Source organism: Planomonospora antibiotica, from assembly GCF_014647955.1.
GTDB lineage: Bacteria > Actinomycetota > Actinomycetes > Streptosporangiales > Streptosporangiaceae > Planomonospora > Planomonospora parontospora.
Genome location: NZ_BMQE01000053.1, coordinates 1 through 41,616, shown reverse-complemented (window position 1 = coordinate 41,616; position 41,616 = coordinate 1). Strand labels below are relative to the sequence as shown.

Genomic DNA, 41,616 nt, shown 5'->3' with positions numbered 1-41,616 from the left:
GCGCCGATGGTACTGCACTCGGGAGGGTGTGGGAGAGTAGGTCGCCGCCGGACAATCTTTGAAGTGAGGGCCGCCCTTCGGGGCGGCCCTTTCTGTTTTTGCGGGGGTGTGGGGCCGGCCGGTGGGTGTTCCGGGGCTGGACCGGACAGCTTCACTCTTTCAGCGGGCGGAAGGCCACCGGCGGTATCTGAGTTCGGCCCTAGCCGTCTATGCCGGGTCCCGCCCGCGGTCCGGCTCGGGGGCGATGCGCAGCAGCGGTTCGATCCGGAACGGGATCTGCACCGAGAGGGCGACCGTGGTGTCGGTGCGCTGCACGGCGGGGGAGGCCAGGACACGGGCGATGATCTCCTGCAGGTCCGGAGTGCTCCGTGCCACCACGCGGCAGAGCAGGTCGGACTGGCCGCTGGTGCCGTACACCTCGAGGATCTCGGGCAGGGCCCGCAGCGCCCGCACGGCCTCGGCCAGCCGGCCCTGGGCGATCTGCAGGGAGACGAAGGCCAGGATCGGGTAGCCGATGCCCTCGGGGGTGACGGTGGGGCCGAAGTCGGCGATGACGCCGCGTGCGGTGAGCTTCTCCACCCGTGCCTGCACGGTGCCGCGGGCCACGCCGAGCAGGCGGGCGAGCTCGGTGAGCCCGATCCGCGGATGGGCGCGCATGGTCACCAGGAGTCGGCTGTCCAGCTCGTCGATGACCATGTCGCCAGACTAGGCGATATGACCAGTCAGAACCAGACATGACCAGGCGATCTTGCGCAGATCGCCCACTTTTAATGCTCGCTCTTGCCAGCGAATCCGAGAATTGCTGTCATTTCATTCATGTTCGAGGAAGCACAGTACTTCGCGCCGGTGGCGGCCAACGACGACGGCACGGTCGAGGTCCAGCTCGCCGCGAGTCATCCCGGCTTCGCGGACCCCGTCTACCGGGCTCGTCGCAACGCCATCGCGGCGCTCGCCGTCGGCTACGTGCCCGGCACGCCCATCCCGACGGCCGAGTACACCGAGCAGGAGCACGAGGTGTGGGCGATCGTCAGCCGGGAGCTGGCGCTCAAGCACCGGAAGTACGCCACGGCCGAATACCAGCGGGCGGTGACGCGGCTGGGGCTGCCGGGTGACCGCATCCCGCAGCTCCAGGAGGTGGGCGACCTGCTGGAGCCCCTCACCGGGTTCCGGTACATCCCGGCGGCCGGCCTCGTCCCGCTCCGGGACTTCTACGGGGTCCTGGCGGACGGGCTCTTCCACTCGACGCAGTACATCCGCCATCACTCCACGCCGCTGTACACCCCCGAACCCGACGTGATCCACGAGGTCATCGGGCACGCCAACGCGCTCGCCTCCGACCGCTACGCGGCGCTCTACCGGCTGGCCGGGCAGGCGGCGCGCCGGGTCGAGAGCGACGAGGCGCTGGAGTTCGTCTCGAAGGTCTTCTGGTTCACGCTGGAGTTCGGGGTGATGACCGACGACGGCGAGCTGCGGGCGTACGGCGCGGGCATCCTGTCGTCCTACGGCGAGATCGAGGAGTTCCGGGGGATGGACATCCGCCCGCTGGACCTCGCGGCCATGGGCACCACCCACTACGACATCACGAAGTACCAGGACGTGCTGTTCCGGGCGGACTCGCTGGCGCATCTGGAGGACGTGGTCGGCGGGTTCTGGGAGAGCTGCGACGACGAGGCCGTACTCCGGCTAATCGCCGAGGGGCGTCAAGGCTAGGTAGCTCACCGGTCCGCCGTTCCAGGAAACCGCCTCCATTCGGCAGGCGCCCTTCTCACCCATCCTCATATGCCGCATTAATGGGATAAGTCCGATTTGTGGCTTCATGGGGAAGGCGGTGAGGGCGATGACGCGCCCGCGATGTCCGTCCGCCGTGGCCGTGGCAGTACTGGTGCCCGCGCTGGTCTGCGGATGCGTGTCCCAGCGGGCCGCCTCCCGGGGCGTGGGGCAGCCGCGAGCGGGGCCGCCGCCCGCCGTCGTCTGGCCGGCGCCGCCCGGCGGCGCCCCCGCCGCGCCGCCGGGGCCGCCCGTCCCCGCAACCGAGCTCACCCGCACGCTGGACCGCTTCCTGGGAGCGCACGGCGGCGACGTCACGGCCGCCGTGCGGGATCTGGCCACCGGCAGGGCCTACCACTACCACGCGGACCTGCAGCTGCCGACCGCCAGCACCTCCAAGGTCGACATCCTGATGGCGCTGCTGCTCCGGACGCCCTGGCGGGAACTGGGCGCGGCGGCGCGGCGCGACGCCGACCGGATGATCCGCCTCAGCGACAACGACGCGGCGGACCGGCTGTACGAGCGCATCGGCCTGGAGACGGGGCTGGCCGAGGCGAACCGGAGGTTCGGTCTCGAACGCACCTACGCGCCGCCCGGCCGGTGCGTCGACCTCTACTGCTGGGGGATCACCCGGACCACCGCGGAGGACCAGCTCCGGCTGCTCGCGGCGCTGGTCACGGAGACGAGCCCGCTGGCGGCGGCCGACCGCGGGCAGGTGCTCCGGTTGATGGGGGAGGTGATCCCCGAGCAGAGCTGGGGGATCAGCGCGGCGGCGTGCGCCGGGGACCGGGTGGCGCTCAAGAACGGCTGGCTGCGGCGCGTGTCGAACGGGCGCTGGGTGGTCGTGAGCGCGGGGTTGATCAGAGGGCGCGGGCACGACTACGCCGTGGCGGTGCTCACCGAGGACAACGGGAGCATGGGCACGGGCGTGCTCAGGGTCGAAGGTACGGCCGAGCGGATGCTGTCCGCGTTCCGCGGCGGGGAGGAATGCCGCGGAGGCGACCGGCGGGCCGGTGGCGGCGACGACGGCGAGAACGGGAGGAATCGGGAAGACCCGGAGCGCGGAGAAACGCGGGAAAAGACGCCGGGAACGGCAAAAAGCCCCTGACGGGTGAGTGTCGTTGGCCAGACGACTCTCACGTCAGGGGCTTCCGCGCCGTTTCCGAGATAATTCACACCGGGCTGTTCCGGCCGGCCAGGATGGCCCGGAGGCGAATCATCTCCGAACGGCACCGCCCGGCATGGGAAGCCGGGCGTGCGTCATCGCCTCTAAGGGAGAGGCTCAGTTGTCGATGATGCCGAGAAGGGCGAGGTCGATGAGGTCGTTCAGGATCTCGTTGTGGTTGCTGTCGTCGACGTAGGTGAAGTCGGGACGCTGCCTGTCGTCCCAGTCACCGGCCGACGCGACACCGGCCGTGGCCAGGCCCGCGAAAGCGGCGATCCCGGCGATGGCCGCACCTGCGAGAATACGACGGATCATGTTGCTTCCTCCATGGAAACGAAACGGGGAACTTCTGGAGACTCCTGCTGTAAGCCGTGTCCGGCTGACCGCTCGTTGTCGCGAATAAACATCTCGCACTGGCCGCGAGGCTTCAACGAATTAGCGCCAGGTTTCGGTCAAGGGCTGATGGCGCTTCTTTTGAAGTGCGCCGGTAGTGGGAGTATCCGGGTGATTTCCCGCGTCGATCGGAGGTGATTGGAATATTTCACGGCCATGAAGCCGGGTTGTTTCGATCGACCGGTTGGCGTGAGTCGTCCGATCGCTTCGGGCGGCGCGGCGCAGGCGGTTCCTCCCGCGGTGTTCTCCGGCGCCTGCCCGGTGTTCTCTGGAATTCCCGGCCGCGTCGGCTCTCGGGTTCCCCTGCCGGCGTCCTCCTGCCGGTCCGGAGGGAGGACGCCGGCGAAGGCGCGGTCAGCCGCGCTCGACCAGGCGGTATCCCACACCGCGCACCGTCTGGATGAGCCGGTCGTCGTTGTCCCCGAGCCGGGCGCGCAACCGCTTGACGTGCACCGCGATGGTGTTGGTCGAGGTGGTGTCGGTGGAGTTCCACACGTGCCGCATGATCTGCTCGCGGGTGACCGTGCGGTGCGCGTTGCGCATCAGGTAGTGCAGCAGTTCGAACTCGCGCAGCGGCAGGTGGACGAGTCTGCCGTCGACCCTCACCTGGTAGGCGTTGACGTCGAGTTCCACGTTGCCGACCACGAGCGTGCGGCGGATCCCCGAGTCGCCCTCGATCGCGGCCTGCACGAGAGGAAGGAGCTCGGGCACCCGGTACGGCCTGGCCACGCAGGCGGTGGCGCCGGCCGTGAGCGCCTGGACGGCCTGCTCGGCGTGGCCCTCGCCCGCACCGAGCAGGACGGGCACGGCCCGCGTCAGCCGTACGGCGCGGATGAACTCCACCGCGCCGATGACGGGCAGCGAGGCGCTGACGAGCACGACGTCGGGCCGGAGCGCCCCGGCCTGCAACAGGGCCTGGGCGCCGTCGGAGACGCCCAGGACCTCCACGCCCTCGCGTTCGAGGGTCACGGCGAGCTCCTCGACCAGGGCCGACTCCGGATCGGCCACCAGCAGCATGGGCGCGGTCCGTGTGTCCCCGTCCACTTCGGGTGCCGTCTGCGGCTGGATCACCCGGATCCTCCAAGTAGGGGTATGTGGTTCAGCCGAAGCGGCCGGTGATGTAGTCCTCGGTCCGCTTGTCGCTCGGGTTGGTGAAGATGCGGCTGGTCTCGTCGAACTCCACCAGGCGGCCGTGACGTACGCCGTCGGCGTCCACCTCGGCGGTGAAGAAGGCCGTGCGGTCGGAGACGCGGGCCGCCTGCTGCATGTTGTGGGTGACGATGACGATCGTGTAATCGCGCGTCAGCTCCTGCATCAGGTCTTCGATCTTGGTGGTCGCGATCGGGTCGAGGGCCGAGCAGGGCTCGTCCATCAGGATCACGTCGGGCTTGACCGCGATGGCCCGGGCGATGCACAGACGCTGCTGCTGACCGCCGGACAGGGAGAGCGCGTTCTGCTTGATCTTGTCCTTGACCTCGTCCCAGAGGGCGGCCTTGGTCAGCGCCTCCTCGACGATGTCGTCCATCTTCCCCTTCACACCGTTGACCTTCGGGCCGTAGGCGATGTTGTCGTAGATCGACTTGGGGAAGGGGTTCGGCTTCTGGAAGACCATGCCGATCCGGCGGCGGACCTCGATCGGGTCGACGTGGTCGCCGTACAGGTCCTCGTCGTGGTAGAGGATCTTGCCGGCCGCGCGGGCTCCGGGGATGAGGTCGTTCATCCGGTTGAAGCAGCGCAGCACGGTGCTCTTGCCGCAGCCGGACGGGCCGATCATGGCCGTGATCTCGCGGTTGCCGATGGTCATGTCGACGCCGCGGACCGCCTCGTAGTCGCCGTAGAAGACGCTGAGGCCGGAGACGGTGAAGACGGGGTCGAGGGCTTCGATGGTGCGGGGGACCTCGGGGCCCCGCACGGAGACGTTCGGCACGGAGACTCCGATCTCAACGGTCCCAGAAGTCGGCATGGGATCGCGGGGCACAGCGGTTCCGGTCGGCAGGGGGTTGCGGACATCAGACATTGCGTTTCTCACCAGCGCTTCTGGTAGCGGTTACGGAGCCAGATGGCGACGGAGTTCATCAGCAGCAGGATCGCGAGGAGGATCACGATCGCGGCGGCCGCGAGGATGGCGAACTCCTCCTGCGGACGGGCGATGAAGCTGTAGATCTGCAGCGGCAGCACGGTGAAGGTGCTCCAGACGCCCTCCGGGTTGAACCGGACCAGCGTCGCGGCGCCGAGCATCAGGAACGGCGCGGCCTCGCCGATCGCGCGGGAGAGCGCCAGGATCGAGCCGGTCGCGATGCCGGGGACGGACGCCGGGAGGACCTGCCGGTAGATGGTCTGCCACTGGGTCGCCCCGAGTGCCAGCGAACCCTCGCGGATCGACGGGGGCACCGCGCGGATGGCCTCACGGGCGGAGATGATCACGATGGGCAGCACCAGCAGCGAGACGGTGAGCGCACCGGTCATGACGGTGAAGCCGAACTGCATCCAGCGGGCGATCATGCCGAGGCCGAGGATGCCGTAGACGATCGAGGGCACCGCGGCCAGGTTGGAGATGTTCAGCTCGATCAGCCGGTTGTACCACTTGGTCTTGTCCGCGTACTCCTCCAGGTAGATCGCGGCCAGGATCCCGGTGGGCAGCGCCATCAGCGCGGTCAGGCCGATGATCCAGAGGGTGCCGAAGATCCCGGACTGGATGCCGGCGGTCTCCGGACGGCGGATCGAGGGCTGGTTCTCCCAGAGCGTCGAGTCGAGCCGGGGCCAGCCCTCCTCGACCACGTAGACGATCAGCATCGCCAGGAAGGCGATGGCGATGGCCAGACTGGCCAGCAGCGCGATGCGGAACAGGTGCTCCCTGAGCGGGCGCCCCTTGCTCGCGAGCTGCACGGCGGAGCGCGGCGTGGAGAGGATGGCCATCAGTCGTAGACCTCGCGATACTTCTGGACCATGCGGGCACTGAGGTAGTTCATGGCGAAGGTCATGATGAACAGCAGCGAGCCCACCGCGAAGATGGTCTTGTAGGCGGTGGAGCCGACCGACGCGTCACCCGAGCCGGCCTGCGCGATGAACGCCGCCATCGTGGCCATCTCGTTCGCCGGGTTGAGGGTGAAGACGGACTTGAAGCCGCCCGCGATCGCGACGATCATCGTCTCGCCCGCGGCCCGGGAGACCGCCAGGATGATCGCGGCGACGATGCCGGAGAAGGCGGCCGGGACGACGACCCGCACCGAGGTGATCATCTTGGAGGCGCCGAGGGCGTAGGAGCCCTCCCGCAGGCCGTTCGGGACCGCGGCCATCGAGTCCTCCGAGAGCGACGCGACGATCGGGATGATCATCACGCCGACCAGGAGGCCGGCGCTGAGCGCGTTCTTGCCGTCCAGGTCCAGGAACGGGAACACGTCCTGCAGTAGCGGGGTGACGAAGGTGAGGGCGAAGAATCCGAAGACCACGGTGGGCACGCCGGCCAGGACCTCCAGGACCGGCTTGAGAACCTTGCGGACGCGCGGGGTGGCGTACTCCGACAGGTAGATCGCGGCGGCCAGGCCGAGCGGCACGGCGACCACGATCGCGATCAGCGTGATCTCGAGCGTGGCGACGATGATCGGCCAGACTCCGAACGCCGGCGGGTTGAACAGCGGTCCCCAGGTGGTCGAGCCGAAGAACTCGCCCAGGCTGACCTCGGAGAAGAACTCGATGGTCGGCTCCAGCAGGGCCACCACGATGCCGACGGTGGTCACCACCGAGACCAGGGCCGCCAGCAGCAGGACGACCTTGACGGCGAACTCGCCGTAACGCGGGCGCGACCGCGCCAGGGACCCGGAGGTCCTTGGCGCGGTCGTACGGTGCTGTGCCGACATCAGCCCTGGCTCTTCAGGGAGTCGAGGTCGGACTTGAGCTTGGCCTCCTGCTCGGGGTTGAGCGGGATGAACTTGGCGTCCTTGGCGATCGTGCCGATGTTCGCCACGTAGTAGTCGAGGAACGCCGCGACCTCGGGCCGCTTCACCGCGGCGGCCGACGGGTAGACGAACAGCGGGCGGGCCAGCGGGGCGTACTTGCCGCCCTGGGCGGCCTCGACGCTCGGGGCGACGCAGCCGCTGCCGGAGTCGATCTCGAGGGCCTTCAGCTTGTCGGCGTTCTCCTCGAAGTAGGTGAAGCCGAAGTAGCCCAGGCCGCCCTTGGCGCCGGAGACGCCGGTGACGATGTCGTTGTCGTTCTCCGAAGGGCTGTAGTCCTTGCGGCTCGCGCCCTCCTCACCGTTGATCTCGTCGGTGAAGTAGTCGAACGTGCCGGAGTCGGTGCCCGGACCGTAGAGCTTGAGCTCCTCGGCGGGGAACTTGGGGTCGACGTCCTTCCAGGTCTTGACCTTGCCCTCGGCCGCCGGCTCCCACATCTTCTTGAGCTGGTCGGTGGTCAGGCAGGTGGCCCAGTCGTTCTCCTTGGAGACGACCACGGTCAGGGCGTCGGTGGCCACCGTGAGCTCGGTGAACTTGATGCCCTTGGCCTCGCAGGCCGCCTTCTCCTCGTCCTTGATCGGGCGGGAGGCGTTGGAGATGTCCGTCTCGCCGTTGCAGAACTTCTCGAAGCCGCCGCCGGTGCCGGAGCTGCCGACCGGCACCTTGACCTGCGGCTGCTCCTCGCCGAACAGCTCGGAGGCCGCCTGGGTGAGGGGCGCCACGGTGCTGGAGCCGTCGGTCTTGACCTCACCGCTCAGCGCGGCGCCCTGGGACTCGCCCGGGGCGGCGGCGGCAGAGGTGCCTTCGCTGGTGGGCTTGGCGTCGCCGCCGCAGGCCGCCGCGAGGGAAACGACGAGCGCGGCCGTCGCCACCGCGCTGAGGCGGCGCTGTCCACTGGTCACGGTTATGTTCCTTCTCCGTAGTGAGATCCGTTCTCGATGGCTCCGATGAAAGCGAGCGAAAGTGAACGGAAGTGAAACGACCAGTGACCGTGGCCGGAAGACGTGAGCATTGCCGTGTGAATACCGTTCCGGGTGATCTCCATGGCTCTCACATGGGGATTCGCGCCCTTGGAACGTGGCAGGGGAACTCCGGGGCGTGACAGGGGAACCCGGCGCCCGAGGGCGCCGGGTCACGACCGGAAGGCGGAGCGGGCGGTCGGGTGCACCCGGACCGGCGGACGTGGACCGGCGGTGCCGGAGGGGTGGATCGGGCGGGTGGGATCGGACCGGCGGTGCCGGAGGAGCGGATCGGGCGGGCGGCTCAGGCCGGCGGGGTGAGCGGGCCGCCGCCGAGACGCTCGAGGACCTCGCCGTGCAGGGAGCCGTTGGTGCAGACCAGGCTCCCGCCGTCCAGTCCGGGGACACCGGACAGGTCGGTCCAGGTGCCGCCGGCCTCCTCGACGATCACGGTCAGCGCCGCGATGTCCCAGGGGGAGAGTTCGGGCTCGGCGGACAGGTCCACCGCACCCTCGGCGACCATCACGTGGGACCAGAAGTCGCCGTAGGCGCGGCTGCGCCAGACGGAGCGGTTCAGGTCGAGGAAGCGGTCGAGCCTGCCGGCCTCCTCCCAGCCGCCGAGGCTGGAGTAGGAGAAGGAGGCGTCCTCCAGACGGGTGACGGAGGAGACCCGGCAGGGGGTGGCCTCGGCCAGGCTCCTGCCGGTCCACGCGCCACCGTCGCGGGCGGCCCACCAGCGGCGGCCGAGCGCCGGGGCGGAGACCAGTCCGACGACGACGCGGCCCTGGTCCATCAGGGCGATGAGCGTGGCCCAGACGGGCACGCCGCGCACGTAGTTCTTGGTGCCGTCGATCGGGTCGACGATCCACGAGCGCGCGCCGTGGCCGGTGGTGCCGAACTCCTCGCCGACGATCGCGTCATGGGGGCGGGCGCGCCGGAGCGTGTTCCGGATCGCCTCCTCGACCGCGCGGTCGGCGTCGCTCACCGGGGTCAGGTCGGGCTTGGTCTCGACCCGCAGGTCCACGGCCCTGAACCGGCGCATGGTCATGTCGTCGGCGGCGTCGGCCATGACGTGGGCGAGGCGGAGGTCGTCGTTGTAACCCGTCACGGGGGGCAACGCTATCGCGTCGGCGTGCCGTACAGGAGGGGCGGTGCGTGTTCGGGAGGGCGGGAGCGGACCGGGCCCTCGGCACCGCGGCGCGCCGGCTGCCTTTTCCGGCGGTGCGGCCGTACGGACGCCTCCGGGCGGTGCGGCGTGCCCGCTTCCCCGGCGGTGCGGCCGTACGGAGGCCCCGTCCGGCGGTGCGGCGTGCCGGCTTCTCCGGGCATGCGGACGCCCTGGACGGCGTGGATCCGGGCGCGGCACCCGTTGGAACTTTTGTTACCCGCGAGTAGCATCGAGGGCATGACCTTTGACGTGGGTGCCTTCATGTTGCAGAGCGTGCCGTTCGCCCGGACGCTGGACATCGCGTTCGAGAAGGTGGAGCCGGGCCTCGCGGTCTGCCGGATGCCGGACCGGTCCGACCTGCACAACCACCTGGGCGGCCCGCACGCCGGCGCCCTGTTCACCCTGGCCGAGTCCGCCTCGGGCGCCGCGATGCTCTCGGCCTTCGGCGACCAGCTCTCGCGGGCGACCCCGCTGGCCGCGAACGCGGCGATCCGCTACGTGAAACTCGCGATGGGCGAGGTCGTGGCCGAGGCCCGGCTCCAGGCGGACCGGGAGGAGGCCGTGGCCCTGCTCGACGCCGGCCGCCGACCCGAGTTCGACGTCGCCGTCGGCATCAGGACCGCCGACGGCACCCCCGTCGCGGAGATGACCGTCGCCTGGACCCTGCGTCCCAACCGCTGAGGCCGGGACGCCGGACGCCGGGACGCCGGACGCCGGGACACCGGACCCGGGGCGCCGTCAGGGGGTGTCCGGCCGCCGGTCGTCGTCGGGGGCGCCCTCCCGGCTGGCGAGGAGGCGGCGGAGCGAGACGAGCCGGGCGGGGTCGGCGCGGCCGGCCGCCGTCCACCCGTCCAGGGCGCACTCCTCGCCCAGGTGGTTGCAGCCCTTGGGGCACTCGACCGTGCCCTCGACCAGGTCCGGGAAGCCCGCCAGCACGGTCTCGACCGAGACGTGGGCCAGCCCGAAGCTCCGCACCCCCGGGGTGTCGATGATCCAGCCGCCGTCCGGGAGCGCCAGGGCCACGGCCGAGGTGGAGGTGTGCCGGCCCCGGCCGGTCACCGCGTTGACGTGCGAGACGGCCCGGTCGGCCCCCGGTACCAGGGCGTTCACCAGTGTCGACTTGCCGACCCCCGAGTGCCCGACGAGCACGCTGATGCGGTCGCGCAGCCGCTCCCGGACCTCGTCGAGCGTCCCGCCCTTGCCGACCACGACGTACGGCACGCCGAGCGGTGCGTACAGCGAGACGAGCTCCTCGGGCGCCGCGAGGTCGGACTTGGTGAGGCAGAGCAGGGGCTCGATGTCGGCGTCGAAGGCCGCCACGAGCATCCGGTCGATCATGCGGGGCCGCGGCGGCGGGTCCGCCAGCGCCGTGACGATCACGAGCTGGTCGGCGTTGGCGACCACGGGACGCTCGATGCCGTCGGTGTCCTCGGTGTCGTCGGCGGAACGGCGGAGCATCGAGACGCGCGGCTCCACCCGGACGACGCGGGCCAGCGTGTCGGGCGCGCCGGAGACGTCGCCGACCAGCGAGACCCGGTCGCCGACCACGATCCCCTTGCGGCCCAGCTCGCGGGCCTTCATCGCGACGACGAGCCGGCCGCCGTCCCCGGCGCCCGAGGCCCGGTCCTTCGCGCGGCGCCGCTTCTCGCCGGCGGGAGCTCCCGCGGTGACCAGGCACGTGTAGCGGCCCCGGTCGACCGCCACGACGAACCCCTCGACCGCGTCCTCGTGCGCGGGACGGAGCCGGGTCCGGGGCCGGGAGCCCTTGCCCGGCCGGACCCTGACGTCGTCCTCGTCGTACTGCCGCTTCCTCAGCGGTCGCCTCCCAACATCCGCGCCCACATCGAGGCGAACTCCGGCAGGGTCTTGCCCGTGGTGGCGATGTCCTCCACCAGCACCCCGGGTACGGCCAGGCCGATCACCGCGCCGGCCGTGGCCATGCGGTGGTCGGCGTAGGAGTGGAACACCCCGCCGGTGAGCGGGCGGGGCCGGATCTCCAGCCCGTCGTCGGTCTCGTTCGCGTCACCGCCCAGCGCGTTGATCTCGGCGACCAGCGCGGCCAGCCGGTCGGTCTCGTGCCCGCGGATGTGCGCGACGCCCCGGATCCGGCTGGGGGAGTCGGCCAGGGCCGCCAGGGCGGCGATCGTCGGGGTCAGCTCGGCGACGTCGCGCAGGTCGGCGTCGATGCCGGAGATCCGGCCGGTGCCGGTGACCGCCAGCCCGTCGGCGGTGAACGCGACGGACGCGCCCATGCCGGCCAGGAGCCCGCGGAGCTGGTCGCCGGGCTGCGTCGTCTCGGCGGGCCAGCCGGGGATGACGACCGTGCCGCCGGCGACCATCGCGGCCGACAGGAACGGCGCCGCGTTGGACAGGTCGGGCTCCACGGTGAAGTCGGTGGCCCGGATCGGGCCGGGCTCGACCCGCCAGACGTCCGGCTCGGAGTCGTCGACGTGCACACCGCGCTCGCGGAGCATCTGGAGCGTCATCCGGATGTGCGGCTGCGACGGGATGGGCGGTCCGGAGTGCCGGACCGTCACCCCCTTGGGGAACCGGGCGGCGACCAGCAGCAGACCGGAGAGGAACTGCGAGGAGCCGGACGCGTCGAGCACGACCTCCCCGCCGGTCAGCGGTCCCCGCACGGTGAACGGCAGCGCGTCTCCGGTGACCTGCGCGCCCAGGGCGCGCAGCGCGGCCAGGATCACGCCCATCGGGCGCTTGCGCGCGTGCGGGTCGCCGTCGAAGGAGACCTCGCCGTCGGCCAGCGCGGCCATCGGCGGCACGAAGCGCATCACGGTGCCGGCGAGGCCCACGTCGATCCGCCCCCCGGCGGTGACCGGCCCGGGGACGACCGCCCAGTCGAGGCTGGAGCCACCCTCGTTGGAAGAGGTCATCGTGGTGCCGAGCGCGCGCAGGGCGTCGGCCATCAGATCGGAGTCGCGGCTGCGCAGCGCCAGCCGTACGGTGCCGGGGCCGTCGGCCAGCGCGGCGAGCAGCAGCGCGCGGTTGGTCACGGACTTCGATCCCGGCACCGGGACGGTCGCGTGGACGGGTTCGGTCGCGGTCGGGGCGGGCCACAGCGGAGCGGACGACATGTGATGAGCCTACCGAGACCGGCCCGCCGGGCGGGAAACGCCGTGGGCGGCGGAGCGGGGGTGTCGGACGCGGGGCCGCGGGAGGAGGGGCCGGAGCGGTGGAGGGGTGGCGGGAGGAGGGGCCGGAGTGGCGGAGGGGACGCCCGGGAGGCGGAGGGAGGTGGCAGAGTGGGGACATGTGCGGGAGATTCGCGTCTGCGCGGGGTAAGCAGCAGCTGCTGGAGGAGTTCGAGGTCGAGGTCGACGGGGCCGACGGCTCCGAGCTCCGGCCCGACTACAACGTCGCGCCGACCAAACCGGTCTACACCGTGCTCAGCCGGGCACCGAAGGGCGACGCCGAGGGCGGCCGGGCGGTGCGCCAGCTCCGCGTCATGCGCTGGGGGCTGGTCCCGTCCTGGGCGAAGGACCCGGCGATCGGCTCCAAGATGATCAACGCGCGGGTGGAGACCGTGACGGAGAAGCCCTCGTTCCGCAGGGCGTTCAAGGAGCGCCGGTGCCTGGTCCCGGCCGACGGCTACTACGAGTGGGCCGTGCTGGAGGAGACCGACGCCAGGGGCAGGCCGAAGAAGCAGCCCCACTACATCCGGCCGGCGGACGGCGGGATCATGGCGATGGCGGGGCTGTACGAGTTCTGGCGCGACCGGGGCCGGCCCGACGACGACCCGGACGCCTGGCTCGTGACGTGCACCATCATCACCACCTCCGCCGTCGACGCGGCGGGCAGGGTGCACGACCGCATGCCGATGCTGATCGAGCGCGACCGGTGGGGCGAGTGGCTCGATCCCGGGGTGCCCGACACGCAGGGGTTCCTCATCCCGGCCGGCTCGACGGGGCTGGTGGCCCATCCCGTCTCCACCGCGGTGAACTCGGTCCGCAACAACGGGCCCGAGCTGATCGAGGCGCTGCCGGAGGAGTGAGGGGGAGCGCCGGGGCCGTCCGGGAAAACGGCTGGTGGCCGGTGTAAGAAGCGTGCGGAGCGGGCATCCGGTGAGGAAAGCGAATCCTCCGGCCGAACCCCCGCGGCGACGCGGTCCGGGGACGCCGGGGGAGCCCACCCCTCGTGCCCGGCGGGAGATCCGGGGAATCCCGCCGAAGGCCGCCCCCACGTCCCGGAGGTGCGGGTCCGTGAACGACGCGACCGCGCGTGTGCGCCTGGAGAGCATGCTCAGCGAGCTCGACCGCTCCATCGGAATCCTGCGGGGGGACCCCGCGGGCCTGCGCGACCGCTCGGCGGCGGACGCCGGGTCCGACCTGGTCGACGCGGACCGCAACCAGGCCATGCTGGAGGTGGCCACCCGGCACCGCCGTTCGATCCTGGAAGCGCTCAGGCGGATCGACGACGGGTGCTACGGCCTGTGCGTGGACTGCGGCCGGCCGGTGCCGGAGGGCAGGCTGGAGGCGCGCCCCGAGGCCTCCCGGTGCGTGCAGTGCCAGTCCCGCAGAGAACGCCGCCGCTGACCTTCCGGTCGTCGTGGATCTCCCGGCCGTCGCCGACCTCCCTGCCGTCGCAGGCCCGCGGTCCGTCGCCGGCCCGCCCCGCCGATCGGCCGTCCACCACCGGCCCGGCGGGGCCGCCGGGCCTCAGACCCGCCGGGCGCTGGCGACCAGGTGGATGCCCACGGTGTCGTCGTCGTCCGGGTGGGCCTCCAGCTCGGTGCGGACCAGCCAGTTCAGCGCGCGGGAGTCGGCCGCGAGGACGTGGTCGACCGTCGAGGGGGACAGCACCGTGCGGGGCCGTATCCACTCGACCTCCAGCCCGGCGTCGGTGAGCAGCTCGCGCAGCTGGGCGCTGCTGAAGCAGCGGGTGATGCTCCCGTCGGGCCAGGGCACGAGCATGACCTCGCTGGTCTGGCGCAGGTGGGCCCAGTAGTTCTGCTCGGCGAGGATCGCCATCCCCAGCACCAGGGAGTCGACGCAGACGAGCGCCCGCCCGCCGGGGCGCAGCACCCGGGCGACGTCGGCGATCGCGGACTCGGCCATGAGCTCCAGGGACATCGACCGGTCCTCGGCGAGCACGGCGTCGACGCTGCCGTCGGGGAGGAAGCGCAGGTCGTCGGAGCGGACCTGGCGGACCCGCTCGGCGTCGCGCAGGACGGGCTGGCCCTCCACCGCCACCGCCCGGCGGAAGTCGACCACCTCGATCACCCGGTGCCCGGCCCGGGCGGCCTGCGCGGACCAGCGGCCCTGGCCGCGGGAGAGGTCGAGGACGACGGAGGGGCTCCGGGGGAGCCAGCGGTTCAGCTGCTCGGCGACGACCGCGCGGTAAAAGGTCCAGTACGGCCCGAGCGTTCCTGAGCCGTTCAGCTCTTCGGCCGGGATGGGCAGCACAAGCGGCTCCTGGCGTCGGGGTTCCGGTGGTCTGAAGCTACCTGCCGGTACGTATGTTTTTCCCCGTACCGGGTTGTTCGTCACCTTCCATCTTGAGGGAACAGACGGCCGGACGGGCGTGTTGCCAACGAACGGCGCACACCCTTCCGGGAGGTTGGCAAGCGAATGCTCGCGTTGATCGAACCCGTCGTCCGCCCCGGTGACCGGGCTTTCCGTGGCGAGCGGGTATCCTCCGCTCAGTACGGTGTCCCGCGTGAGCCGGACTCCGGAGATCTTAAGGGGGTGGGTCCGGTCCCTGCGACAGATGCGGAGACTCTGGAACAGCGGAGCGAGCGGTTCGAGCGGGACGTGATGCCCTACCTCGACCAGCTCTACTCCGCCGCGCTCCGGATGACCAGGAATCCCGCGGATGCGGAGGACCTCCTCCAGGAGACCTTCGCCAAGGCCTTCGCCTCCTTCCATCAGTTCCAGGAGGGCACGAACCTCAAGGCGTGGCTCTACCGCATCCTCACCAACACCTTCATCAACAGCTACCGCAAGAAGCAGCGGGAGCCCAAGCAGGCCGGCACCGAGGAGATCGAGGACTGGCAGCTGGCGAGGGCGGAGTCGCACACCTCGACGGGACTGAAGTCCGCCGAGATCGAGGCGCTCGACCACCTGCCGGACAGCGACGTCAAGGACGCGCTGGCGGCGCTCCCGGAGGACTTCCGGATCGCGGTCTACCTCGCCGACGTGGAGGGCTTCCCCTACAAGGAGATCGCCGAGATCATGGGGACCCCCATCGGGACCGTGATGTCGCGGCTCCACCGTGGCCGCCGTCAGCTGCGGACGCAACTCGAGGACTACGCCCGGGAGCGTGGCCTGGTTCCTGCGGAGGGTGCAAAGTGAGCTGTGGAAACCACCACGACACGGACTGCCGCGAGGTCCTGGACAAGGTCTACACCTACCTCGACGGCGAGCTCGACGAGGGCGACTGCGCCGACATCCGGCAGCACCTGGACGAGTGCGGCCCCTGCCTGCGGGAGTACGGCCTGGACCAGGTGGTCAAGCAGCTGGTGGCCAGGCACTGCGGCTGCGACGCGGCGCCCGAGGACCTGCGCGCCAGGATCCGCGACCGGATCGATCAGGTCCGCGGCGAGCTGGCGACCTGACCCCTAGGATCTCTCGTACGACGGCGGCCGCGCGGGCACGCGGGTGAGCCCTCCCCGGAAGGGGTGAGGGTCCCGCGGGAGCCCGGTCGCGGCCAGGCAACGAGAACGGGGGTCGGCATGCGGGTGCTCGTCACCGGAGGGGCCGGGTTCATCGGGTCGAACCTGGTGGACCGGTTGCTGGCGGACGGCCACGAGGTCGGGGTCGTGGACGACCTGTCCTCGGGGAGCCGGCGCAACCTGGCCGGAGCGGAGGGGGACCCGCGCTTCAGCCTGCACGAGATGGACATCCTCGACCCCGCGCTGGCCGGTCTGGCCGCCGACTTCCGGCCGGAGGTGGTCTGCCACCTCGCCGCGCAGATCAGCGTGCGCAAGAGCGTGGCGGACCCGGTCCGCGACGCCCGGCTCAACGTGGAGGGCACCGCCGCGGTCCTGTCCGCCGCCCGCCGGGGCGGCACGCGCAAGGTCGTCTTCGCCTCCTCCGTCGCGGTGTACGGCCGTCCCGCGGTCATCCCGGTCCCCGGGGACGCCGCGACCGACCCGCGTTCGCCGTACGCCGCCTCGAAGCTGAGCGCGGAGGTCTATCTCGCGACCTTCAAGGCGCTGCACGGCATCGACTACACCACCCTGGTGCTCTCCAACGTCTACGGTCCCCGCCAGTCGCCCGAGGGCGAGGCCGGGGTGGTCGCGATCTTCACCGACGCGCTGCTCAACGGGGCCCCCACCGTGGTCTACGGCGACGGCACGCAGACGCGCGACTACGTCTACGTCGACGACGTGGTGGACGGTTTCGCCCGCGCGTGCGGGGCGGCGGGCGGCGGCGGCCGGTTCAACCTGGGCACCGGGGTGCAGACCACCGACCGGGAGCTGCACACCCTGGTCGCGACGGCGGCCGGGGCGGCCGACGAGCCGGGGAGCGCGCCCGCACGGCTGGGAGACCTGCCGGCGATGGCGGTCGACCCCGCCCCCGCGACCGAGGCGCTCGGCTGGCGGCCCCGGACGGATCTGGCGACCGGTTTGAAGCGCACCGTCGAATGGGCGATGAGCCGCTCCGCAGCCCGGCAGGGATGACGGCGCACGGCACCCGGGCCGGCTCCGTCGGCCAACTCCTCGTGCTGGGTTGGTTACGCTTTGCTTGCGATTACCGGTCCGTCCTGCCGGATCTGATTCGCTTCTGTAGCCTGAGACGCGAAATCAACGTGGAGGCAGCGCATGTCGAAGGAAACGGTCAGCCGGGCGCACCCGGGGATCTCCTGGACCTGAACACGCGCCCGTAGGACCCCTAGGGTGGCCGCATTGCGTGGACTGCCATGGTTTGCCAAGGTCTACCTTGTCGCCGTGATCGGGACGGCCTTCGGGCTGCTCGTCCACGGTCTGGCCGGGAACGGCAGGATCGAGCAGCTCGAATGGTCCACCCTGCTGGTGCTGGCCCTGCTGTTCCTGGTGTGCGAGTCGATGCCGACGCTGCTCAGCGTCAGGCAGGCCGCGGTCTCGGTCAGTTTCTCGGCCGCGCTCGCCGCGGTGGTGCTGACGGGTCCCGAGGGCGCGGCGCTCGTCGGCATGACGGCCGTGCTCAGCGTGCGCCCGGGGCTGCCGCTGGTGAAGCGGCTGTTCAACGGCGCGCAGTTCGCGATCTGCGGTCACGTCGCGGGCTGGGTCTACGAGAGCCTGCTCGGCCGGCCCGCCGGGGTGCCGGGGGTGGGGGGCATCGCGTTCAGCGACCTGATCGTGCCGTTCGCGGGCGCGGCGGCGGTGTTCGTGCCGCTGAACTTCGTGCTGATCGCGCTGGTCCTGGCGGCGACCGGCCAGGCCGACCAGGTCCCGCTGCGCGGTCTGGCCCAGTTCATGGTCTCCTACCTGGGATACGCCACCTTCGGGCTGCTGATCGCCGGGCTCTGGACGACGGTCAACTCGATCGCGGCGGTGCTGGTGCTGATCCCGCTGTTCGTCGCCCGCTGGGCCTTCGGCCAGTACCTCGCCCAGCAGCGCTCCTACGACGCCACGATCGCCGCGCTCTGCCAGGCGGTGGAGACGAAGGACTACTACACCCGCGGACACTGCACCCGCGTCTCCCGGGCCTCCGGGATGATCGCCGAGGAGATCGGGATGGGCTCGGAGCGGCTGCGCGCGATCCGCTACGCCGGGATGCTCCACGACGTGGGCAAGCTGGGCGTGCCGACGAAGGTGCTGCAGAAGGAGGGGCCGCTCACCGAGGAGGAGTTCGCCGCCATCCAGCTCCACCCGATGCGGGGACTGGAGATCGTGCGGGGCATCGACTTCCTGGACGAGGCCTTCGCCGGGATCATGCACCACCACGAGCGGCAGGACGGCAGGGGCTACCCGATGGGGCTGGCCGGCGACGAGATCCCGGAGTTCGCCCGGATCATCGCGGTGGCCGACGCCTTCGACGCGATGACCTCCGACCGCTCCTACCGCAACGCGCGGTCGGTCGAGGTCGCCACGGAGGAGCTGCGCAAGGGGGCGGGCGCCCAGTTCGACCCGGTCATGGTGAACGCCTTCCTGCGCGCCCTGGACCGCCAGGGGTGGGAACCGCCGTGCAAGGTGGCGGCCCCGCCGGCGGACGCGGCGGAGACCACCACCAAGGACCACGACGACCCGACCGCCCCGATCCAGGTGGTGTCGGACGTGACCACGGGGACCGAGCGATGACGGGCACGGCCGCCCTCACGGCCGCGCGGGCGTTCCGGCGGCTCGACTCCGGGCAGGTCCTGCTCATCTCCGCGGCGGGCCTGATGGCGCTGGCGGGCGTGGCGTACACGGCGGCGGTGGGGCTGGTCCAGGCCGAGTTCGCCATCGGGTTCGGCGCGCTGATCGCGGCGGGGGAACTGGCCAGGCTCACCATGCCGGGCAACCGGGAGGTGGCTCCGATCGGAGCCGCCGCGGCGCTCGGCTACACCCTGCTGCTGGACGTGGGGACCACCCGGGCGGAGCATCCCGCCCTGCAGGTCGTCGCGGTGACGGCGGTCGGGATGGTGGCCGGGGCGCTGCCGCACCTGGCGGTCGGGCGCCCGCCGCAGCTCGACGCGCTGGCCCGCAGGCTCCTCACCGGCTCCCTGCTGGCCATCGCCTACCGCCCGCTGGCCGAGCCGCTCCACCTGACGACCCTCCCGCCCGGCGGGAGCTGGACGCCGGCGCTGGGCGTGATGACCGCGTTGATCCTGGTGACGGTGCTGGTGGACGTGTTGCTGGCGGCCGTCCTGCGGGCGGAGCAGGTGCGTGCCGCGTTCGCGGTGGCCGTCCGCGACGAGCTGCGGATGGCCGCCCCGCTGGGCACCGCGGTGGCGGCCTCCGGCGTCCTGCTGGCGCTCGCCTCGCACAGCATGGACATGGCCGCGCTGCTGGTCTTCGCCGCTCCGCTGCTGGTGACCCAGGTGGCCTTCCGCAAGTACGCGGGGATCCGGGCCACCTACCTGCAGACCGTGCGGGCGCTCTCGCAGGTGACCGAGGTGGCCGGCTACGTCGAGCCGGGACACTCGCGCCGGGTGAGCCGCCTGTCGGTCGCCGCCGGGCGGGAGCTGGGCATGGCGGAGCCCGAACTGCTGGAGCTGGAGTACGCCGCGCTCATGCACGACATCGGCCAGCTCTCGCTCCGCGACCCGATCCCCGGCGGCGCGACCGTGCTCACCGATCCGGAGCAGGCGCGCCGCATCGCCGAGCTGGGCGCCGAGGTGATCCGTCAGACGGGGGTGCTGGACCGGGTGGCGGAGATCGTCCGCCGCCAGTGCGAGCCCTGCGGCACGGCGCCGCCGCTGTCGAGCCGCATCATCAAGGCCGCCAACGCCTACGACGACCTGGTCGGCGGCTCCACCGACCGGGACCGGGCGGGGGCCGCGCTGGAACGGCTCCGCCTCGGCTCCGGAGTGGAGTACGACCCGGCCGTCGTCGAGGCGCTGGCGCGGGTCACCGGGCGTCTCGCCCGCTACTGATCCGCTCACGAGGTGGGCTCTCACGGCTTGTCGCACCGGGGTTTCCCGCCCCGAGCATTGTAAGTTTCCTACAGTTCGCGCCGCTGTGATCAGTGGCGTCGGGCGAAAGGCTGTGCCGAGATCTCGGCCATAGGGTGGAGCGGTCGAAAGGGGCCACTACGTGTTCGAGTCTGTCCTGGTCGCGAACCGAGGCGAAATCGCCCGGCGCGTCATCCGCACGGTCCGCCGCATGGGGGCGAGGGCCATCGCGGTGTACTCCGAGGCCGACGCGGACCTGCCGTTCGTGCAGGAGGCCGACGAGGCGATCCTGTTGGGTCCCGCCAATCCCGCGCAGAGCTACCTCGACGGGGGCAAGGTGATCGAGGCCGCCCGCGCCTCCGGCGCGCAGGCGGTCCACCCCGGATACGGCTTCTTCTCCGAGAACGCGGACTTCGCGCGTGCCGTGATCGACGCGGGGCTGGTCTGGATCGGCCCCTCGCCCGAGGCGATCGAGCGGATGGGTGACAAGATCAACGCCCGCAACCTGATGGAGGCCGCGGGCGTGCCCGTCGCGGCCGGGACCAGGGAGCCGGTCGCCGATCTCGAGCAGGCCGTGGCCGCCGCGGCCGGGATCGGCTACCCGGTCATGGTCAAGGCGGCCGGTGGCGGCGGCGGCATCGGGATGGGCGTCGCCCACGACGAGGCGGGGCTGGCCAAGGCCTTCGAGACCGCCGCGCGCGCCGCGGCGCGGTTCGGCGGAGCCGGGGGCGGTCCCGCGATCCTGCTCGAGCGCTACATCGAGCGCGCCCGCCACGTCGAGGTGCAGATCCTCGGTCTGCCGGACGGCAGGGTCGTCGCGCTGGGCGAGCGGGACTGCTCGGTGCAGCGCCGCCACCAGAAGGTCGTGGAGGAGACCCCGTCCCCCGGCATCACCCCGGAGCTGCGCGAGCGCATGCTGGCCGCGGCCGTGCGGGCGGGCGAGGCCGTCGGCTACCTGGGCGCCGGGACCGTGGAGTGCCTGGTCGACGCGGACGCGCAGGACTTCGTGTTCCTGGAGATGAACACCAGGCTCCAGGTCGAGCACCCCGTCACCGAGCTGGTCACCGGCGTGGACCTGGTGGAGCAGCAGCTGCGGATCGCCGCGGGCGAGGCGGTGGACCTGCGGGTGGCCCCCGCCGGGCACGCGATCGAGTTCCGGGTCTACGCCGAGGACCCCAAGCGGTTCTTCCCCGGGCCCGGCAGGATCGACGTGTGGGAGGAGCCGTCCGGGGAGGGCGTGCGGATCGACTCCGGCTACGCCGCCGGCAACACGGTCACGCCGTTCTACGACCCGCTCATGGCCAAGCTGTGCGTCTTCGGCCGGACGCGGGACGAGGCCCTGGAGCGCGCCCGCAAGGCGGTGGCGGGCTTCCTGGTCGAGGGCCCCAAGAACAACCTGCCGTTCTGCGCCGAGCTGCTGGAGCACCCCGAGTTCGTCTCCGGCGACTACGACACCGGACTGGTGTCCCGCATGAGGGCCTGATCGTTCTGGCACAGTTGGAAGGTGCGGGCGGCGGGCCGGGCACGGAGGAGCGGGCGCGTACGGCGCGGCATGACCCGTCCCCACTCCGGCGGAGGCCGGAGCGGGCGCGATCGTTGACAGTGACAGTGATGGGAGTTCCCGGTGGCTGAAGTACGCGCGGAGATGGTGGCGAACGTCTGGAAGGTGCTCGTCAAGGAGGGCGACGCCGTGGAGGACGGCGACACCCTGGTCATCCTGGAGTCGATGAAGATGGAGATCCCGGTCATCGCGGAGGACGACGGTGTGGTGGCACAGCTCAAGGTGGCCGAGGGGGACGTCATCCAGGAGGGCGATCTCATCGCCGTCATCGAGTAGTCCCCGGCCGGAGCCGCGCCGTGCGGGAGGCGGCCGGCCGGGGTGCGGCGGGCGCGGTCAGCGGGCGTGCTTGGCGAGGAAGCGCTCGCGGTCGACGACCACGCGCTCGATCGTCCCCGTCGCGACGGTCGCCCGCCCGTCGCGGGCGGTGAAGGCGAAGACCAGCCGGCGGCCGTCGACCTCGGTGAGCTCGGCGGAGATCTCGACGTGGGCGCCGATCGGGCTGGCCGCCAGGTGCTCCAGGACGACCCGGGTGCCCACGGAGGTCTGGCCGGGCCCGAGGACGTCCGCGACCGCCTGGACGGTGGCGCGTTCGGCGAGGGCGAGCAGGCGGGGAGTGCCCAGCACGGGGACGTCGCCGCTGCCGACCTTCACGGCGGTGTCCTCCTTCTCCACCATGATGAGCAGCCGGGAGCGCAGACCGGGAGCGAGCGTCATGCGCGCCAGCATAGGGTCTGAGCCGTGACCTCATACTGCGATCACTGCGGTCTCCCGGCCGATGCGGGCGAGCACGCGTCCTGCCTCGCCGCGCGGACGATGGAGCCGCCGCGCTACTGCTCCCGCTGCCGACGCCGGATGGTGGTCCAGGTGACGCCGCTGGGCTGGTCGGCCCGGTGCGTGGAGCACGGCACGCTCAACGGATGACCCGGCCCGCGAGGCGCGCGGGCCGCTCCGCCGCAGGGTGCGGGGCTCACCGGCACCGGCGCCGGACCCGTCGTGGCGGGACGGAGCACCCTTGGGGACCGGGTCGTCCGGCTGGACGTGGCAAAATATGTAAATACCCCCAAAGTTTGGACTTTTGTGTCATGCTGCCGCTCGTCCCACAGCGAGCGGGCAAACGGCATACAGGCCTTCGTTATGCTGCCGTGACGTTGCCGCGATACAAATCCGCTTTGTTGGAGAACCCTGGGGTGGGAGTGGAGAGGGTTACGGGGGAGTAGTCATGGTGGCCCAAGGCACGACGCTGGCCGGGCGGTATCGCTTAGATACCCGCATCGGTGCCGGCGGCATGGGCGAAGTGTGGCGCGGCGAGGACACGGTCCTGGCCCGCACCGTCGCCGTGAAGGTGTTGCTTCCGGGCCGCACCGACGATCCGGGGTTCCTGGTGAGGTTCCAGGGTGAGGCCCGGGCGATGGCGACGATCAACCACCCGGGGGTCGTCGACGTCTACGACTACGGGGTCCACGAGGTGCCCGGCGCGGGGGCGACGGCATACCTGGTGATGAAGTTCGTGGACGGCGAGCCGCTCGACCGGCTGCTCGGCAGGCTGGGCAGCATCGCCCCCGGCGCCGCGATGGAGCTCATCGCCCAGGCGGCCTCGGCCCTGCAGGCGGTCCACGACCAGGGCATCGTCCACCGGGACGTCAAGCCCGGAAACCTGCTGGTCCGGTCCGACGGCACGCTCGTGCTCACCGACTTCGGCATCGCCAGGTCCGACGCCGCCAGCCGGCTGACCGACGCGGGCATGGTGCTCGGCACCGCCTCCTACTGCGCGCCCGAACAGGCCGAGGGCGCGCCGGTCACCCCCGCGGTGGACATCTACGCCCTGGGCGTGGTCGCCTACGAGTGCCTGGCGGGCCAGCGGCCCTTCGACGGCGACAGCCCGGTCACGATCGCGCTCAAGCACATCCGGGAGGCTCCGCCGCCGCTCCCCGAGCGCATCCCGCCCGCGATCCGGGCCCTGGTGGAGCGGGCCCTGTCCAAGGACCCCGCCCGGCGCTTCCCCAGCGCCGCCGCGATGAGCACCGCCGCGCGGCAGTCGATGGCCGGCCCGGAGACCGGGGCGACGGCGCTTCCGCCGGTTCAGCAGACGGCGGCCGGAGCCGTCCACGGACCGTCCGGCCAGGGCCCCGCTCCCCGGCAGGACGGTCCGTACCCCGAGACCGGCTGGAGCGCGGCCGCGCAGCCGACGGCCGGATGGCAGGCGGCCTCGCCGGCGCCGCCCGGCACGCCCACCGAGCTCTCCGCCGGGAGGCGGGGCCGCCGTGCGCAGAAGCCCAAGCGCCGGGGCGGGCTGCTGGCCATGGCCTCGGCGGGCGCGGTCGTGGTCTGCGCCGGACTGGTCGCGGTGGCGATCAACACCATGGCGGCGAGTTCCGAGGTGCCGCCGGTGAACCACACCAGGGCGACCCCCGGCCCGGCGGCGAAGCCGGCAGACACCGAGCCGACGAAGAGCCCGTCGAAGCGCGCGACGCGGACTCCCCGGCCCACCGTGAGGCAGAGCCAGCCGGTCCCGGACCCGACGCCCACGGAGCCCGAGGAGAGCCCGGAGCCGACTCCGACCCCCACTCCGACGAAGGCCTCTCCGAAACCCACCCCCACGAAGGGCACCCCGACCCCGACCCCGACGCCGATGGCGAAGAAGAAGGTGCCGAACGTCACCCAGCTGCCGCTCGCGGCGGCGCTCCAGCAGCTCAAGGCCGCCGGGCTCAAGGCGCGGCCCGAGTACAGCGGCGGGTCCGACGCGCAGAAGTGCTGGATCGTCTACCAGCAGCACCCTTCCGCGGGGGAGATGCTGGACCCCCGGGTCCCGGTCGAGCTGCTCGCGGACGCCGTGCCGTGCGCCGGCGGTTCGACGCCGACCCCCACGCCCGCGGCGACCAAGGGCTGACCCGCCGGAAGGCCCGGTCCGCAGGGGCCCGGAGCATCCCGGCGGGAGGCCTCACACGCCGGTGGTGGTGCGCGGGTAGGCGACGGACGGGTCGGTGGCGATGTTCACCATGTACGGCACGCCGGAGTCGAACGCGCGGCGCAGCGCGGGACCGATCTGCGACGGGTCGGTGACGAGCTCACCGCCGCCGCCCAGGGCGGTCACCACCTGGTCGTAGCGGCACTGCGGCTGGAGCTCGGCGGCCACGTCGTAGCCGTAGAGCATCTGCATGGGGTGCTTCTCCAGACCCCACATGCCGTTGTTGCCGCAGATCATCACGACCGGCAGGCGGTGCCGTACGAGCGTGTCGACGTCCATCAGCGAGAAACCGGCCGCGCCGTCGCCGAGGAGCAGCACGACCTGCGAGGAGGGCCGGGCCAGCCGGGCGGCGATCGCGTAGCCCAGGCCGGTGCCCAGGCAGCCGTAGGGGCCCGGGTCGAGCCAGTTGCCGGGCTGGCGGGGCTCGACGTACTTGCCCGCGTAGGAGACGAAGTCGCCGCCGTCGCCGATCACCACGGCGTCGTCGGCGAGGATCCTGCCCAGCTCACCGTAGATCCGCATCGGGTGGATCGGGTCGGAGGCGGACTCCAGCAGCTGGACGTCCCCGGCGATGGCCGCCCTGGACGCCTCGGCCAGGGTCGACAGCCACGGGGCGTAGGTCTTGGGGGAGACGCCCGCCTCGGCGCACGCCGAGTTCAGGCCCCAGAAGACCAGGGACAGGTCGCCGGCGGCGGCCCCGACGGGTTTCATGTGCGTGGCGACCTGCGACGGCGCGTCGGTCAGGTGCACCACCTTGGCGAGCGGCGCGCCCTCCTTGCCGCCGAACCAGCCGTAGCCGAGCCGGAAGTCCAGCGGGGTGCCCGCCACGATCACCAGGTCGGCCTGGGAGAAGGCCAGGCCCCGGGCGCGGTTGACCAGCAGCTCGTGCCCGGCGGGCAGGATGCCGCGGCCCTGGCCGTTGGGGATGACCGGCAGGCGGTACTCCTCGGCGAAGCTCCGGGCGACCTCCTCGGCGCGGTCCATCCACACGTCGGAGCCGAGCACCAGGATCGGCCGCTCGGCCTCGGCGAGCAGCCTGGCGATCTGCGCGAGGGCGCCCGCGTCGGGTTCGAGCGGCGAGGGGGTGAGCGTCTCGGTGTGGTGCTCGGCCGCCGGGGCGAACAGGTCGTCCATGTGGAAGTCGAGGAAGACCGGGCCCCGGTGCGGGGCGATGGCCGTGCGGAAGGCCATCTCGACGTCCTGCCCGACGGAGTCGGCGCCCGAGCCGGTGAAGGCGAGCTTGGTGACCGGCGCGAGCAGCGGCGGGTGGTCCATCTCCTGCAGCGCTCCGGAGCCCCAGCGGGACCGGGGGGCCCGCCCTCCCATGACGACGACGGGGGAGCCGTTGAAGTGCGCGGTGGCCACGCCGCTGACGCCGTTGGTGACGCCGGGTCCCGCGGTGAGCACGGCCAGGCCGGGCTTGCGGGTCAGCCGGGCGGTGGCCTCGGCGGCGAAGACCGCGCTCTGCTCGTGCCGCACGTCGAGGATGGACACGCCTTCGTGCACCGCCCCGTCGTAGAGCGGGAAGACGTGCCCGCCGGACAGGGTGAACATGGTTTCGATGCCGTAGGCCTTGGAGACGGCGACCGCGATGTCACCGGCGTGCTTGGGGGACTCCATACCGCGAAACCTACCAGTCAGTCACTTAGCCGGACAGGGGAGTTGCTCGGGGGTGTTCGTGGCCTTCTACCTCCCCAGATTCCCCCCTGTCACACGCGTGCGCATCGAGATCGGAGATGCGGACGGTTACCCTTCCGCTACTTTCCGATGACCGGGGCGGGCGGCCGGGTCACAGCGTGTCGGAGAGCGCCTTGATCGGCATCCGCAGGTCCGCCAGCAGGCCCAGGTCCTGCTCGGCGGTGCGGCCGAGGGTGGTCAGGTAGTTGCCGACGATGATCGCGTTGATCCCGCCGAGCATGCCGTCCCGGGTCCCCAGGTCGCCCAGGGTCAGCTCACGCCCGCCGGCGTAGCGCAGGATCGTGCGCGGCAGCGCCAGCCGGAAGGTCGCGATCGTCTTGAGCGCCTCGCTCCCCTCCAGCAGCGGGAACCGCTCGAACGGCGTGCCGGGACGCGGGTTGAGGAAGTTGAGCGGGACCTCGTCGGGCGCCAGCTCGCCGAGCTGCCCGGCGAACTCGGCCCGCTGCTCCAGCGTCTCGCCCATGCCCACGATGCCGCCGCAGCACAGCTCCATGCCGGCCTCGCGGACCATCAGGCAGGTGTCCCAGCGCTCCTCCCAGGTGTGGGTGGTGACGACCTTGCCGAAGTGCGACCGCGCGGTCTCCAGATTGTGGTTGTAGCGGTGCACGCCGAGGGCGGCCAGTTCCTCCACCTGCTCCCGGGTGAGCATGCCCAGCGAACAGGCGACGTTGATGTCGACCGCCTCCCGGATCGCCGCCACGCCCTCGCGGACCTGGTCCATGAGGCGCCGGTCGGGCCCGCGCACCGCGGCCACGATGCAGAACTCGGTGGCGCCGGTCGCCGCCGTCTCCTTCGCCGCCTGGACGAGCGACGGGATGTCCAGCCAGGCGGCGCGGACCGGGGAGGGGAACTGCCCCGACTGGGAGCAGAAGTGGCAGTCCTCGGGGCAGCCGCCGGTCTTGAGGGAGACGATCCCCTCGACCTCCACCTCCGGGCCGCACCACTTCATCCGCACCTCGTGTGCGAGGGCCAGGAGGTCGGCCAGGCGGTCGTCGGGCAGCTTCAGGCACTCCAGCGCCTGGGCGGTGCCGAGGCCCCGGCCCTCATCCAGGACCTGCACCCGGGCGATCTCGAGGATGTCGCTCAACTTCTGACTCCACTCTGCGGTGACGGCTACGGGGAAAGCGTAAGGGCGCTCCTGAAGGCGGCGGGGTCGAACCCGCCGCCCAGGACCGGGCTCAGCCCCGAGCGCGCCACCCGGGCGAAGGACTCGCGGTCCAGCCCGCCGGCCCCCTCGGGGAGGACGCCCGCCAGCGGCCGGGCGGCCAGCATCTCCAGGTCCGCCACGTTGCACCGCTCGGCCAGGCCGGGCTCCGCCGGCCACGAGCCGATCACCAGGCCGGCCAGGTCGAGACCGCGGCCCGCCACGGCCTCCAGCGTCAGCGCGGTGTGGTTGAGCGTGCCCAGCGCGGCCCTGGCCACCACCAGCACCGGCGCGTGCAGCATCCGGGCCAGGTCCGCGAGCGTGAACCCCTCCTCGTCGAAGCGGACGAGCAGCCCGCCCGCGCCCTCCACGACGACCAGCCGGTGCGACTCGGTCAGCTCCTTGATCCGCACGGCCGCCTCCGCGAGGGAGACCGGGGGCAGCCCCGCGACGCGCGCGGCGGCGGCCGGGGCCAGGGGATCGGGGAACCTGGCGAGCTCGAACGTGGTCGTCACCCCGCTAAGGCGGATGACGTCGTCCAGATCTCCGGGTTCGTTCTCGCCGACGCCGGTCTGGGCCGGTTTGACCACCGCGACGGTCGATCCCCGCTCCCGCGCCAGCGCCGCCACGGCGGCCGTGACGACCGTCTTCCCCACCCCGGTGTCGGTCCCGGTGACCACGAGAATGCTCATCCGCCCCAGCCTACGGGGAGCCCGGCCGCGGAGGTGGGGCGGCGTGCCGCAGGCTCCCGTCGGGGGCGGGCCGGACGGGTGCCCCCGCCGGGGACGTGCGGGCGCCCTAGCCAGGGCCTCGGGTGGGCGCCCCCCGTCAGGGACGGCACGGGCGGACGCCTCCGCCGGGGCCGCGGACGGGCGCCCGTCAGGGGCGGCGCAGGCGGGTGACGAACTTGTAGCGGTCGCCGCGGTAGAGCGACTGCGCCCACTCCACGGGGTTGCCGTCGGCGTCGAAGGCGTGCCGGGTGAGCAGCAGCATCGGCAGGCCGACGTCGACGCTCAGCACCTGGGCGTCGTACGGCGTCGCCAGCACGGTCTCGATGATCTCCTCGGCGTCCATCAGCCGCACGTTGTAGGCGTTGTGCAGCGTCTCGTACAGCGAGGAGTGCACCTCCAGCTCCCGCCGGAGCCGGGGGAAGCGGCGGGCGGACAGGTGGGTGGTGTCGATCGACATCGGCTCGCCGTTGGCCAGGCGGAGCCGGTGGATGCGGAGCACGCGCCCGCCGGGGTTGATCGCCAGCCGGCGGGCCAGGGGCTCGTCGGCCGTGACGTAGCTGATGTCCAGGATCTTGGTGTCGGGTTCCAGACCGACGGTCCGCAGGTCGCCGGTGTAGGAGGTGAGCTGGAGGACCTGGGCGACCTTCGGCTGCGCGACGAACGTGCCCTTGCCCTGGATGCGGACCAGGCGGCCCTCGACCACGAGCTCCGACAGCGCCTGGCGCACGGTGGTCCGCGAGGTCTCGAAGCGGACCGCGAGCGTCCTCTCCGGAGGCAGCGCGCTGCCCGCCGGCAGGCTCTTGGTGAGGGAGAGGAGACTCCGCTTGACGTCGTAGTACTTCGGGATCCGGGGGGAGTCGTCCGTCATGGAAGCTCCTCGCCCGCAGGGGCGGAACCCGCCCGGCCGGCCGTGCCGGGCCCGCCGTGCCGGCCGGCCCGCTCACCGCGTTCGCTCACTTGCCCACCTTCATCTCGGCGACGGCGGTGAGAGCACCCCGGATCACCGCGAGATCATCGGAACTCAGATTGGCCCGCGCGGTCAACCGCAGGCAAGAGCGGCCGACCGGCACCGAGGGCGGCCGGAAGCATCCGGCCCGCACTCCGTGTTCCGCACAGATGGCGGCGGCCCGCAGCGCGGTCTCGGGCCGGCCGAGGACGACGGGGACGACCGCACCTGCCGGCTCGCCGGTCTCCAGGCCGAGTTCGCGGGCCATCGAGGCCAGCTCCCTCGCTCTGGTCCGCACGCGTCCGGGCAGTTCGGGCTGATGGTGAAGGATATCGACCGCGGCGAGTGCCGCCGCCACGCTGCCCGGGGCCAGCCCGGTGTCGAAGATGAACGAGCGGCCCGTGTCCACCAGGGCCTCCACGACCTCGGGCGCGCCCAGCACGGCCCCGCCCTGGGAACCCAGCGACTTCGACAGTGTGACCGTTCTCACAACCGTCCGTTCACCGGCCAGACCCGCGGCGTGCACCGCGCCCCGTCCGCCGGACCCCACCACACCGAGCGAGTGCGCCTCGTCCACCACGAGCAGCGCGCCCTGCCGTACGGCCGCGGCGTGCAGCTCCTCCAGCGGGGCCAGGTCCCCGTCCACGGAGAAGACCGCGTCGGTGACGACGAGCGCGTGCTCCTCGGCGCGGTCGGCCAGGGCCTTCTCCACGGCGGCCGCGTCCCCGTGCGGGGTGACCGCCACGCGGGAGCGGGAGAGCCTGCAGGCGTCCACGATCGAGGCGTGGTTGCCCGCGTCGGAGACCACCAGCGCACCCGCGCCCAGCGCCGCGACGGCCGCCAGGTTGGCCAGGTAGCCGGAGGAGAAGACCAGCGCGTCCTCGGCGCCCGCGAAGGCGCCCAGCGCCTCCTCCAGCCGGGCGTGCAGTGCGGTGGAGCCGGTGACCAGGCGGGAGCCGGTGGAGCCGGTGCCCCAGGTGCGGGTGGCCTCGACGGCGGCCTCGGCCAGCCGCGGATCCCTGGCCAGCCCGAGGTAGTCGTTGGAGGCCAGGTCGATCAGGCCGTCGTCGTCGGGCGTGCGGGCGCGCAGGGTGCGCCTCAGTCCTGCCGCGCGCCGTGCTTCGGCCGCGGTCCGCAGGCGGGCCAGGGGATCCGGGGTCTGCTCCATGGGGGCATCTTCGCAGTTCCGGATCGGCCGATTCGCGTTCAGGCCAGCAAAGAACGCATGATGCACGGGTGCCGACTCTTAGCGACCTGGCGGTTCGCCACACCGCGCTCGACGATGCGGACCTCGAGTGGATGCACTCGCTGGTCTCCGACTGGCAGCTCCTGGCCGATCTGTCGTTCGCCGACCTCATCCTGTGGATCCCCCTGAAGGACGGGTCGGGGTGGATCGCGGTCGCGCAGATGCGCCCCACCACCGGGCCCACCGTCTACCACGACGACGTCGTGGGCACGACCATCGCCAGGGGCGAGCGCGAGCTCATCGACACCGCCTGGGACGAGCGGAGGATCTGCCGTGAGGGCGACCCCGACTGGTCCACCGGCGTCCCGGTGCGGGAGGAGACCATCCCGGTACGGCGGGCGGACCCGGCCGGAGGCGCCCTCGGCGGATGCGCGCCCGGCGCGTCCGTGCCCGGTGGGCTCGCGCTCGGCGGGCCCGCGTCCGGTGGGCCCGCGTCCGGCGGGTCCGCCGTCGGCGGGGCGGCGAACGGGGCCACGAACGGGGCCGCCCCCAGCGGGCCGGCGAACGGTGCGGTTCCCGGGCAGCGCTACCTCGGGGTGATCCAGCGTTCGACGAACCTGTCGTCGGCGCGCACGCCGTCCCGCCTGGAGCTCACCTACCTGCAGAGCGCCTCGGACCTGGCCCAGATGGTGGCCGAGGGCCGCTTCCCGTTCTCCGGTGCGGAGCCGATCCTGGTGCGCTCGCCGCGCGTGGGCGACGGCCTGCTCCGGCTCGACCGGGCGGGCCGGGTGACCTACGCCTCGCCCAACGCCCTGTCGGCCTACCGGCGGCTGGGGCTGACCGCGGACCTGGTCGGCGCGGAGCTGGGCCGTACGACCGCCACGCTCTGCTACGCCGACGAGCCCATCAACGAGAACCTGATGATCGTGGCGAGCGGCCGGGAGCCCCGGGAGACCGAGGTGGAGGCGGGTGGCACGGTCGTGCAGCTGCGGGCGATCCCGCTGGTGGTCGGGGGCGGGCGGATCGGCGCGCTGGTGCTCATCCGCGACGTGACGGAGCTGCGGCGGCGCGAGCGCGAGCTGATGACCAAGGACGCCACCATCCGGGAGATCCACCACCGGGTGAAGAACAACCTTCAGACGGTGGCGGCGCTGCTGCGGCTGCAGGCCAGGCGGCTGCAGGTGCCGGAGGGGCGGGAGGCCCTGGAGGAGGCGGTGCGCCGGGTCGGGTCGATCGCGATCGTGCACGAGACGCTGTCCCACACGCCCGAGGAGCAGGTGGACTTCGACGACATCGCCGACCGGGTGATCGCGATGGCCAGTGAGGTGTCGGCCCCGGAGGCGCAGGTGGTGCCGCGCCGCGTCGGGACGTTCGGGGTGCTGAAGTCGGAGATCGCCACCCCGCTGGCGATGGTCCTCACCGAGCTGCTGCAGAACGCGGTCCAGCACGGGCTGGCGCAGCGGCCGGGCAGGCTCCAGGTGATCGTCTCGAGGGAGGCCGACCGGCTGGACGTGATCGTCTCCGACGACGGCGCCGGCCTGCCCGAGGGGTTCGACCTCGAGTCGTCCACCAGCCTGGGTCTGCAGATCGTGCGGACCCTGGTGGTGGGGGAGCTCTCCGGGCGGCTGGCCATCGAGCCGCGCCAGGGCGGCGGGACCGAGGTCACCCTGGCGATCCCCCTGCCGGGGGCCTGACGCGGTCCGCGGAGAGCGACCGGGGCGGCGGTGCGGGCGCCGCGGCGGGGCCCCGGTCGGTCCCGGGGCCCGTGCCGGTCGGGCCGCTCAGGCCGCGCTCCGGGTGGCGCTTCAGACGCGGGTGGCGCCTCAGGCGGTGGCGCGGGCGCGGGCGCGGGCCGTGCGGCGCTTGAAGGCGCGGCGCTCGTCCTCGCTCAGGCCGCCCCAGACGCCGGCGTCCTGCCCGGACTCCAGAGCCCACTTCAGGCAGGCCTCGCTCACGGTGCACGTACGGCAGACCTGCTTGGCCTCTTCGATCTGCATCAGGGCGGGGCCGGTGTTGCCGATCGGGAAGAACAGCTCGGGGTCCACGTCACGGCAGGCAGCTCGGTGGCGCCAGTCCATGCGTCCACTCCTTCGTAAGAGGAGCCCTTGCTCGGCTCCGACGGCTCACTTTGTGAAGACTTTCACTAACAAGCGCGAGCGACCTCCCGGTCCTGGGTCGGTCCGGGAGTGTTCGCGGTGATCGCCGGTGGCCTCAGAGTAAAGGTGGCCACTCAAAGGTCCTACGTTCCGACGTCACTGCTGAGAGTGTCAGCTACCCCGAGTGCAGGCAAGAGGTTTGGTAAAAGGTTTTGGGGGATAAGAGTGTCGGATACGTCACACATTGACGATATGTAACCCGCTATGCCAGTACTTGTAACGCATTGGGGGTAGAGCGGAAGATCACCTGCTCGACCTCTCCCAGATAGTCGCCGTCGAGCTGGAAGGCCACCGGCCGCTCGGCGGTCAGCGTGAACTCCTTCTCGTCGTGGAGCTGCACCAGGTGCCGGCCGCTCGGCAGGGTGTCGCGCGTCCCCATGATCTGCGGCATCAGGCCGAGCATGGACGGCAGGCCGAGGCGCTGGAGCCCCAGGAGGTCCAGGCCCGTCTCGAAGCTCGCCCAGGGGGTCGGGCAGACCGGCCGGGGGCCGATGAAGCTCCAGGGCGAGGTGTTGGAGACCACCGCCATGAAGATGCCGACGGCCGGGGGCACACCGGGGCCCTCCAGGCGCATCGCGGCGTGGCGCTTGTCGGTCGACAGGTAGTGGCGCAGCGCGGTGTTGACGTAGCGCGCGGGAGTGGCCTTGCGGCCCGTGCCGCGCATCCCCTCGACCGCCCGGATGACCTCCGCGTCGTATCCCAGGCCGCTGCAGAACGTGAAGTAGCGGCTGTGCCCGTCCCACAGGGCCCGGCCGAGCCCCACCGTGCGCCGCCGGTCACGGCCGACCGCCTCCAGCACCACCCCGGTGGCCTCGACCGGGTCGTTCGGCAGGCCGAGCGCCCGGGCGAAGACGTTCGCGCTCCCGCCGGGGATCACCAGCAGCGCCGGCCGGTCGGCCGCCACCTCGCCGTCCTCGGCGTCGAGCAGGCCGTTCACCGTCTCGTTGATCGTGCCGTCGCCGCCGAGCACCGCGACCACGCCGAACCCGTCGGCGTGGGCCGTGCGGGCGAGGTGGGCCGCGTGCCCCCGGTAGCCGGTCTCCTCGACCGTCAGGTCCATCGTCGCGCCCAGCGCCCTGATGAGCACGTCCCGCGTCCGCTGGTTGGTGGTCGTGGCCTTGGGGTTCACCAGGAGCATCGCGCGCATGGCGCCAGCGTATCCGGCAATAACAGCCCAGAGGCGGCGAAAGCGGTGTCTATCGACGTCGGCTGTAGGGTTGCCCTGTGCAGAACCGCCCGCCGGCCCTCACCGTCGCCGCCGCCGTCCTCGCGCTGGAAGGACTCACCGCTCTGCTCCTCGGCGGCTACGTCGCGGTCGAGACCGTGGTCGGGAACCCGTCCGATGCGATGAGCTCGGCCTTCGTCGCCGGTTTCGGGCTCCTCGTGGGAGCGATCCTGCTCCGGGTGGCCTGGGGGCTGCTGCGGGCCGAGAAGTGGACGCGGAGCCCGGGGGTGCTGACCCAGATCTTCATGGTCCCGGTCGTGGTCACGCTCTTCCAGTCGGACCGGGCGCTGCTCGGCGGCCTCCTGGCCGCCGCGGCGGTGACCGCGCTGGTCGCGCTGCTCTCCCCGCCGACGACCCGGGTCCTCTACGGGGACGCGGAGCCGTCGGACGGGGCCGGGAGCGGCGGGGCCTGAGCGGCGGACCGGACCGGCGGGTCAGTCCTCTGCGGTGAGGCCCTCGCGGAGCTGGGTCAGGGTCCTGGCCAGCAGCCGGGAGACGTGCATCTGCGAGATGCCCAGCTCGGTGGCGATCTGCGACTGCGTCATGTTGCCGAAGAACCGCAGCAGCAGGATCCGCTTCTCGCGCGGCGGGAGCCGTTCGAGCAGCGGCTTGAGGGACTCGCGGTATTCGACGCCCTCCAGGGAGTCGTCCACGATGCCGAGGGAGTCGGCCACCGCGGGCGCGTCGTCGTCGCCGGAGTCGGGGGCGTCCAGGGAGACCGTGGAGTAGGCGTTGGCCGACTCCAGACCCTCGAGCACCTCCTCCTCGGTCATCTTCAGGAACGCCGCGAGCTCGGCGACGGTGGGCGCCCGCCCCTCGCGCTGCGACAGCTCGCTGATCGCCTTGGTGAGCGAGAGCTTCAGCTCCTGCAGGCGGCGCGGCACGCGGACCGCCCAGCCCTTGTCGCGGAAGTGCCGCTTGATCTCGCCCACGATGGTGGGCGTGGCGTAGGTGGAGAACTCCACCCCGCGGTCCAGGTCGAAGCGGTCGATCGACTTGATCAGGCCGATGGTGGCGACCTGCGTCAGGTCGTCGAGCCACTCGCCCCGGTTGCGGAAGCGCCGGGCGAGGTATTCGACCAGGGGCAGGTGGAGCTCGACGAGCTCGTCACGGATGCGCTGGCGTCGCGGGTCGTCGGGGGTCAACTCCGCCAGTTCACCGAAGAGCGTGCGCGCGCGGACCCTGTCGGGGACCGCGTGGTCGCTGGTGGCCATGGCACGAGTCCTTTCCGTCACGCCGGCCTCGCCGCGCCTCGACGCTTGCGGAGCACGATCGCCATACGGTCGGGGGAGTCGGTCACGGCGTCCACGTCGTCCGCCAGGGCGGTGAGCACCATCCAGGCGAACTCGTCGCGCTTGGGCGGGGAGCTGCCCACCGTGCTGACCTCGACCCGGACCCGCATCTCCTGTCCGGTGAGCTCGAACTCGGCCGTCAGGTCGGTGCCCGGGACGGCCTGGGTCAACAACATCGCACACGCCTCGTCGACCGCGATCCGGAGATCCTCGATCTCGTCCAGCGTGAAGTCCAGACGGGCGGCCAGCCCTGCGGTGGCCGTACGTAAAACGGACAGATATGCGCTCACAGCCGGCAGCCGGACGCTCACCACGTCACGGATCCCGCCCGCGTCGACCGCGGGCGCCTCGGTGTGCTCAGTCACGTTCCTCCTCGCAAGGTCGCTGACTGCAACCTACCGCCCCCAGGTGGCTGTTGGCCCGATCAGACTCGCGATCGGAATGATTTGGAACGGGAAAAAAGGGCGTTCCGCGAGGTGGGAGGAGCGGCCCACCGGCACCCCGCGGGGCGCCGGTGCGCCGTGCCCTGCGCGGTCGCGAATCCGGCCGCGGCGGCGGATCAGGGCGGTCGTGAATCCGGCCGCGGCGGCGGATCAGGCGGCCTTGGTCTCCCAGAAGATCTTGGAGATCTCCTCGATCTTGGCCAGGAGCTCGTCGGCCTTGGAGGAGTCGACGGTGCCCTTGGCCGCGGCGGCGCCCGCCAGCTTGGTGGCCTCCCAGAACAGCTGGTGCAGCTGGGGGTAGGCCTCCAGGTGCTGCGGCTTGAAGTAGTCGGTCCACAGCACCCACAGGTGGTGCTTGACCAGCTGGGCCCGCTCCTCCTTGATGATCAGCGCGCGCGTGCGGAAGACCGGGTCCTCGTTGGCGGCGTACTTCTCCATGATGGCCTTGACGGACTCGGCCTCGATGCGGGCCTGGGCCGGGTCGTACACGCCGCAGGGCAGGTCGCAGTGGGCGGACGCGACGTGCCGGGGGCGCAGAAGTCGTGCGAGCATCGGAAAATCCTTCCTTGATGCTGAGATCAGCATGGTCCTTGAACGACCTTACTCGCCTTCGCAGGCCCGTACAGGAAGGGGGTTCGCGCTCATGAGAGTCCGTGTCGAGGGGGAGTCCATGCTGCCCGCGCTGCGCCCCGGCGACTGGCTCTGGGTACGGTGCGGCGCCCCGGTCCGGTCCGGGGACCTCGTCCTCGCCCGGCTCCCCGCCGACCCGTCCCGGCTGATCGTCAAACGCGCCGCGTGGCGCGACGGCGAGGGCTGGTGGCTGGAGAGCGACAACCAGCGCGCCTCCGGCCGCCGGGACAGCTGGGACTTCGGCCCGGTCCCGGTGGTGGGGCGGGTGGTCGCGCGCTACCGGCCGCCGCTGTCCTGGCCGACCTTCTTCCGGGCCCGGTAGGCGGCGACGTTGGCCCGGCTGGCGCACCGCTCCGAGCAGTAGCGCCGGGACCGGTTGGAGGAGGTGTCGAGATAGGCCCGGCGGCACGGCGCCGCCCGGCAGAGCCCGAGCCGGTCCGGGCCGAGGTCGGTGACGATGGTGGCCAGGCCCATCACCGCGCCCACGATGTACTGGTCGCAGAAGCGCCCGCCCTCGGTGAGGTGCAGGTGCCAGGGCTCGCCGTCGTGGTCGGCGATCTGCGGGTGGACCGGGTGGCGGCGGAGCAGCACGTTGAGCCGGTCGACGACCTCCCGCTCGTCCCCGCCGGCCGCGGCCTCGAAGACGGCCACGAGCTCCTCGCGCAGCCCGCGCAGGGCGTCGAGGTCGCCGGGGGTGAGGCGGTCGGTCTGCCGCGGGCGGCCGCTCTCCTCCAGCAGGGTCCGCAGCCCTTCCAGGCCGGTGAGGCGGTCGGGGTTGTTGACGAGCAGCACGGCCAGCTCGGCGTAGGAGATCAGGTCCACCGGGAGTTTCCGTAGAGGAGTCGGAGTAAGGGGTATTCAGGGGTTCAAGTATTACATGTGAGCGGGTTAACGTCCCCGGTAACGAAAGTGTGCGCCACCTGTCACCTGCCGGAGTCTCACCATGTGGCACAATCGAGCAACGGGTGACCCCCGAACCCCTCCAGGCGACCGTCTCCAGCGAGCACGTCCCGAGCGGCTACCGAAGCCGGGCCAGCCTCCTGCGGCGCCTACGAAGGAAATGTCCGTCTGACTGATTACAGGGGTCGCTGTGGCAATCTCGCCATCTTCCATCTCCCTCGAAGCCCTCGATCTGGACCCGGCCTTCGCCCTGCACCGCGGGGGCAAGCTGGAAGTCCGCTCCTCCGTCCCGGTCCGCAACGCCGAGGACCTGTCCCTCGCCTACACCCCGGGCGTGGCCAAGGTCTGCACCGCGATCGCCGAGGAGCCCGAGCTCGCAGCCGACTACACCTGGGTCTCGAACGTCGTGGCCGTCGTCTCCGACGGCACCGCGGTGCTCGGGCTCGGTGACATCGGTCCCGCCGCCGCCATGCCCGTCATGGAGGGCAAGGCCCTGCTGTTCAAGGAGTTCGCCGGCGTCGACGCCGTGCCGATCTGCCTCGACTGCACCGACGTGGACGCCCTGGTCGAGACCGTCGTCCGGCTCGCACCCTCGTTCGGCGGCATCAACCTGGAGGACATCAGCGCGCCCCGGTGCTTCGAGGTCGAGGACCGGCTGCGCGAGCTGCTGGACATCCCGGTCTTCCACGACGACCAGCACGGCACCGCGATCGTCGTGCTGGCCGCGCTGAAGAACGCCGCCCGGCTGACCGGCCGATCGCTGGGCGACCTGCGGGCCGTGGTGGCGGGCGCCGGCGCCTCCGGCGTCGCGGTCAGCCGCATCCTGCTGAACGCGGGCATCGGCGACATCGCGGTCTCCGACTCCAAGGGCATCGTCCACCGGGGCCGCGACGGCCTCAACCCGGTCAAGGAGGCGCTGGCCCGCGACACGAACCGGGCGGACCTGCGCGGCTCCACCGAGGAGGCGCTGGCCGGGGCCGACGTGTTCGTCGGCCTGTCCGGCTCGACGGTCTCCGAGCGGGCCATCGCCTCGATGGCGCCGGGCGCGATCGTCTTCGCGCTGTCCAACCCGACGCCCGAGGTCCACCCCGAGGTCGCCGGGAGACACGCCCGGGTGGTCGCCACCGGCCGCTCGGACTTCCCCAACCAGATCAACAACGTGCTGGCCTTCCCCGGTGTCTTCCGCGGGGCGCTCGACGTGCGGGCCACCACCATCACCGAGAACATGAAGGTCGCCGCCGCCGAGGCGCTGGCCGCCGTGGTCGGCGACGACGAGCTCTCCGCCGACTACGTGATCCCCAGCCCGTTCGACGCCCGGGTCGCCCCCGCGGTCACCGCCGCGGTCGTCGCCCAGGCCCGCGCCGACGGGGTCGCCCGGCTCTGACCCGCGCCGGTCCCGCGCGGCCGGGCCGTACCGGCCTGCCTCCGCGCGTACTCCTCGAAGACGCCCCCGCCCGACCGGCGGGGGCGTCTTCTTTGCCAATGAATCTCAATTCTTTTACGGAACGTGCTATAACAAGTTCTCTCCGTTACCTTTACCTTCCGGGCCGGGGCATGCGCGGGCGCCGTCGTGCCCGCGGGCGGCCCGAGCGCACCCCCATGCGCTCGGTGATTCTCGACGGCGAGGAGAACGATGGAACGCCAGCCGAACCGCTCCCTTCAGCGGCTCATCGCCGAGGCCGGGTTCACCTACAAGGGGTTGGCCCGCAACCTCAACGAGCTCGGCCGGGCGCGCGGGCTGTCGGGGCTGAAGTACGACCACAGCTCCGTCCTGCGCTGGCTCGGCGGGCAGCGCCCGCGCGAGCCGGTCCCGGCCCTGCTCGCGGAGATCTTCTCGCTGCGGCTCGGCCGGACGGTCACGCCGGAGGACATGGGCATGTCCGCGACGACTGCACCCCTGGATGTGGGGCAGGAGTTCCCGCACACCTGGAACGAGGGGGTGGCGAGCGTGACGGCGCTGTGGCGGGCGGACGTGGAGCGGCGGAGGTTCCTGGTCGATTCGACCTTCGCGATCGGGGCCGGTTCGGTCGGAGCGATGCGCTGGCTGACCCTCCCCGCGGAGCCCCGCCCCGTCGCGGGCGGCTCCCGGCGGGTGGGCACGACCGACATCGCCGCGATCCGGGAGGTCACCCGGTCCTTCGGCGAGCTGGACAACAGGTTCGGCGGCGGCCGGATCCGCTCGGCGGTGGTGAAGTACCTCGACACCGCGGTCGCTCCGCTGCTCAACGACGGCTCCTACGCCGAGGCCACCGGCAGGGAGCTCGCCTCCGCCGCCGCCGAGCTGACCCGGCTGGCCGGCTGGATGGCCTACGACCTGGAGCACCACGGGGTCGCCCAGCGCTACCTGATCCAGGCGCTGCGCCTGGCCAGGGGGGCGGGGGACCACGGCCTCGGCGGGGAGATCCTCGCCGGGATGAGCCACCAGGCCGCCTACATCGGGCAACCCGCCCACGCCCTCGACCTGGCCCGGGCCGCCCGGCTCTCGGCCCAGCGCGCCGGGGTCTTCTCCCTGCTGGCCGAGGCGCACGTGCTGGAGGCCCACGCGCAGGCCCTGCTGGGCGACCGTACGGCCTGCCGCGCCGCGCTGCACCAGGCGGAGCTGGCCTTCGACCGCAGGAAGCCCGGTGACGAGCCCGAGTGGATCGCGTACTTCGACGAGGCCTATCTGTCGGCCAAGGTCGCCCACTGCTTCCGCGACCTGCGCGACGGGACGCAGGCCGTACGGCACGCGCGGCGGTCGCTGGAGATGGACGGGCGGTTCGTGCGCGGGCGCATGTTCAACCTGTCGCTGCTCGCCGCGGGGCTGCTGGAGTGCGGCGAGCTGGAGGAGGCCTGCACGGCGGCGGGTGAGGCGCTGGAGCTGGCGGGAGGGCTGCAGTCGGCGCGGACCCGGTCCTATGTGACCGACCTGCGCCGGAGGCTGGAGCCGCACGCGGCGGAGCCCGCCGTCGTGGAGCTGAACGAGCGGATCAGGGAGCTCGCCCCGGCCTGAGCGGGGAGGGTGGGGGAAGGGATTCGGCGGGAACCGGAGCCCTTCCCCCGCCCCACGGGCGGTTCCGCTCCTACTTGAGGAGCTCGCCCTTGTCGCCGACGATCCGCGCGTTGCGGACCTGGCGGGCCTCGCGGTAGACGCCCGCGGAGTCACCGTCGAAGTACGGCGAACTGACGAAGTCCACCCGACTGTTGCCGTCCTGGTCATGGAAGGCACTGGTCACGCCGTTGACGTAACCGAGGCGCTTGGCGTTGCTGTACTTGAGGAGCCAGGGGCCGCCGTCGGAGCCACCGGTCATCGAGCACTTCAGTGCCAGGTGGTTCTCGATCTTGTAGGCGTTGGTGGAGTAAGTGCGGGTGTTGGTCTTGCCGTAGCAGTACTTCATGGTCACGCCGGTGAACGGCTTGTCGCCGTCGGGGTGCGCCTCGGCGGGGTAGCCGAAGGCGTAGACCGGCTGGCCGGCCTTCTGGTTCCAGGCGAAGCCCTGGCCGCCGACGTTGTCGCCGAGCCGACCGACGTCCTTGACGAGGTCGAGGACGACGTAGATCTTCTTGTAGTACTTGAGGTCCGAGCCCGGCTTGATCCACTGCTGGACGTAGTAGCGGGTGACCGAGGAGGGCTCGCCCTTCTTACTGAGGGTGCCCTTGTTGCCGCTGTCCGGCTTGGCCAGGTCCTTCCACTCGGCCTCGGTCAGCGGCGTGGTCTCGGGGGCGCCGAGCTTGTTGCCGTTGCCCTTGCCCAGGCCGGCCTTCTCGTACTTGGCAGCGGTGGTCTCGACCGCGGTCACGACGGCGCCGGGGTAGTTGGCGTCGACGTTCTGCGGGTCGACCTTGTCGACGGAGTAGCAGTCGCCGGTCAGGTTCAGGGTGCAGTCGTCGAACTGCGCCTTGCTGATCTCCTGACTCCTGATCTCCTTGTCGCCGGTGTGCTTGTCCCACTCGGCCTTGGTGACGACCTTGCCGCTGCCGCCGATCTGGAGGCCGTTGTAGACGGCCACGAACGCGTAGTCGTGGTCGAAGTCCTCGTGGACCGCGAAGTTGTAGTGGGTGAACGCCGCCTGTCCGACGTAGACGCCCCACGGGGCCTTGCCCTGGTAGTAGCCCGGCACGAACATCCACTTGTCCATGACGTCACGGTTGCCCTCGACGTCGTAGACGCAGTGGCCGGCGGTGGCGACCAGGTTGCGGTAGGTCGACTGGATCGAGGTGGCGGAGCACCAGCGGTACTCGCCCTTGTGGTCGACGAAGAACACCTTGCCGACGGTCTTCGGCAGGTTGACGTTCTTGACCTTGGAGACGGTGGCGTTCTCACCGCCGATGGGGACGACCGCTCCGGGCTTGCCGTCGGCGACGGACTGGCTGCGGCTCGCGACGAGCGTGGTCACGGCCTTGACGTCCCGGTTGTACTGCGTCGCCTTCTTCAGGGCGGCGCCGTTGGAGTCGAGCCAGAAGCCCGCTGCGGAGAGAGCGAGGGCCTTGGTGGCGGAGAGGTTGTCACGGGCCCAGTCCGGAGCGGCCTGGGCGGGCGTCGCCGCAGCGGTGAGGGCGGCGAAGGTCAGGCCGGCGGCACTCAGTGCGCCGCCACGGGTGAGGAAGCGTTGTGCTCGGGGGTTCACGGAATCTCCATGCATCGGTGCGGGCGCCCGGTGCGTCACAGGCGTCACAAGAGGGGTTCCGAAACCTTATCGGCTCTTACTTTTGTCCTGCTAGGCGACTTCCTGGGAGTTCTGTTACTTTTTCTGACCAGTTGGGGAAATGGCCGAGGGGCCCGGCGAAACGCCGGGCCCCTCGGGTGGAACTGGGTGAACCT

Annotated in this window: 43 protein-coding genes; 19 read left to right on the top strand and 24 right to left on the bottom strand. The window is 71.8% G+C overall.

Annotated features, from left to right (window positions below; genetic code table 11):
* Window positions 1–207 precede the first annotated feature (207 nt).
* Entirely contained in the window at window positions 208–696 is a 489-nt protein-coding gene (locus tag IEZ06_RS30840) for an Lrp/AsnC family transcriptional regulator (protein ID WP_189240202.1), read from the bottom strand.
* 120 nt (window positions 697–816) lie between these two features.
* Here IEZ06_RS30840 and IEZ06_RS30835 point away from each other — a divergent pair, with 120 nt between their 5' ends.
* Entirely contained in the window at window positions 817–1,710 is an 894-nt protein-coding gene (locus IEZ06_RS30835; RefSeq protein ID WP_068897779.1) for a phenylalanine 4-monooxygenase, read from the top strand.
* 154 nt (window positions 1,711–1,864) lie between these two features.
* On the top strand, window positions 1,865–2,875 hold the full coding sequence (locus tag IEZ06_RS30830) for a serine hydrolase (protein WP_229798939.1): 1,011 nt from the start codon (window positions 1,865–1,867) through the stop codon (window positions 2,873–2,875).
* A gap of 174 nt (window positions 2,876–3,049) precedes the next feature.
* On the opposite strand, the gene IEZ06_RS30825 is transcribed toward IEZ06_RS30830, so the two are convergent.
* The 7 genes from IEZ06_RS30825 to hisN all read right to left on the bottom strand — a co-directional run bounded on the left by IEZ06_RS30825 (window position 3,050) and on the right by hisN (window position 9,345).
* Window positions 3,050–3,247, bottom strand: a complete 198-nt coding sequence (locus IEZ06_RS30825) for a hypothetical protein (RefSeq protein WP_189240200.1) — start codon at window positions 3,245–3,247, stop codon at window positions 3,050–3,052.
* A 432-nt stretch (window positions 3,248–3,679) separates the two neighbouring features.
* The gene (locus tag IEZ06_RS30820; protein WP_189240199.1) at window positions 3,680–4,396 is read right to left on the bottom strand and encodes a response regulator transcription factor; all 717 of its coding nucleotides are present in this window, start codon (window positions 4,394–4,396) and stop codon (window positions 3,680–3,682) included.
* 28 nt (window positions 4,397–4,424) lie between these two features.
* Window positions 4,425–5,342: a phosphate ABC transporter ATP-binding protein PstB gene (pstB, locus tag IEZ06_RS30815; RefSeq protein WP_373293965.1), complete on the bottom strand. Its 918-nt coding sequence runs from the start codon at window positions 5,340–5,342 to the stop codon at window positions 4,425–4,427.
* A gap of 8 nt (window positions 5,343–5,350) precedes the next feature.
* The gene (gene pstA / locus IEZ06_RS30810) at window positions 5,351–6,241 is read right to left on the bottom strand and encodes a phosphate ABC transporter permease PstA (protein WP_189240197.1); all 891 of its coding nucleotides are present in this window, start codon (window positions 6,239–6,241) and stop codon (window positions 5,351–5,353) included.
* Window positions 6,241–7,182 carry a phosphate ABC transporter permease subunit PstC gene (gene pstC, locus IEZ06_RS30805; protein WP_189240196.1) on the bottom strand — a complete coding sequence of 314 codons (942 nt, stop codon included), beginning with the start codon at window positions 7,180–7,182 and terminating at the stop codon, window positions 6,241–6,243. The genes pstA and pstC overlap by 1 nt, the downstream gene beginning before the upstream one ends.
* A complete protein-coding gene (locus tag IEZ06_RS30800) occupies window positions 7,182–8,180 on the bottom strand; it encodes a PstS family phosphate ABC transporter substrate-binding protein (RefSeq protein ID WP_203872268.1) in 999 nt (332 codons plus the stop codon). Before IEZ06_RS30800 ends, pstC begins: the two co-directional genes overlap by 1 nt.
* A 361-nt stretch (window positions 8,181–8,541) precedes the next feature.
* Window positions 8,542–9,345 (bottom strand): histidinol-phosphatase, encoded by an 804-nt coding sequence (hisN, locus tag IEZ06_RS30795; protein ID WP_189240195.1) that lies wholly within the window; start codon window positions 9,343–9,345, stop codon window positions 8,542–8,544.
* A gap of 297 nt (window positions 9,346–9,642) precedes the next feature.
* Between hisN and IEZ06_RS30790 the strand changes: the two genes are divergently transcribed.
* The gene (locus IEZ06_RS30790; protein WP_189240194.1) at window positions 9,643–10,086 is read left to right on the top strand and encodes a DUF4442 domain-containing protein; all 444 of its coding nucleotides are present in this window, start codon (window positions 9,643–9,645) and stop codon (window positions 10,084–10,086) included.
* Between the two features lie 57 nt (window positions 10,087–10,143).
* On the opposite strand, the gene rsgA is transcribed toward IEZ06_RS30790, so the two are convergent.
* Window positions 10,144–11,220, bottom strand: a complete 1,077-nt coding sequence (gene rsgA, locus IEZ06_RS30785) for a ribosome small subunit-dependent GTPase A (RefSeq protein WP_189240204.1) — start codon at window positions 11,218–11,220, stop codon at window positions 10,144–10,146.
* On the bottom strand, window positions 11,217–12,497 hold the full coding sequence (gene aroA, locus IEZ06_RS30780) for a 3-phosphoshikimate 1-carboxyvinyltransferase (RefSeq protein ID WP_189240193.1): 1,281 nt from the start codon (window positions 12,495–12,497) through the stop codon (window positions 11,217–11,219). Before aroA ends, rsgA begins: the two co-directional genes overlap by 4 nt.
* 176 nt (window positions 12,498–12,673) lie before the next feature.
* Between aroA and IEZ06_RS30775 the strand changes: the two genes are divergently transcribed.
* Together IEZ06_RS30775 and IEZ06_RS30770 are read left to right on the top strand one after the other, a co-directional pair.
* On the top strand, window positions 12,674–13,414 hold the full coding sequence (locus IEZ06_RS30775) for an SOS response-associated peptidase (protein ID WP_189240192.1): 741 nt from the start codon (window positions 12,674–12,676) through the stop codon (window positions 13,412–13,414).
* Between the two features lie 208 nt (window positions 13,415–13,622).
* Entirely contained in the window at window positions 13,623–13,955 is a 333-nt protein-coding gene (locus IEZ06_RS30770) for a TraR/DksA family transcriptional regulator (protein ID WP_189240191.1), read from the top strand.
* Between the two features lie 123 nt (window positions 13,956–14,078).
* On the opposite strand, the gene IEZ06_RS30765 is transcribed toward IEZ06_RS30770, so the two are convergent.
* Window positions 14,079–14,825 (bottom strand): class I SAM-dependent methyltransferase, encoded by a 747-nt coding sequence (locus IEZ06_RS30765; protein ID WP_189240190.1) that lies wholly within the window; start codon window positions 14,823–14,825, stop codon window positions 14,079–14,081.
* A gap of 282 nt (window positions 14,826–15,107) precedes the next feature.
* On the opposite strand from IEZ06_RS30765, the gene IEZ06_RS30760 reads away from it, so the two are divergent.
* The 7 genes from IEZ06_RS30760 (at window position 15,108) to IEZ06_RS30730 (ending at window position 21,775) form a co-directional block, all read left to right on the top strand.
* Window positions 15,108–15,713: a sigma-70 family RNA polymerase sigma factor gene (locus IEZ06_RS30760; protein ID WP_068897767.1), complete on the top strand. Its 606-nt coding sequence runs from the start codon at window positions 15,108–15,110 to the stop codon at window positions 15,711–15,713.
* On the top strand, window positions 15,710–15,976 hold the full coding sequence (gene rsrA, locus IEZ06_RS30755) for a mycothiol system anti-sigma-R factor (protein WP_189240189.1): 267 nt from the start codon (window positions 15,710–15,712) through the stop codon (window positions 15,974–15,976). Before IEZ06_RS30760 ends, rsrA begins: the two co-directional genes overlap by 4 nt.
* A gap of 117 nt (window positions 15,977–16,093) precedes the next feature.
* On the top strand, window positions 16,094–17,044 hold the full coding sequence (locus IEZ06_RS30750) for an NAD-dependent epimerase/dehydratase family protein (RefSeq protein ID WP_189240188.1): 951 nt from the start codon (window positions 16,094–16,096) through the stop codon (window positions 17,042–17,044).
* Between the two features lie 270 nt (window positions 17,045–17,314).
* Window positions 17,315–18,643 carry an HD-GYP domain-containing protein gene (locus tag IEZ06_RS30745; protein WP_229798940.1) on the top strand — a complete coding sequence of 443 codons (1,329 nt, stop codon included), beginning with the start codon at window positions 17,315–17,317 and terminating at the stop codon, window positions 18,641–18,643.
* Window positions 18,640–19,920, top strand: coding sequence for an HD-GYP domain-containing protein (locus IEZ06_RS30740; RefSeq protein WP_189240186.1), 1,281 nt, complete (start codon window positions 18,640–18,642; stop codon window positions 19,918–19,920). The genes IEZ06_RS30745 and IEZ06_RS30740 overlap by 4 nt, the downstream gene beginning before the upstream one ends.
* Window positions 19,921–20,080: 160 nt before the next feature.
* Entirely contained in the window at window positions 20,081–21,421 is a 1,341-nt protein-coding gene (locus tag IEZ06_RS30735) for an acetyl-CoA carboxylase biotin carboxylase subunit (RefSeq protein ID WP_189240185.1), read from the top strand.
* A gap of 141 nt (window positions 21,422–21,562) precedes the next feature.
* Window positions 21,563–21,775: a biotin/lipoyl-binding carrier protein gene (locus IEZ06_RS30730; protein ID WP_189240184.1), complete on the top strand. Its 213-nt coding sequence runs from the start codon at window positions 21,563–21,565 to the stop codon at window positions 21,773–21,775.
* 57 nt (window positions 21,776–21,832) lie between these two features.
* Here the strand turns inward: IEZ06_RS30730 and IEZ06_RS30725 are convergent, their stop codons facing one another.
* On the bottom strand, window positions 21,833–22,213 hold the full coding sequence (locus tag IEZ06_RS30725; protein WP_189240183.1) for a thioesterase family protein: 381 nt from the start codon (window positions 22,211–22,213) through the stop codon (window positions 21,833–21,835).
* Window positions 22,214–22,237: 24 nt separating this feature from the next.
* Between IEZ06_RS30725 and bsaP the strand changes: the two genes are divergently transcribed.
* Both bsaP and IEZ06_RS30715 read left to right on the top strand, forming a co-directional pair.
* Window positions 22,238–22,420, top strand: coding sequence for a biotin synthase auxiliary protein BsaP (bsaP, locus tag IEZ06_RS30720; RefSeq protein WP_189240182.1), 183 nt, complete (start codon window positions 22,238–22,240; stop codon window positions 22,418–22,420).
* Between the two features lie 298 nt (window positions 22,421–22,718).
* Window positions 22,719–24,386: a serine/threonine-protein kinase gene (locus IEZ06_RS30715; protein ID WP_189240181.1), complete on the top strand. Its 1,668-nt coding sequence runs from the start codon at window positions 22,719–22,721 to the stop codon at window positions 24,384–24,386.
* A gap of 51 nt (window positions 24,387–24,437) precedes the next feature.
* On the opposite strand, the gene IEZ06_RS30710 is transcribed toward IEZ06_RS30715, so the two are convergent.
* The 5 genes from IEZ06_RS30710 to IEZ06_RS30690 all read right to left on the bottom strand — a co-directional run bounded on the left by IEZ06_RS30710 (window position 24,438) and on the right by IEZ06_RS30690 (window position 30,151).
* Window positions 24,438–26,084 carry an acetolactate synthase gene (locus IEZ06_RS30710; RefSeq protein ID WP_189240180.1) on the bottom strand — a complete coding sequence of 549 codons (1,647 nt, stop codon included), beginning with the start codon at window positions 26,082–26,084 and terminating at the stop codon, window positions 24,438–24,440.
* Between the two features lie 169 nt (window positions 26,085–26,253).
* A complete protein-coding gene (gene bioB / locus IEZ06_RS30705; RefSeq protein WP_189240179.1) occupies window positions 26,254–27,249 on the bottom strand; it encodes a biotin synthase BioB in 996 nt (331 codons plus the stop codon).
* A gap of 26 nt (window positions 27,250–27,275) precedes the next feature.
* Complete coding sequence (gene bioD / locus IEZ06_RS30700) at window positions 27,276–27,998, bottom strand: dethiobiotin synthase (protein ID WP_189240178.1); 723 nt, start codon at window positions 27,996–27,998, stop codon at window positions 27,276–27,278.
* A gap of 187 nt (window positions 27,999–28,185) precedes the next feature.
* On the bottom strand, window positions 28,186–28,905 hold the full coding sequence (locus IEZ06_RS30695; protein ID WP_068897754.1) for a GntR family transcriptional regulator: 720 nt from the start codon (window positions 28,903–28,905) through the stop codon (window positions 28,186–28,188).
* An 85-nt stretch (window positions 28,906–28,990) separates the two neighbouring features.
* A complete protein-coding gene (locus IEZ06_RS30690) occupies window positions 28,991–30,151 on the bottom strand; it encodes an 8-amino-7-oxononanoate synthase (protein WP_189240177.1) in 1,161 nt (386 codons plus the stop codon).
* 68 nt (window positions 30,152–30,219) lie between these two features.
* Here IEZ06_RS30690 and IEZ06_RS30680 point away from each other — a divergent pair, with 68 nt between their 5' ends.
* Window positions 30,220–31,863 carry a sensor histidine kinase gene (locus tag IEZ06_RS30680; RefSeq protein WP_229798937.1) on the top strand — a complete coding sequence of 548 codons (1,644 nt, stop codon included), beginning with the start codon at window positions 30,220–30,222 and terminating at the stop codon, window positions 31,861–31,863.
* Window positions 31,864–31,992: 129 nt separating this feature from the next.
* On the opposite strand, the gene IEZ06_RS30675 is transcribed toward IEZ06_RS30680, so the two are convergent.
* Both IEZ06_RS30675 and IEZ06_RS30670 read right to left on the bottom strand, forming a co-directional pair.
* Window positions 31,993–32,247 carry a WhiB family transcriptional regulator gene (locus IEZ06_RS30675; RefSeq protein ID WP_068897752.1) on the bottom strand — a complete coding sequence of 85 codons (255 nt, stop codon included), beginning with the start codon at window positions 32,245–32,247 and terminating at the stop codon, window positions 31,993–31,995.
* 280 nt (window positions 32,248–32,527) lie between these two features.
* Window positions 32,528–33,472: a diacylglycerol/lipid kinase family protein gene (locus tag IEZ06_RS30670; protein WP_189240176.1), complete on the bottom strand. Its 945-nt coding sequence runs from the start codon at window positions 33,470–33,472 to the stop codon at window positions 32,528–32,530.
* 77 nt (window positions 33,473–33,549) lie between these two features.
* On the opposite strand from IEZ06_RS30670, the gene IEZ06_RS30665 reads away from it, so the two are divergent.
* Window positions 33,550–33,963 (top strand): hypothetical protein, encoded by a 414-nt coding sequence (locus IEZ06_RS30665; protein ID WP_189240175.1) that lies wholly within the window; start codon window positions 33,550–33,552, stop codon window positions 33,961–33,963.
* Between the two features lie 21 nt (window positions 33,964–33,984).
* On the opposite strand, the gene IEZ06_RS30660 is transcribed toward IEZ06_RS30665, so the two are convergent.
* The 3 genes from IEZ06_RS30660 to sodN form a co-directional block, all read right to left on the bottom strand.
* Window positions 33,985–34,764: an RNA polymerase sigma factor SigF gene (locus IEZ06_RS30660; RefSeq protein ID WP_203872270.1), complete on the bottom strand. Its 780-nt coding sequence runs from the start codon at window positions 34,762–34,764 to the stop codon at window positions 33,985–33,987.
* Between the two features lie 17 nt (window positions 34,765–34,781).
* Window positions 34,782–35,207: an ATP-binding protein gene (locus tag IEZ06_RS30655; protein WP_068897748.1), complete on the bottom strand. Its 426-nt coding sequence runs from the start codon at window positions 35,205–35,207 to the stop codon at window positions 34,782–34,784.
* A gap of 228 nt (window positions 35,208–35,435) precedes the next feature.
* Window positions 35,436–35,837, bottom strand: coding sequence for a superoxide dismutase, Ni (sodN, locus tag IEZ06_RS30650; protein ID WP_068897747.1), 402 nt, complete (start codon window positions 35,835–35,837; stop codon window positions 35,436–35,438).
* 31 nt (window positions 35,838–35,868) lie between these two features.
* Between sodN and IEZ06_RS30645 the strand changes: the two genes are divergently transcribed.
* A complete protein-coding gene (locus IEZ06_RS30645) occupies window positions 35,869–36,237 on the top strand; it encodes a S24 family peptidase (RefSeq protein ID WP_268245639.1) in 369 nt (122 codons plus the stop codon).
* Here the strand turns inward: IEZ06_RS30645 and IEZ06_RS30640 are convergent.
* Complete coding sequence (locus IEZ06_RS30640; RefSeq protein ID WP_189240172.1) at window positions 36,192–36,737, bottom strand: CGNR zinc finger domain-containing protein; 546 nt, start codon at window positions 36,735–36,737, stop codon at window positions 36,192–36,194. The two genes, IEZ06_RS30645 and IEZ06_RS30640, sit on opposite strands and share 46 nt — an antisense overlap.
* A 268-nt stretch (window positions 36,738–37,005) precedes the next feature.
* On the opposite strand from IEZ06_RS30640, the gene IEZ06_RS30635 reads away from it, so the two are divergent.
* Complete coding sequence (locus tag IEZ06_RS30635; RefSeq protein WP_275414900.1) at window positions 37,006–38,199, top strand: NAD(P)-dependent malic enzyme; 1,194 nt, start codon at window positions 37,006–37,008, stop codon at window positions 38,197–38,199.
* A 249-nt stretch (window positions 38,200–38,448) separates the two neighbouring features.
* Window positions 38,449–39,807, top strand: coding sequence for an NsdA family TPR-like regulatory protein (locus tag IEZ06_RS30630; protein ID WP_189240171.1), 1,359 nt, complete (start codon window positions 38,449–38,451; stop codon window positions 39,805–39,807).
* 70 nt (window positions 39,808–39,877) lie between these two features.
* On the opposite strand, the gene IEZ06_RS30625 is transcribed toward IEZ06_RS30630, so the two are convergent.
* Window positions 39,878–41,422, bottom strand: a complete 1,545-nt coding sequence (locus tag IEZ06_RS30625; protein WP_229798936.1) for a trypsin-like serine peptidase — start codon at window positions 41,420–41,422, stop codon at window positions 39,878–39,880.
* Window positions 41,423–41,616: the final 194 nt, after the last annotated feature.

Bases quoted from the DNA above. Each gene is read 5' to 3' on its own strand.
- IEZ06_RS30775 (WP_189240192.1), top strand. From the start codon at position 12,674: ATGTGCGGGAGATTCGCGTCTGCGCGGGGTAAGCAGCAGCTGCTGGAG.
- IEZ06_RS30670 (WP_189240176.1), bottom strand. From the start codon at position 33,472: ATGCGCGCGATGCTCCTGGTGAACCCCAAGGCCACGACCACCAACCAG.
- IEZ06_RS30825 (WP_189240200.1), bottom strand. From the start codon at position 3,247: ATGATCCGTCGTATTCTCGCAGGTGCGGCCATCGCCGGGATCGCCGCT.
- sodN (WP_068897747.1), bottom strand. From the start codon at position 35,837: ATGCTCGCACGACTTCTGCGCCCCCGGCACGTCGCGTCCGCCCACTGC.
- pstA (WP_189240197.1), bottom strand. From the start codon at position 6,241: ATGGCCATCCTCTCCACGCCGCGCTCCGCCGTGCAGCTCGCGAGCAAG.
- IEZ06_RS30690 (WP_189240177.1), bottom strand. From the start codon at position 30,151: ATGGAGCAGACCCCGGATCCCCTGGCCCGCCTGCGGACCGCGGCCGAA.
- IEZ06_RS30840 (WP_189240202.1), bottom strand. From the start codon at position 696: ATGGTCATCGACGAGCTGGACAGCCGACTCCTGGTGACCATGCGCGCC.
- IEZ06_RS30725 (WP_189240183.1), bottom strand. From the start codon at position 22,213: ATGACGCTCGCTCCCGGTCTGCGCTCCCGGCTGCTCATCATGGTGGAG.
- IEZ06_RS30790 (WP_189240194.1), top strand. From the start codon at position 9,643: ATGACCTTTGACGTGGGTGCCTTCATGTTGCAGAGCGTGCCGTTCGCC.
- IEZ06_RS30715 (WP_189240181.1), top strand. From the start codon at position 22,719: ATGGTGGCCCAAGGCACGACGCTGGCCGGGCGGTATCGCTTAGATACC.
- IEZ06_RS30710 (WP_189240180.1), bottom strand. From the start codon at position 26,084: ATGGAGTCCCCCAAGCACGCCGGTGACATCGCGGTCGCCGTCTCCAAG.
- IEZ06_RS30630 (WP_189240171.1), top strand. From the start codon at position 38,449: ATGGAACGCCAGCCGAACCGCTCCCTTCAGCGGCTCATCGCCGAGGCC.
- aroA (WP_189240193.1), bottom strand. From the start codon at position 12,497: ATGTCGTCCGCTCCGCTGTGGCCCGCCCCGACCGCGACCGAACCCGTC.
- IEZ06_RS30675 (WP_068897752.1), bottom strand. From the start codon at position 32,247: ATGGACTGGCGCCACCGAGCTGCCTGCCGTGACGTGGACCCCGAGCTG.
- pstB (WP_373293965.1), bottom strand. From the start codon at position 5,342: ATGTCTGATGTCCGCAACCCCCTGCCGACCGGAACCGCTGTGCCCCGC.
- IEZ06_RS30835 (WP_068897779.1), top strand. From the start codon at position 817: ATGTTCGAGGAAGCACAGTACTTCGCGCCGGTGGCGGCCAACGACGAC.
- IEZ06_RS30750 (WP_189240188.1), top strand. From the start codon at position 16,094: ATGCGGGTGCTCGTCACCGGAGGGGCCGGGTTCATCGGGTCGAACCTG.
- bioD (WP_189240178.1), bottom strand. From the start codon at position 27,998: ATGAGCATTCTCGTGGTCACCGGGACCGACACCGGGGTGGGGAAGACG.
- IEZ06_RS30740 (WP_189240186.1), top strand. From the start codon at position 18,640: ATGACGGGCACGGCCGCCCTCACGGCCGCGCGGGCGTTCCGGCGGCTC.
- IEZ06_RS30645 (WP_268245639.1), top strand. From the start codon at position 35,869: ATGGTCCTTGAACGACCTTACTCGCCTTCGCAGGCCCGTACAGGAAGG.
- IEZ06_RS30695 (WP_068897754.1), bottom strand. From the start codon at position 28,905: ATGACGGACGACTCCCCCCGGATCCCGAAGTACTACGACGTCAAGCGG.
- IEZ06_RS30660 (WP_203872270.1), bottom strand. From the start codon at position 34,764: ATGGCCACCAGCGACCACGCGGTCCCCGACAGGGTCCGCGCGCGCACG.
- pstC (WP_189240196.1), bottom strand. From the start codon at position 7,182: ATGTCGGCACAGCACCGTACGACCGCGCCAAGGACCTCCGGGTCCCTG.